Annotated in this window: 49 protein-coding genes (1 of these 49 running past the window's edge); 31 read left to right on the top strand and 18 right to left on the bottom strand. The window is 71.2% G+C overall.

Features of this window, described 5'->3' with window-relative positions:
• Positions 1 to 143: 143 nt before the first annotated feature.
• The gene (locus ACZ4NT_RS24575; protein WP_467727606.1) at positions 144 to 1811 is read right to left on the bottom strand and encodes a fumarate hydratase; all 1668 of its coding nucleotides are present in this window, start codon (positions 1809 to 1811) and stop codon (positions 144 to 146) included.
• A gap of 197 nt (positions 1812 to 2008) precedes the next feature.
• On the opposite strand from ACZ4NT_RS24575, the gene ACZ4NT_RS24570 reads away from it, so the two are divergent.
• Both ACZ4NT_RS24570 and ACZ4NT_RS24565 read left to right on the top strand, forming a co-directional pair.
• On the top strand, positions 2009 to 2737 hold the full coding sequence (locus ACZ4NT_RS24570; RefSeq protein WP_467727604.1) for a DUF1707 SHOCT-like domain-containing protein: 729 nt from the start codon (positions 2009 to 2011) through the stop codon (positions 2735 to 2737).
• 198 nt (positions 2738 to 2935) lie between these two features.
• The gene (locus ACZ4NT_RS24565) at positions 2936 to 3313 is read left to right on the top strand and encodes a WhiB family transcriptional regulator (protein WP_121405758.1); all 378 of its coding nucleotides are present in this window, start codon (positions 2936 to 2938) and stop codon (positions 3311 to 3313) included.
• Between the two features lie 91 nt (positions 3314 to 3404).
• Here ACZ4NT_RS24565 and glpX read toward each other — a convergent pair whose 3' ends face one another.
• On the bottom strand, positions 3405 to 4436 hold the full coding sequence (glpX, locus tag ACZ4NT_RS24560) for a class II fructose-bisphosphatase (RefSeq protein ID WP_121405759.1): 1032 nt from the start codon (positions 4434 to 4436) through the stop codon (positions 3405 to 3407).
• A 126-nt stretch (positions 4437 to 4562) separates the two neighbouring features.
• Between glpX and ACZ4NT_RS24555 the strand changes: the two genes are divergently transcribed.
• On the top strand, positions 4563 to 5081 hold the full coding sequence (locus ACZ4NT_RS24555; RefSeq protein WP_467727603.1) for a DUF4245 domain-containing protein: 519 nt from the start codon (positions 4563 to 4565) through the stop codon (positions 5079 to 5081).
• A gap of 58 nt (positions 5082 to 5139) precedes the next feature.
• Here the strand turns inward: ACZ4NT_RS24555 and ACZ4NT_RS24550 are convergent, their stop codons facing one another.
• The 4 genes from ACZ4NT_RS24550 to ACZ4NT_RS24535 form a co-directional block, all read right to left on the bottom strand.
• On the bottom strand, positions 5140 to 5730 hold the full coding sequence (locus ACZ4NT_RS24550; RefSeq protein WP_121405761.1) for a malonic semialdehyde reductase: 591 nt from the start codon (positions 5728 to 5730) through the stop codon (positions 5140 to 5142).
• Between the two features lie 125 nt (positions 5731 to 5855).
• Positions 5856 to 6089 carry an exodeoxyribonuclease VII small subunit gene (locus ACZ4NT_RS24545; RefSeq protein WP_121405762.1) on the bottom strand — a complete coding sequence of 78 codons (234 nt, stop codon included), beginning with the start codon at positions 6087 to 6089 and terminating at the stop codon, positions 5856 to 5858.
• Positions 6090 to 6098: 9 nt separating this feature from the next.
• Positions 6099 to 7307, bottom strand: coding sequence for an exodeoxyribonuclease VII large subunit (xseA, locus tag ACZ4NT_RS24540; protein ID WP_121405763.1), 1209 nt, complete (start codon positions 7305 to 7307; stop codon positions 6099 to 6101).
• A 337-nt stretch (positions 7308 to 7644) separates the two neighbouring features.
• Positions 7645 to 9024, bottom strand: coding sequence for an APC family permease (locus tag ACZ4NT_RS24535; RefSeq protein ID WP_467727600.1), 1380 nt, complete (start codon positions 9022 to 9024; stop codon positions 7645 to 7647).
• A 96-nt stretch (positions 9025 to 9120) separates the two neighbouring features.
• On the opposite strand from ACZ4NT_RS24535, the gene ACZ4NT_RS24530 reads away from it, so the two are divergent.
• On the top strand, positions 9121 to 10125 hold the full coding sequence (locus ACZ4NT_RS24530; protein ID WP_121405765.1) for a 4-hydroxy-3-methylbut-2-enyl diphosphate reductase: 1005 nt from the start codon (positions 9121 to 9123) through the stop codon (positions 10123 to 10125).
• A 60-nt stretch (positions 10126 to 10185) separates the two neighbouring features.
• Positions 10186 to 10932 (top strand): polyphosphate--glucose phosphotransferase, encoded by a 747-nt coding sequence (gene ppgK / locus ACZ4NT_RS24525; protein ID WP_467727598.1) that lies wholly within the window; start codon positions 10186 to 10188, stop codon positions 10930 to 10932.
• Between the two features lie 344 nt (positions 10933 to 11276).
• Here the strand turns inward: ppgK and ACZ4NT_RS24520 are convergent, their stop codons facing one another.
• Positions 11277 to 11951: a DUF6542 domain-containing protein gene (locus tag ACZ4NT_RS24520; protein WP_121405767.1), complete on the bottom strand. Its 675-nt coding sequence runs from the start codon at positions 11949 to 11951 to the stop codon at positions 11277 to 11279.
• A 176-nt stretch (positions 11952 to 12127) separates the two neighbouring features.
• Between ACZ4NT_RS24520 and ychF the strand changes: the two genes are divergently transcribed.
• Positions 12128 to 13216, top strand: coding sequence for a redox-regulated ATPase YchF (gene ychF / locus ACZ4NT_RS24515; RefSeq protein ID WP_121405768.1), 1089 nt, complete (start codon positions 12128 to 12130; stop codon positions 13214 to 13216).
• 133 nt (positions 13217 to 13349) lie between these two features.
• Here the strand turns inward: ychF and ACZ4NT_RS24510 are convergent, their stop codons facing one another.
• Together ACZ4NT_RS24510 and ACZ4NT_RS24505 are read right to left on the bottom strand one after the other, a co-directional pair.
• Positions 13350 to 13613 (bottom strand): type II toxin-antitoxin system RelE family toxin, encoded by a 264-nt coding sequence (locus ACZ4NT_RS24510; protein ID WP_121405769.1) that lies wholly within the window; start codon positions 13611 to 13613, stop codon positions 13350 to 13352.
• Positions 13606 to 13875: a type II toxin-antitoxin system Phd/YefM family antitoxin gene (locus tag ACZ4NT_RS24505; protein WP_019434848.1), complete on the bottom strand. Its 270-nt coding sequence runs from the start codon at positions 13873 to 13875 to the stop codon at positions 13606 to 13608. The genes ACZ4NT_RS24510 and ACZ4NT_RS24505 overlap by 8 nt, the downstream gene beginning before the upstream one ends.
• Positions 13876 to 14160: 285 nt before the next feature.
• Between ACZ4NT_RS24505 and ACZ4NT_RS24500 the strand changes: the two genes are divergently transcribed.
• Both ACZ4NT_RS24500 and ACZ4NT_RS24495 read left to right on the top strand, forming a co-directional pair.
• Entirely contained in the window at positions 14161 to 14994 is an 834-nt protein-coding gene (locus tag ACZ4NT_RS24500; protein ID WP_467727594.1) for an oxidoreductase, read from the top strand.
• Positions 14995 to 15457: 463 nt separating this feature from the next.
• Positions 15458 to 17938: a DEAD/DEAH box helicase gene (locus ACZ4NT_RS24495; protein ID WP_467727593.1), complete on the top strand. Its 2481-nt coding sequence runs from the start codon at positions 15458 to 15460 to the stop codon at positions 17936 to 17938.
• 7 nt (positions 17939 to 17945) lie between these two features.
• On the opposite strand, the gene ACZ4NT_RS24490 is transcribed toward ACZ4NT_RS24495, so the two are convergent.
• Entirely contained in the window at positions 17946 to 18947 is a 1002-nt protein-coding gene (locus tag ACZ4NT_RS24490; RefSeq protein ID WP_467727592.1) for an SMP-30/gluconolactonase/LRE family protein, read from the bottom strand.
• A gap of 127 nt (positions 18948 to 19074) precedes the next feature.
• Here ACZ4NT_RS24490 and ACZ4NT_RS24485 point away from each other — a divergent pair, with 127 nt between their 5' ends.
• The gene (locus tag ACZ4NT_RS24485; RefSeq protein WP_467727591.1) at positions 19075 to 19515 is read left to right on the top strand and encodes a MarR family winged helix-turn-helix transcriptional regulator; all 441 of its coding nucleotides are present in this window, start codon (positions 19075 to 19077) and stop codon (positions 19513 to 19515) included.
• 27 nt (positions 19516 to 19542) lie between these two features.
• Here ACZ4NT_RS24485 and ACZ4NT_RS24480 read toward each other — a convergent pair whose 3' ends face one another.
• Positions 19543 to 20649 carry a pyridoxal-phosphate dependent enzyme gene (locus tag ACZ4NT_RS24480; protein WP_467727589.1) on the bottom strand — a complete coding sequence of 369 codons (1107 nt, stop codon included), beginning with the start codon at positions 20647 to 20649 and terminating at the stop codon, positions 19543 to 19545.
• Positions 20650 to 20862: 213 nt separating this feature from the next.
• Between ACZ4NT_RS24480 and ACZ4NT_RS24475 the strand changes: the two genes are divergently transcribed.
• The 7 genes from ACZ4NT_RS24475 (at position 20863) to ACZ4NT_RS24445 (ending at position 29437) form a co-directional block, all read left to right on the top strand.
• Positions 20863 to 22425 (top strand): S8 family peptidase, encoded by a 1563-nt coding sequence (locus ACZ4NT_RS24475; RefSeq protein WP_121405772.1) that lies wholly within the window; start codon positions 20863 to 20865, stop codon positions 22423 to 22425.
• Between the two features lie 238 nt (positions 22426 to 22663).
• The gene (locus ACZ4NT_RS24470) at positions 22664 to 23872 is read left to right on the top strand and encodes a DUF4190 domain-containing protein (RefSeq protein WP_467727586.1); all 1209 of its coding nucleotides are present in this window, start codon (positions 22664 to 22666) and stop codon (positions 23870 to 23872) included.
• Between the two features lie 147 nt (positions 23873 to 24019).
• Positions 24020 to 24772: a GntR family transcriptional regulator gene (locus tag ACZ4NT_RS24465; protein WP_121405774.1), complete on the top strand. Its 753-nt coding sequence runs from the start codon at positions 24020 to 24022 to the stop codon at positions 24770 to 24772.
• Positions 24773 to 25189: 417 nt separating this feature from the next.
• Entirely contained in the window at positions 25190 to 25372 is a 183-nt protein-coding gene (locus ACZ4NT_RS24460) for an SPOR domain-containing protein (RefSeq protein ID WP_121405775.1), read from the top strand.
• A 45-nt stretch (positions 25373 to 25417) separates the two neighbouring features.
• Positions 25418 to 25825 (top strand): (deoxy)nucleoside triphosphate pyrophosphohydrolase, encoded by a 408-nt coding sequence (locus tag ACZ4NT_RS24455; RefSeq protein ID WP_121405776.1) that lies wholly within the window; start codon positions 25418 to 25420, stop codon positions 25823 to 25825.
• 218 nt (positions 25826 to 26043) lie between these two features.
• Positions 26044 to 26502 carry an ATP-binding protein gene (locus tag ACZ4NT_RS24450; protein WP_183116993.1) on the top strand — a complete coding sequence of 153 codons (459 nt, stop codon included), beginning with the start codon at positions 26044 to 26046 and terminating at the stop codon, positions 26500 to 26502.
• A gap of 313 nt (positions 26503 to 26815) precedes the next feature.
• Positions 26816 to 29437: a SpoIIE family protein phosphatase gene (locus tag ACZ4NT_RS24445; protein ID WP_121405777.1), complete on the top strand. Its 2622-nt coding sequence runs from the start codon at positions 26816 to 26818 to the stop codon at positions 29435 to 29437.
• A gap of 3 nt (positions 29438 to 29440) precedes the next feature.
• On the opposite strand, the gene ACZ4NT_RS24440 is transcribed toward ACZ4NT_RS24445, so the two are convergent.
• The gene (locus ACZ4NT_RS24440; RefSeq protein ID WP_147464389.1) at positions 29441 to 29791 is read right to left on the bottom strand and encodes a hypothetical protein; all 351 of its coding nucleotides are present in this window, start codon (positions 29789 to 29791) and stop codon (positions 29441 to 29443) included.
• A gap of 103 nt (positions 29792 to 29894) precedes the next feature.
• On the opposite strand from ACZ4NT_RS24440, the gene ACZ4NT_RS24435 reads away from it, so the two are divergent.
• Complete coding sequence (locus ACZ4NT_RS24435) at positions 29895 to 31199, top strand: glycoside hydrolase family 18 protein (RefSeq protein ID WP_467727582.1); 1305 nt, start codon at positions 29895 to 29897, stop codon at positions 31197 to 31199.
• An 18-nt stretch (positions 31200 to 31217) separates the two neighbouring features.
• Here ACZ4NT_RS24435 and ACZ4NT_RS24430 read toward each other — a convergent pair whose 3' ends face one another.
• The 4 genes from ACZ4NT_RS24430 to ACZ4NT_RS24415 are packed head-to-tail and all read right to left on the bottom strand — an operon-like array spanning position 31218 to position 35056.
• A complete protein-coding gene (locus tag ACZ4NT_RS24430; RefSeq protein WP_121405779.1) occupies positions 31218 to 31988 on the bottom strand; it encodes a succinate dehydrogenase/fumarate reductase iron-sulfur subunit in 771 nt (256 codons plus the stop codon).
• A complete protein-coding gene (locus ACZ4NT_RS24425; protein ID WP_467727580.1) occupies positions 31985 to 33928 on the bottom strand; it encodes a fumarate reductase/succinate dehydrogenase flavoprotein subunit in 1944 nt (647 codons plus the stop codon). The genes ACZ4NT_RS24430 and ACZ4NT_RS24425 overlap by 4 nt, the downstream gene beginning before the upstream one ends.
• The gene (locus tag ACZ4NT_RS24420; RefSeq protein WP_467727579.1) at positions 33928 to 34749 is read right to left on the bottom strand and encodes a hypothetical protein; all 822 of its coding nucleotides are present in this window, start codon (positions 34747 to 34749) and stop codon (positions 33928 to 33930) included. The genes ACZ4NT_RS24425 and ACZ4NT_RS24420 overlap by 1 nt, the downstream gene beginning before the upstream one ends.
• A gap of 19 nt (positions 34750 to 34768) precedes the next feature.
• Entirely contained in the window at positions 34769 to 35056 is a 288-nt protein-coding gene (locus ACZ4NT_RS24415) for a hypothetical protein (protein ID WP_121405782.1), read from the bottom strand.
• Between the two features lie 438 nt (positions 35057 to 35494).
• Here ACZ4NT_RS24415 and ACZ4NT_RS24410 point away from each other — a divergent pair, with 438 nt between their 5' ends.
• The 7 genes from ACZ4NT_RS24410 (at position 35495) to ACZ4NT_RS24380 (ending at position 46404) form a co-directional block, all read left to right on the top strand.
• Positions 35495 to 37768 (top strand): ABC transporter family substrate-binding protein, encoded by a 2274-nt coding sequence (locus tag ACZ4NT_RS24410; RefSeq protein WP_467727576.1) that lies wholly within the window; start codon positions 35495 to 35497, stop codon positions 37766 to 37768.
• Positions 37769 to 37928: 160 nt separating this feature from the next.
• Entirely contained in the window at positions 37929 to 39836 is a 1908-nt protein-coding gene (gene typA / locus ACZ4NT_RS24405) for a translational GTPase TypA (RefSeq protein ID WP_121405784.1), read from the top strand.
• Between the two features lie 714 nt (positions 39837 to 40550).
• Positions 40551 to 42176, top strand: a complete 1626-nt coding sequence (locus tag ACZ4NT_RS24400; protein ID WP_121405785.1) for an ABC transporter substrate-binding protein — start codon at positions 40551 to 40553, stop codon at positions 42174 to 42176.
• Between the two features lie 150 nt (positions 42177 to 42326).
• The gene (locus ACZ4NT_RS24395; RefSeq protein WP_121405786.1) at positions 42327 to 43259 is read left to right on the top strand and encodes an ABC transporter permease; all 933 of its coding nucleotides are present in this window, start codon (positions 42327 to 42329) and stop codon (positions 43257 to 43259) included.
• Positions 43252 to 44205 (top strand): ABC transporter permease, encoded by a 954-nt coding sequence (locus ACZ4NT_RS24390; protein ID WP_467727573.1) that lies wholly within the window; start codon positions 43252 to 43254, stop codon positions 44203 to 44205. The genes ACZ4NT_RS24395 and ACZ4NT_RS24390 overlap by 8 nt, the downstream gene beginning before the upstream one ends.
• Before the next feature lie 11 nt (positions 44206 to 44216).
• On the top strand, positions 44217 to 45266 hold the full coding sequence (locus tag ACZ4NT_RS24385) for an ABC transporter ATP-binding protein (protein WP_121405788.1): 1050 nt from the start codon (positions 44217 to 44219) through the stop codon (positions 45264 to 45266).
• Positions 45259 to 46404, top strand: coding sequence for a dipeptide ABC transporter ATP-binding protein (locus ACZ4NT_RS24380; RefSeq protein ID WP_121405789.1), 1146 nt, complete (start codon positions 45259 to 45261; stop codon positions 46402 to 46404). The genes ACZ4NT_RS24385 and ACZ4NT_RS24380 overlap by 8 nt, the downstream gene beginning before the upstream one ends.
• 125 nt (positions 46405 to 46529) lie before the next feature.
• On the opposite strand, the gene ACZ4NT_RS24375 is transcribed toward ACZ4NT_RS24380, so the two are convergent.
• A complete protein-coding gene (locus ACZ4NT_RS24375; RefSeq protein WP_467727571.1) occupies positions 46530 to 47582 on the bottom strand; it encodes an amidohydrolase family protein in 1053 nt (350 codons plus the stop codon).
• A 141-nt stretch (positions 47583 to 47723) separates the two neighbouring features.
• Here ACZ4NT_RS24375 and ACZ4NT_RS24370 point away from each other — a divergent pair, with 141 nt between their 5' ends.
• From ACZ4NT_RS24370 to ACZ4NT_RS24340, 7 genes are all read left to right on the top strand, one after another.
• Positions 47724 to 48224 (top strand): DinB family protein, encoded by a 501-nt coding sequence (locus tag ACZ4NT_RS24370; protein WP_121405790.1) that lies wholly within the window; start codon positions 47724 to 47726, stop codon positions 48222 to 48224.
• 3 nt (positions 48225 to 48227) lie between these two features.
• Entirely contained in the window at positions 48228 to 48620 is a 393-nt protein-coding gene (locus ACZ4NT_RS24365) for a VOC family protein (RefSeq protein ID WP_121405791.1), read from the top strand.
• 507 nt (positions 48621 to 49127) lie between these two features.
• The gene (locus ACZ4NT_RS24360) at positions 49128 to 50759 is read left to right on the top strand and encodes an ABC transporter substrate-binding protein (protein WP_121405792.1); all 1632 of its coding nucleotides are present in this window, start codon (positions 49128 to 49130) and stop codon (positions 50757 to 50759) included.
• A gap of 55 nt (positions 50760 to 50814) precedes the next feature.
• On the top strand, positions 50815 to 51738 hold the full coding sequence (locus ACZ4NT_RS24355) for an ABC transporter permease (RefSeq protein ID WP_121405793.1): 924 nt from the start codon (positions 50815 to 50817) through the stop codon (positions 51736 to 51738).
• Positions 51731 to 52711: an ABC transporter permease gene (locus ACZ4NT_RS24350; protein WP_121405794.1), complete on the top strand. Its 981-nt coding sequence runs from the start codon at positions 51731 to 51733 to the stop codon at positions 52709 to 52711. Before ACZ4NT_RS24355 ends, ACZ4NT_RS24350 begins: the two co-directional genes overlap by 8 nt.
• A 5-nt stretch (positions 52712 to 52716) precedes the next feature.
• Positions 52717 to 53691, top strand: coding sequence for an ABC transporter ATP-binding protein (locus ACZ4NT_RS24345; RefSeq protein ID WP_121406420.1), 975 nt, complete (start codon positions 52717 to 52719; stop codon positions 53689 to 53691).
• Positions 53684 to 54883 carry a dipeptide ABC transporter ATP-binding protein gene (locus ACZ4NT_RS24340; RefSeq protein WP_121405795.1) on the top strand — a complete coding sequence of 400 codons (1200 nt, stop codon included), beginning with the start codon at positions 53684 to 53686 and terminating at the stop codon, positions 54881 to 54883. The genes ACZ4NT_RS24345 and ACZ4NT_RS24340 overlap by 8 nt, the downstream gene beginning before the upstream one ends.
• A gap of 148 nt (positions 54884 to 55031) precedes the next feature.
• Here ACZ4NT_RS24340 and ACZ4NT_RS24335 read toward each other — a convergent pair whose 3' ends face one another.
• Positions 55032 to 56155, bottom strand: partial view of a prolyl oligopeptidase family serine peptidase gene (locus tag ACZ4NT_RS24335; protein ID WP_467727568.1) — the 3' portion only. It continues 1036 nt past the right edge of the window; 1124 of the gene's 2160 nt are visible here — the last part of the coding sequence; the start codon falls outside the window, past its right edge — the gene reads right to left on this strand; the stop codon is at positions 55032 to 55034.

The following is a 56155-nucleotide window of genomic DNA, read 5'->3' as shown; positions in this document are numbered from 1 at the left end:
TCTTCCCCCTCACCGGGGGGGTTGGTTTTGGTTTCGTCGGGGGTCCGGGGGGGGGGGGGGGGGCTTCCTCGTGCCCGCGGTTCCCAACCCCCCGGCCCCCGACAGGGAACATGCGGAGGGGGCCGCGGCGGCCCGTCTCCCGGCTAGGCCAGCCCGGGACCCCGCACGGGAATCGACGTGAACGTCGGCGCGGGCGCCGGGTCCTTGAAGAAGTCGTTGCCCTTGTCGTCGACGACGACGAACGCCGGGAAGTCCTCGACCTCGATCTTCCAGACGGCCTCCATGCCGAGCTCCTCGTACTCGACGACCTCGACCTTCTTGATGCAGTCCTGCGCGAGCCGCGCGGCCGGCCCGCCGATCGAGCCGAGATAGAAGCCGCCGTGCGTGCCGCACGCGTCGGTCACCTGCTGGGACCGGTTGCCCTTGGCGAGCATCACCTTGGAGCCCCCGGCCGCCTGGAACTGCTCCACGTAGGAGTCCATCCGGCCGGCGGTGGTCGGGCCGAACGAGCCGGACGCGTACCCCTCGGGCGTCTTCGCCGGGCCGGCGTAGTACACGGGGTGGTCCTTCAGGTACTGCGGCATCTCCTCGCCCGCGTCCAGCCGCTCCTTGATCTTGGCGTGCGCGATGTCACGCGCCACCACGAGCGGCCCGGTGAGCGAGAGCCGGGTCTTCACGGGGTACTTGGTCAGTTCGGCGAGGATGTCGTCCATCGGCTGGTTGAGGTCGATCTTCACGACGTCGCCGGCCTCGTCGAGGTGCTCGTCGGTCGTGTCCGGCAGGAAGCGCGCCGGGTCCGTCTCCAGCTGCTCCAGGAAGACGCCCTCCGCCGTGATCTTCGCGACGGCCTGACGGTCGGCGGAGCAGGACACGGCGATGGCGACCGGGCAGGACGCGCCGTGGCGGGGCAGGCGCACCACGCGCACGTCGTGGCAGAAGTACTTGCCGCCGAACTGGGCGCCGATCCCGATCTTCTGCGTCAGCTCGAAGACCTTCTCCTCCAGCTCCTTGTCCCGGAAGCCGTGCCCCAGTTCGGAACCCTCGGCCGGGATCTCGTCCAGGTAGTGCGCGGAGGCGTACTTGGCGGTCTTGAGCGCGTACTCGGCGCTCGTGCCGCCGACGACGATCGCCAGGTGGTACGGCGGGCAGGCGGCCGTGCCCAGCGAACGGATCTTCTCCTCCAGGAACTTCATCATGGAGGACTCGTTCAGGACGGCCTTCGTCTCCTGGTAGAGGAACGACTTGTTGGCCGAGCCGCCGCCCTTCGCCATGAAGAGGAACTTGTAGGCGCCGCCGTCGGTCGCGTACAGCTCGATCTGGGCCGGCAGGTTCGAGCCGGTGTTCTTCTCGTCCCACATCGTCAGCGGGGCCATCTGCGAGTACCGCAGGTTCAGGTTCTTGTACGCGTCGTAGATGCCGCGCGAGAGGGCCGCCTCGTCGCCGCCCTCGGTGAGGACGTTCTGGCCGCGCTTGCCCATCACGATGGCGGTGCCGGTGTCCTGGCACATGGGGAGCACGCCCGCGGCCGCGATGTTCGCGTTCTTCAGCAGGTCGAGCGCGACGAACTTGTCGTTGGCCGAGGCCTCCGGGTCGTCGATGATGCGCCGGAGCTGGGCGAGGTGGGCGGGCCGCAGATAGTGCTGGATGTCGTGGATGGCCTCGGCGGCCAGCTTGCGCAGCGCCTCCGGCTCCACCTTGAGGAAGGTCCGCCCGTCGGCCTCGAAGGTGGAGACACCCTCGGAGGTCACCAGCCGGTAGGGGGTGGTGTCCTCTCCCTGGGGGAGCAGATCGGTGTACGCGAACTCAGGCATCTCGCCCATTCCTCACTCGACAGACAGCGGCTGGCCTCCGTTGGCAGCGTCCACCAGCGTAGAACCTGGGGGCGGCGGCGGGCTTGTGAGGTAAGGCTCAGTTCGGGCGGCCGCACCGGACCGCCGGGCCGGCGGAGTTTTCCACAGCTCGCGAGAGGGGGTAGTCGCGATCTATCGCGTTTGGGTACGCTGCTGCCGTGGACCTTCACAAGAGCGCCGCCCCGACCGACAGCACGCCCGCCGGCCGGCCCGTCACGCCGACCGAGCTGCGCTGTTCCGATGCCGACCGCGACCGGATCGCGGACATCCTGCGCGACGCCCTCGCGGAGGGCCGACTGACCGCCGAGGAGCACGCCGAGCGCGTCGAGGGGGTGCTGAGCGCCAAGACGGTGGGCGAGCTCGACGTCTTCGTGCGCGACCTGCCCGCCGGCCACCAGCGCCGCGCCGCCCCGGCCTACACACCCGCGCCGAACCGTCCCACCGAGGGCGCGATCCCCGTGGACGCCGACGAGAACGTGGTGGCCGTCTTCAGCGCCGCCGTCCGCAAGGGCCGCTGGCGGGCCGGCCGCCGCCTGCACGCGTACGCGATCTTCGGCAGCGTCGAGATCGACCTGAGCGAGGCGATCTTCGAGTACCAGCAGGTGGTGATCAAAGCCGTCTCGGTCTTCGGCAACGTGGAGGTCCGCGTCCCGGAGAACGTGTCGCTTCGCGGCAGCGGCGGCGGCGTCCTCGGCAACTTCGAAGTGTCCACCCTGGACGCCGACGACCCGGACGCCCCCGTGATCTACGTCGACGGCATGGCCGTACTCGGCAATGTGGAGGCAAGGGCCAAGCGGGGCAAGCTCGTTGCCGACATCCTCGACCGGGTGACGGACCGCGTCGCGGGGAAGGTCGACCGCGGTTTGCGCAAACACCTGGGGCATTGACGCTTGTGAATTCGGCGGCGCCCGGGGCGAATTGGTCCAGTCGCGCGGTCCGGAGAGGAGGGAGAAACTCCGCGCTTCGGAACGCAGTGCATAGGCGCGCGCACAGCGGGTAGGCCTTGCTGCATCGTCTCTCGGAGGGCGCTGCGGGAAGGTCCGCGGCGCCCGGCACGCTCGCGAAGCCGTCGTCAGGAGTAGACCGTGCTGCAACCGCCGCATCAGTCCCTGCAGGTAGCTGCCGTTCCGGCCCAGCGGGCGCCAGTGCGGGACAGGGATCAGGAAGCCCCGTGGCATACGGAGGCCGTCTGCCGGCGTGACGAGGCGGGCCTGTTCTTCGCACCCTCCAAGGAACCGACCGCTGCGCGGCTCTCCCGGGAGGAGGCCGCGAAGCGCGTCTGCGCGCGCTGTCCCGTCATGGTCGAGTGCCGGGAACACGCGCTGTTGCAACCCGAGCCGTACGGCGTGTGGGGCGGCCTCACCGCCGCCGAGCGCCGTGTGGTGCTCGCCCGGCGCCGCCGCCGCGATCTCGAACTGAAGAAGACGGCACGCACCTCGGGGACGATAGCCGCCGCCGGCTAGCCGGCGCCGCACACGCGAGAGGGGCGCCCTCCCCGCACGGGGGGCGCCCCTCTCGCGTGTGCACGGCTCGTCGGCGGACGGGCCCGCGGGTCTACTTGGCGCGGTCGAAGTCGATCGCGCTGTAGGCACGCAGCTTGCTCAGCCGGTGCTCCGAGGTGATCTGCCGGACCGTGCCGGACTTGGAGCGCATCACGATCGACTCGGTCGTGGCCGTCTCGGCGCGGTAGCGCACCCCGCGCAGCAGTTCGCCGTCCGTGATGCCGGTCGCGACGAAGAAGACGTTCTCGCCGGACACCAGGTCGTCGGTGTAGAGGACGCGGTCGAGGTCGTGGCCCGCGTCGACGGCCCGCTGGCGCTCCTCGTCGTCCTTGGGCCACAGCTTGCCCTGGATGGTGCCGCCCAGGCACTTCACGGCGCAGGCCGAGATGATGCCCTCCGGGGTGCCGCCGATGCCGAGCAGCAGGTCGATGCCGGTGCCCTCGCGCAGCGCCAGGATCGAGCCCGCGACGTCGCCGTCGGAGATCAGCTTGATGCGGGCGCCGGTCTCCCGGATCTCCTTGATGATCCCGTCGTGCCGCGGCCGGTCCAGGATGACCACGGTGACGTCCTCGGGCGTGACGCCCTTGGCCTTGGCGACCCGGCGGATGTTCACCGAGACGGGCGCGTTGATGTCGACGAAGTCGGCGGCCTCCGGACCGGTGACCAGCTTGTCCATGTAGAAGACGGCGGACGGGTCGAACATGGTGCCGCGGTCGGCGGCGGCCAGCACCGCGATCGCGTTGGTCATGCCCTTGGCGGTCAGGGTGGTCCCGTCGATGGGGTCGACGGCGATGTCGCACTCCGCGCCGGTCCCGTCGCCCACGCGCTCCCCGTTGAAGAGCATCGGGGCCTCGTCCTTCTCCCCCTCGCCGATGACGACGACGCCGTTCATGGAGACGGTGGAGACGAGGGTCCGCATGGCTCGTACGGCGGCGCCGTCGGCGCCGTTCTTGTCACCGCGGCCGACCCAGCGGCCCGCGGCCATCGCGGCGGCTTCGGTGACCCGGACGAGTTCCAGGGCGAGGTTGCGGTCGGGGGCCTCGGACGGGACCTCGAGTTCGGACGGCAAGTGATGCTCGGTCATCGGAGCGCACCTTTCTGATACGACGACGGCCGGATGAGGGTGTGCCCCGACTCTATCGTCAGACAGACAAAATGAGCAGGGGGCCCCACGGATGAGCAGACCACTGCACCTGCGACGATAGAGGGCGTGGCAGGTATGAAAGGCAAGCAGACGGTCCGGGACATGATTCTGTCCTTGGGCTTCATCGGGCTGGTCGCGGGCTTCATCTACATCTTCGTCCCGCACGACGACTCCGAGCCCCCGGTCAAGCGGGTGGACTACGCCGTCGAGCTGAGCACGGCCCGCCGCGCGGCGAGCTATCCCGTGGCGGCCCCCGAGGGCCTGCCGGCGGCCTGGAAGGCGACGTCCGTGCGGTTCGAGGGTGACAACTTCGACGCCTGGCACCTGGGCTACCACGACCCGGACGGCGAGTACGTGGCGGTCGAGCAGTCCACGCAGCGGCCCGCCGCCTTCATCGACGACGCCAGCCAGGGCGCCGAGGAGACGGCGAAGACGGAGCGCATCGGCGACCGGACGTGGCAGCGGTACGAGGGTGGTCAGTACGACGCGCTCGTCCTGAAGGAGAAGAACTCCACGACGGTGGTGACCGGCACGGCCTCGTTCGACCGCCTCACCAAGATGGCCGCGGCGCTGCGGACCTCCTGACCGCATGGCGAAGGGCCCCCGGCGTGTCGCCGGGGGCCCTTCGCCATGCGTCGTCGCGTCAGACGGTGGTGACGACCTCGTCGACCGCGAGGCGCGGGGAGCGCGGGTACCAGGCGTCGTCGCCGGGCTTGCCGATGTTGACGATCATCAGCGGGGTGTGGTCGTCGTCCAGGAACTCCTTCTGGACGCCGGCGAAGTCGAAGCCGGTCATCGGGCCCGCGGCGAGGCCGGCGGCGCGGACGCCGATGATGAAGTACGCGGCCTGGAGGGCGGCGTTCAGCGCGGCGGCACCCTCACGGGCCGGGCGCTCGGAGAAGAAGGCGTCCTTGGCCTGCGGGAAGTGCGGGAAGAGCTGCGGCAGCTCCTCGTGGAACTCGTTGTCCGCGGCGAGGATGGCGACCAGCGGGGCGGTGGCCGTCTTCGGCCGGTTGCCTTCGGCCATCAGCGGGACCAGACGCTCGCGGGCCTCCGCGGAGCGGACCAGGGTGATGCGCAGCGGCGACTGGTTGAAGGCGGTCGGACCGTACTTGACCAGGTCGTAGATCGCCTGCACCTGCTCGTCGGTCACCGGCTCGTCGGTGAAGGTGTTCGCGGTGCGGGCCTCGCGGAACAGCAGGTCCTGGGCGGCGGGGTCAAGGACGAGAGACATGAAGAGAACCTTCTCGAGACGTGCGGTGGATCAGCTGGCGATCACGACAGTACGCCGAAGAAGTTCAAGTTTCAACCAAAACGGGACCGTCGTGATCCGCTTCACAGGTCTCCGGTGATGCGGGGCTACTCCCCGTCCGCCCCGTCCGCGGGGTCGCGCTCCTCGGCGAGGGCGGCGTCCAGACGCGCCCGCGCCCCGTCCAGCCAGCGCCGGCACACCTTCGCCAGCTCCTCGCCCCGCTCCCAGAGCGCCAGGGACTCCTCGAGCGACGTGCCGCCCGCCTCCAGGCGCCGCACGACCTCGATCAGTTCGTCCCGCGCCTGCTCGTACCCGAGAGCCTCGTCCGTCTTGCTGGTCATGCGCCCACCCTATGCATCGACTCGTACCGTGAATTCACCCTCGGCGACGCGCGCCCGCAGCGGCTCGTCCGCGGCGACCTCGTCCGGCGCGCGGACCACGTGGCCGTCCGGCTTCTGCAGCACCGCGTACCCGCGCTTGAGGGTGGCGGCGGGGGAGAGCGCCACCACGCGTGCGTGCGTGTGCGTCAGCTCCGAGGAGGCGCGGTCGAGCTGGTGCCCGAGGCAGCGCCGCCCGCGGTCCAGCAGCGACGCGACCTGGTCCGCCCGCTCGTCGACCATCCGGTGCGGATCCTCTATCGAGGGCCGGGCCAGCGCGTGCGCCAGACCCCGCTCCTCGCGGTCGAGGAGGGACTGGACGGCCCGCCGCGCCCGGTCGCGCAGGAACTGCACGCGCTCGTACTCCTCGCCGACGTCCGGCACGACCTTCTTCGCCGCGTCGGTCGGCGTGGAGGCCCGCAGGTCCGCCACGTAGTCCAGCAGCGGGGTGTCGGGTTCGTGCCCGATGGCGGACACGACCGGCGTACGGCAGGACGCCACCGTCCGCACGAGCTGCTCGTCGGAGAAGGGCAGCAGGTCCTCCACGCTGCCGCCGCCCCGCGCCACGATGATCACGTCCACGTCGTCCAGCGCGTCCAGCTCCTTCACGGCCTGGACGACCTGCGGCACCGCGTGCACCCCCTGCACCGGCACGTTGCGCACCTCGAAGCGGACGGCGGGCCAGCGGTGCCGGGCGTTCTCCAGGACGTCCCGTTCGGCCGCCGAGGCCCGCCCGCACACCAGCCCGATCAGCTGGGGCAGGAACGGCAGGGCCTTCTTGCGCCCCGCCGCGAACAGCCCCTCGGCCGCCAGGGACTTCTTGAGCTGCTCCAGCCGGGCGAGCAGCTCGCCGACCCCCACCGGTTTGATCTCGGTGGCCCGCAGCGACAACTGGCCCCGCGGCGCGTACCACTCGGGCTTCGCGAGGACGACCACGCGTGCGCCCTCGCTCACGACGTCCGCCACGGAGTCGAACACCTGGCGGTAGCAGGTGACACCCACCGAGATGTCGTGCGACGGGTCGCGCAACGTCAGGAAGACGACACCCGCGCCCGGCCGCCGCGACAACTGGGTGATCTGCCCCTCGACCCACACCGCGCCGAGCCGGTCGATCCATCCCCCGATGAGCCGCGACACCTCGCCGACGGGCAGCGGGGCATCCGCGGACGTGTTCAGAGCCATGCGCCCGAGCGTAACGGCCACCGATGACAACCCCGCCCAGCCCTCAACCCGCCCCCACACCCGCAGCCGCCCTCCGGCACGCTCCCGTCCACCTGTCCGGGCCCTGCCGGTGTCGGCGCCCGCGGCCGCCGTCCGGCGGGAGGGGTCGGGCCGGTACATCAGATGCCTGTTGCAGGTCGGGCGGGCATCTCTCGGAGCCTGCTCAACGGGGGGTGCCGCCCGGCATGCGACGGGCGGATGTACCGGCCCGACCCCGCCCCACCCACCGGAGATCAGGCGCCCCTGGAAGCGGACACCGCAAACCCCGGACCGCTCCGACCGCCCCGGCCCGCCCGCCTCACCCGTCGGACGGAACCGCCCGCCCCCGCTGCCCCAGCAGCACCCCCAGCCCGATCACCAGCCAGACCGCCCCCACCACCTGCGCCGTCCGCGACGCCTCCACGATCACCGCGACGGTGATCGCGGCGCCGACGGCGGGCATCAGCACGTGCCGCCACCAGATGACCGGCCCGCTGCCCCGCAGGGCGAACCAGCCCACCACGCTCGCGTGCAGCAGTGTGAACGCGGTCAGCGCCCCGACGTCCACCACCGACACCAGGTGATCGAGACCGTCGTCGCGCCGCGCCGCCCACACCGCGGCGACCAGCGTGATGAGCGCTGCGCACAGCAGCGCGGCCCGCGGCACCCCGGAGTCGGTCTTCGACAGCGCCCGCGGCAACCGCCGGTCGCGCGACATCGCGAACAGCAGCCGCCCGGCCGCCGCCTGCCCGGCCAACGCCGCGAACGCCGCCCCGATCGCCTTGCTCACCGCGACGAGGTTGTGCAGCCAGTCGCCCACGGAGGCGTCCACGGCGTCGTAGAAGGCGGACCCCTGCCGCCCCGGATCGGCAGCCAGCTCCGCGGACGACACCGGTTCGAGGAGCGCCACCAGGTAGGTCTGCGCCACGAAGAGCACACCCGCGAGCGCGAGACAGAACAGCAGCGCCCTCGCGACCTGGTGCGAGCCCCCGGTGGCCTCCTCCGCGAAGGACGCGATCGCGTCGAAGCCCAGATACGACAGGACGGCGACCGAGACCGCCCCGATGACCGCGGACAGCGCGAACGCCCCCTGCGAACCATCGCCGGACAGCGGGGACAGCCAGCCCCGCTCGGCCCCGTCGCGCGCGAGGACGACGACCGCGGACACGACGAAGACGACGAGCACCACGATCTCCATCAGCAGGACCAGGAAGCCGACCCGGGCCGCCGTCCGCACCCCCCACAGGTTCAGCAGCGTCGTGACGACCACCGCGAGCGCGGTCCACACCCACCGGGAGACCTCGGGAACCAGCGCGTTCATCGCGATCCCCGAGAAGAGGTACGCCACCGCCGGGATCAGCAGATAGTCCAGCATCGCCATCCACCCGGCGATGAACCCGGCCCCGCTGCCGAGCCCCGCGCGCGCGTAGGCGAACACCGACCCCGCCTGGGGGACCACCCGCACCATCTGGGCGTAGCTGAATGCGGTGAACGCCATCGCGACCGTGGCGACGACGTAGACGAGCGCGACCGCGCCGTGCGACTTGGCGTCCAGGGTGCCGAAGACACCGACGGGCGCCATCGGGGCGATGAACAGCAGTCCGTAGACCACCAGGTCCCGGACGCCCAGACTGCGCCGCAGGCCGCCTTCCGCGCCGGCGTCACCCGCCGCGCCGGCCGTGGTCTGGGTGTCGGACATCCGTACCTCCCGAGCGTCGCTCCTGGCCCCACCCCTCCCGATCCTCCCGAGTCTCTCCGCGGAGGTGATCTTCGACCCGCCGGGCGCGGCCTTACGATGGTTTCCATGACTGCTTCGCCTGGCCGCCGTGTTCTGCTCGCCGCCCCCCGTGGCTACTGCGCGGGTGTGGACCGCGCCGTGATCGCCGTCGAGAAGGCCCTGGAGCAGTACGGGGCCCCCATCTACGTCCGTCACGAGATCGTCCACAACAAGTACGTGGTGCAGACCCTGGAGAAGAAGGGCGCCATCTTCGTCGAGCAGACGGCGGAGGTCCCCGAAGGATCGATCGTCATGTTCTCGGCGCACGGAGTCGCCCCGGTCGTCCACGACGAGGCGGCGCAGGGCAAGCTCGCCACCATCGACGCGACGTGCCCCCTGGTCACCAAGGTCCACAAGGAAGCCGTCCGGTTCGCCAACGACGACTTCGACATCCTGCTGATCGGGCACGAGGGGCACGAGGAGGTCATCGGCACCTCCGGCGAGGCGCCCGACCACATCACCCTCGTCGACGGCCCCGGCGACGTCGCCAAGGTCGAGGTCCGCGACCCCTCCAAGGTCGTCTGGCTCTCCCAGACCACCCTGTCGGTCGACGAGACCATGGAGACGGTCGACGCGCTGAAGGAGAAGTTCCCGCAGCTCATCTCCCCGCCCAGCGACGACATCTGCTACGCCACGCAGAACCGTCAGCTCGCCGTGAAGCAGATGGGCGCCGAGGCCGAGCTGGTGATCGTGGTCGGTTCCCGCAACTCCTCCAACTCCAAGCGGCTCGTCGAGGTCGCCAAGCTCGCGGGCGCCCGTGAGGCGTACCTGGTGGACTTCGCCGACGAGATCGACGACGCGTGGCTGGACGGCGTCACGACCGTCGGCGTCACCTCGGGTGCCTCCGTTCCGGAGGTGCTGGTCGAGCAGGTGCTGGAGCGTCTCACCGGTCACGGTTTCGAGGACGTGGAGATCGTCAAGGCCGCCGAGGAGTCCATCACCTTCTCGCTGCCGAAGGAGCTGCGCCGCGACCTGCGCGCGGAGGCGGCGGCCCTGGTCGCGGAGCGCACGGCGCGTCCGTGACGGTCCCCGGGAGGCCGGGGCCGAGGAGTGACGGTCAGTCGTACGACGTAACGTAGAGCCATGCAGATCTTCGGTGTGGACATCGGCGGGTCCGGAATCAAGGGCGCCCCGGTGGACCTGGACCAGGGCGAGCTGGCCCAAGAGCGTCACAAGGTGCTGACCCCGCAGCCGGCCACGCCCGACGCGGTGGCGGACGGGGTCAAGGAGGTCGTGGACCACTTCGGGTGGACCGGCCCCGTCGGCATCACCTTCCCCGGCGTGGTCACCGGCGGCTCCACGATCCGTACGGCCGCCAACGTGGACAAGCGCTGGATCGACACGGACGCGCGCGCCCTGCTGAGCGACCGGCTGGGCGGCCTCCCGGTGACGGTGCTGAACGACGCGGACGCGGCGGGCGTGGCGGAGATGCGCTTCGGCCAGGGCCGCGACCGGCGGGGCACGGTCATCATGCTCACCTTCGGCACGGGCATCGGCAGCGCCCTCTTCGTCGACGGCGCCCTGGTGCCGAACACGGAGCTGGGCCATTTGGAGCTGCACGGCCACGACGCGGAGAAGCGTGCCTCCACCAAGGCCAAGGAGGATCACGACCTCAGCTGGGAGCACTGGGCGTCCCGCGTCCAGAAGTACCTGGCCCACGTCGAGATGCTCTTCTCGCCCGACCTCTTCATCATCGGCGGCGGCGTCAGCCGCAAGGCGCACAAGTTCCTGCCGCTGATCGAGGACATCCAGGCGGAGATGCTCCCGGCCGCCCTGCAGAACAACGCGGGCATCGTGGGCGCGGCGATGCGAGCGGCGAAGCACGCGTAGGTTCACCCGCGGCGCGGGGGACCGGCCGACCGACGGTGGCGCCCACCCGGCCCGGCTCCCGCGCGCCGGTGTCCCCGCCGAGCCGCCGGAAGCGCCCCTGAAAACGGACGCCCCGTCCGGCGCGGTGCCCGCAGGTCCGACGGAGCCCCGTCGCGAGCGTCCTGCGCGAACGCCGTCTCACCGAGGGTGCGACCACCCGGGGCCGGGCGTTCGCGGAGGCTGCGTCTCCGTCGGGGTGCCGACGCCGGAGGGGCTGATTTTCGCCTCGGTCCCGGCCTGGTACCCGGGACCGTCCGGTCGCGGAGGCCGTACGCCGGGGGCCGGCGCCCCGGACCCCGCTCGGGTCAGGCGGTGGGGCGGCGGCGCGGCGGTGCCGTGACTCGCACGGGCTGCGCGCGGCGCTGAGCCGCCGCCCGGCGGGTCATCTGGCGCACCTTGCGCACGGACGCGATGAGCCCCGCGACCAGCGTCCCGCCGTACAGCCAGCCCGCCTGCGTGGCGAGCGCGGTGACGAGCCCCATCACGTGGCCGCCGAAGCCTCCGCCCCCGTCGGCGACGGGCAGCAGGCCGAAGGCGAACGCGATCGGCACGACGACCGGCGCGGTGACGAGGTCACCCCGGCGCACCCACACCGCGGTCACCGCGCAGACGGGCAGGAACAGCACGCCGTACACCGTGAGGGACGCGCCGAACAGCAGCTGGTCGAGGCAGGCGAGCGCGAACATCAGCGCGCCGCAGAACAGTCCGCTGCCGAGTCCCGTGAGACGCGGGTTCGGCATCCGCCGTACCGCCTGCACCAGCGGTGACACCGGTCGCCGGGCGCCGGGGGTGCCCCGCTGGACACCGTTCCCGGGCCGGGGAGCGGCGGCGGCACCGCGCGGTACGGCGGGGCCGCCCCGTCTCGCGGACGGGGCCCGGCCGGGCCGGCCCGCGGCCGAGCCACCCCGCCCCGTCTGTGGGGGCAGGGGCGTGCCGCGTCGGGGTCTGGGCTGCGGGGGGCGCGTCCTGTGTTGCTCCACCGGACCAACTTAGGTCGTTTTATGTGCCGAATGACCCCTGGGACACGCCGAGGGACGGACCTTGGCCATGCGTTCGATACGTCGCCGGTGCGAGGCCCCGCACGCCGTAGACTGGTGGATCGGCCCGCTCACCACGCAGGCCCTGCCGCCCATCCTCACGTACGGGAAGTCGCAACGTGTCGCTCACGATCGGAATCGTCGGTCTGCCCAATGTCGGCAAGTCGACCCTGTTCAACGCCCTGACCAAGAACGACGTGCTGGCGGCCAACTACCCGTTCGCCACGATCGAGCCCAACGTGGGTGTCGTCGGCGTCCCCGACCCCCGTCTGACGAAGCTGGCCGAAATCTTCCAGTCGCAGCGCGTCCTGCCGGCGACCGTCGACTTCGTCGACATCGCGGGCATCGTGAAGGGTGCCTCGGAGGGCGAGGGCCTGGGCAACAAGTTCCTCGCGAACATCCGCGAGTCCGACGCGATCTGCCAGGTCATCCGCGCCTTCAAGGACGAGAACGTCGTCCATGTCGACGGCAAGGTCTCGCCGAAGGACGACATCGAGACGATCAACACCGAGCTGATCCTCGCGGACCTCCAGACGATCGAGAAGGTCCTGCCGCGCCTCCAGAAGGAGTCGCGCATCAAGAAGGACATCGCGCCGAAGGTCAAGGCGGTCGAGGAGGCCAAGGAGATCCTGGAGCGGGGCGACACGCTCTTCTCCGCGGGCATCGTCCAGGGCTCCGGCAACGAGGAGCTCCTGCACGACCTGCACCTGCTGACCACCAAGCCGTTCCTCTACGTCTTCAACGTCGACGAGGACGAGCTGACGGACGACGCCTTCAAGGACGAGCAGCGCGCGCTGGTCGCCCCGGCCGAGGCGATCTTCCTGAACGCCAAGCTGGAGCAGGACCTCGCCGAGCTCGACGAGGAGGACGCCATGGAGCTCCTCCAGTCCGTCGGCGCCGAGGAGCCGGGTCTCACCACCCTGGCCCGCGTCGGCTTCGCGACCCTCGGCCTGCAGACCTACCTGACGGCAGGCCCCAAGGAGTCCCGCGCCTGGACCATCAAGAAGGGCGCCACCGCCCCCGAGGCCGCCGGAGTCATCCACACGGACTTCCAGAAGGGCTTCATCAAGGCGGAGGTCATCTCCTTCGAGGACCTCGTCGAGACCGGCTCGGTCGCCGAGGCCCGCGCCAAGGGCAAGGCCCGTATGGAAGGCAAGGACTACGTCATGCAGGACGGCGACGTGGTGGAGTTCCGCTTCAACGTGTAACCGCTCCGTTACTGCACGCTAAGTGACCCGTCAAGCGTGCAGGTGGGAAGGGGTCGGCTCCTCCGGGAGTCGGCCCCTTCGCCGTCACCGTGCTGGATGGGTGCTGGATATTCTGACGCCGGATCGGCCGGCGTCAGGTGTCGTAAACGGTGGAACGATGCCCGACGTGTACGACCCACACCAGGAGCTCCCCGTTGTCGATCGTGTAGGCGACGCGGTAGTCGCCGACGCGCAGACGGCGTCGCTCGGGCTGGGACACGAGTGCGATGGTGTTGAAGCCGAGGGGGTCGGCCTCCAACTCGGTCAGCTTGGCCAGGATGCGCAGTGCCATGTCGCGAGGGATCTTCCGAAGCTCGGCCTGCGCCTCGGGGCGGAAGACGGTTCGGTACTCACTCACCGCGCGCCAGCGTCTCCCTCATGATGTCCTCGATCGGGATGCCGGGAGCCGGGTTGGCCATGCGCTCATCGATGATCCGGTTGATCTCGCGCTCTTCCCATTCCTGGTACTTGCGCAGCACCTCGATGGAGACGACGGCTGCGACTTCCTTGCCTCGGCGGGTGATGACTGTGGGTACATCGTCGCGGTCGGCGCGCTCCACGACTTCCGCCAGGTGGGCGCGCACGTCGCGGATGGACTCGATGGGCAGCGGCTGCGTCATGCGCTCAAGCGTACCGAGTGTGCCATGTGTACACCATTCTCCCGTGGTGCTGGAGGTGCTGGATGAACCCGATCCCGGTCGGGTGGTCGTCGATGGGCCGGGCTCCGGGGGAGCCCGGCCCATCGCGTGTCCCGGGCCGCACGGGGGCGGTGGGTGCTCGCGCGTCCCCGCCGCGGCACGTCGCCGCGGCTGGATCGTGACGGTCGCGGTGGACGCCTTCCAAGGTCATGTGCACCGTGTCCCCGGCGCACGTGAGGGTCACGGCCGCGCCGACGAGGGGGATCCATGAGCAGGGTGTGGCTGATCACCGGTGCCGGCAGCGGGTTCGGGAAGGCGATCGCCGAGGCGGCCCTCGACGCGGGGGACGTGGTCGTCGGGGCCGCACGGCGGGTGGAGGCGCTGGACGACCTCGTCGCCGCCCGTCCCGGCAGGGTGGAGGCCGTGCCGCTGGACGTCACCGACGTGCAGGCGTGCGCGGCAGCGGTGGCCGGCGTGGTGGAACGGCACGGACGGATCGACGTACTGGTCAACAACGCGGGCCGGACGCACGTCGGGGCCTTCGAGGAGACCGGCGACGACGACCTGCGCTTGCTCTTCGACGTGCACGTCTTCGGCCCCGCGGCGCTCGTGCGGGCCGCACTGCCGCACATGCGGGCCCGCCGTTCCGGCGCCGTCGTGCAGCTGAGCAGCGTCGGCGGGCAGATGTCCTTCGCGGGCTTCTCGGCGTACAGCGGGACGAAGTTCGCGCTGGAAGGGATGTCGGAGGCGCTCGCCGACGAGGTGAAGGAGTTCGGGATCAAGGTGCTGATCGTCGAGCCGGGCGCCTTCCGCACCGGGCTCTTCGGTGCCGGCCGGGCCACGGCCAGTCCCGAACTCGGGCCGTACGACGCGACGGTGGGCGCCACCCGCCGGATGGTCGAGGGCGGTGACGGCACCCAGCCGGGGGATCCCGCCAAGGCGGCGGCCGTCATCCTGGCCGCGCTCGACGCCGAGCGCACCCCGCTGCGGCTGCCGCTCGGCGAGGACGGCGTCACGGCGGTTCTCGGCCACCTCGACGAGGTCCGCGAGGACGTCGCCGCCTGGGAGAAGGCCGCGCGCGCCACGGCCTTCGACGCCTGAGCACCAGTCCCCGGCCCCGCCCGGGCTCCCTGCCGTCCTGGTCCGGGTCCGGGCTCCCGCCGGGTTCGTGGGCCGTCGTGGTTCGGGCTCGGGTCGGCCTCGCGGACTCGCCCCCGGTCCGGGCTCGGGTTCGTCGGGTGTCCCGGCCCGGCGCGTGTCCTGCCGGGGTCCGTGTGAGCCCCGGTCAGGTCACCGACCGCCGACACGGCGCCCCGGCCCACGCCGCCACTCAGCGCTCTCCGCCGTTTCTGCCCCGGAGGGCCCCGGGACGCACACCGCCACGGCCCGGCCGTCCCCGCCCCGAGCCCCCCGGCTACGGGCACGGACCGCCCCGATGTCCCCCGGCGCAGGCCACGCCACGGCACCCGGCGCGGGTTCCGACCCCGCCCCCGCTGTCGGTGCCCCGTGGAAGACTGCGCGGGGCGGGGTGGACAGCGCACGCGGACTGGACCAGAGGGGCGTCATGGCGGGTGTCGACGGGGTGGCGGACTCCGCGGTGCGCGGCACGCGGGGGCCGGAGGCCGGGGTGCCGCGGCCGGGGCGGGAGGAACCGCCCGTGGGACGCCGGGCGCGGGAGCTGATCGACGCGGGCGGCCGGCTGCACGACGCCGCGCGCACCGTCCTCGCCGACCACGCCCGCGCGCTGGAAGCCGTACGGTCGGCCCTGGCGCCGCTCCGGGCCGGTCTGGTCGCCGCGGAGCTGGAGTCCATTCCGGTGTCCCGGCTGAAGGACGTCACCGAGGGGCGGCTGCGGCTCGGCGCGATCGAGTCGGCCGGGCTCGCTTCGGTGCGGGCCGTGCACGAGGCGAGCCGCTTCGAGCTGCGGCAGATCCCCGGCGTGGGCGCACAGACGGCCGACCAGGCACTCGCCGCCGCCCGGCAGATCGCCCGGGCGGTCGAGGAGACCGTCTCCGTACGCATCGACGTGGACCGCCCCGAACCGCGGACCACCGCCCTCGTCGTCGCCCTGCGCAGACTCGTCGAGGCGGGGCCGGAGCTGCGGCGGGCCGTGGACGCCGCCGGACGGCTGGACGAGCGGCTCGGGGCGCTGCTGCCGGCGGCCCGCCCGGCCGCCGGGCGGCTGCGCATGGCGCTCGCCGGGCGCCACGGCCGCGAGCACGCGCTCGCGGCCGTCACCGAAATCCGCCGGCTCACGGCCGACGCCCGCGAGCGGGGCCTGCGGCTGCTGCTCGCCCAGGCCTCGACGGACCTGCTGCGCGAACCGGCCTCCGACATCGAGGCCTGGGTCGACTTCGAGCTGCGTTCCGCGGACTACTACAGCAAGCTCGCCGAGGTGTCGGACCAGGCGCCCGACGTCGAGGCCGCCGAGGGCTTCCTGCCGTCGGAGGTCGCCGAGCGGGTGCACGCGCAACCGCTGGACGACACCCACCTGCGGGTGTCCCTGCGCGGCTACCAGTCCTTCGGCGCCCGCTTCGCCCTGGCCCAGCGCCGGGTCGTGCTCGGCGACGAGATGGGGCTCGGCAAGACGGTCCAGGCGATCGCGGCGCTGGCCCACCTCGCGGCGGAGGGGCACACCCACTTCCTGGTCGTGTGCCCGGCCAGCGTGCTGATCAACTGGACGAGGGAGATCGGCGCGCGCAGCACCCTGCGGGCCGTTCCGGTGCACGGCCCCGACCGGCGGGACGCGTACGCGGAGTGGTCCGAGCGCGGCGGTGTCGCGGTCACCACCTTCGACGTCCTGCACACCCTGCCGGGACCCGCCGCCGAGCCGGTGCCCGCGAGGGCCGCGGGGGTGGGCGCCGCCCGGTCGCGCAGGTCACTGCGCGCGTCGCGGCCGACCGGAACCCCCGAAGGGCCGCCTCCGCCGCGCACCTCCGGCGGGGCCCGGCGCACCGGGACGTCCGGCGGGACCGGGCCGGACCGGACACGCACGCCGTCCGGGCGGTGGCGATCGGGCGCGGCGCCCGGCGGGGCCGCGCAGGCGGACGGGGCAGGGGCGTCCGGAGCGAGGCCCGGCCTGCTCGTCGTCGACGAGGCGCACTACGTGAAGAACCCGGAGACCCGCCGCTCCAAGGCCGTCGCCGCCTGGACCGCGCACTGCGACCGTGTCCTGTTCCTCACGGGTACGCCGATGGAGAACCGGGTGGGGGAGTTCCGCAGCCTGGTCCGCCACCTCCGTCCGGAGCTGGTCCCCCGCATCCACGGCAGCGAAGCTGTCGCGGGCCCGCACGCGTTCCGCAGGTCGGTCGCCCCCGCCTACCTCCGCCGCAACCAGCAGGACGTCCTCACCGAACTGCCCGCACTCGTCGAGGTCGACGAGTGGGAGGAATTCGGCGCGGCGGACCGGGACGCCTACCGCCGAGCCGTCGAGGCCGGGAACTTCATGGCGATGCGGCGGGCCGCGTACGCCGACGCGGAGAAGTCCGCCAAGCTGCAGCGGCTCCGCGAGCTGGTGACGGAGGCGGCGGCGAACGGGCTGAAGGTGGTCGTCTTCTCGTACTTCCGGGACGTGCTCGGGACGGTCCACACGGCTTTGGGCGACAGCGCGTTCGGGCCGATCTCCGGGTCGGTGCCGGCCGCCCGCCGCCAGCGTCTGGTGGACGAGTTCGCGGCGGCGGACGGGCACGCGGTGCTGCTGTGCCAGATCGAGGCGGGCGGTGTCGGGCTCAACCTCCAGGCGGCGTCCGTGGTGATCCTCTGCGAGCCGCAGGTCAAGCCGACCCTGGAACACCAGGCCGTGGCCCGCGCCCATCGCATGGGCCAGGTCCGCACGGTCCAGGTGCACCGCCTGCTCGCCGCGGACAGCGTGGACGAACGGCTGCTGGAGATCCTGAGGAACAAGGACCGGCTGTTCGACGCCTACGCGCGCCGCAGCGACGTGGCGGAGGCGACCCCCGACGCGGTCGACGTCTCGGACGGAGGGCTCGCCCGGCGCCTCGTGGAGGAGGAGCAGCAGCGGCTGGCCACCGAGGCACATTCCTGACGTAACGTCAGATTCCGTGCACCCATGCCACGGTGAACGGTGTCTCGGGTGTCCCCGGCCCCATCGGCCCGCCCTTGTCGAACTGTGAACGGACGACGAGCGTGCGCCCGCCGTGCCGCACGAGCGTCGTCGGGATCTGCAGCGCCCTGTCGGTGACGCTGCGCTCCAGGCGGGCCGAGGTGCCGTCGCGGGAGAGGCGCCAGCGGGTGATCGTGTCGGTCGTGTTGTGGGCGGCCCACAGGGTCCCGCCGACCAGTTCGAGCCCGTCCCCGTTCACCAGGTCGCCGCCGGTCAGCGCGACGGTGCCGAGGCGGCCGGTGGCGAGATCCACACGGTGCAGGGCACCCCCGGTCATGTCGACGGTGAAGAGGTGGCGGCCGGTGGCGACGATGCCGTTCAGGGTGAAGGTGCCGGGCGGATGCGGGGCGATGACGCCGCCGAGGTCGTACGCGACGGTGAGCGTCGCACGGCCGCCGCGCGCGGTCGCCCGGGCCAGCTGCGCCGGCGTCACACGGTAGATCACCTCCCGCACGCTGTCCGTCAGGTAGGCGCTGCCGTCCGGCGTGATCGCCAGGTCGTTGACGAAGCGTGCGCCGTCGCCGGGCACGTCGAAGCGGGCCAGCAGGTCGCGGGTGCGCAGGTCGTAGACGTCCACTCCGGCCGTCGAGTCGGTCACCCAGAGGCGGCCGGCGCGGTCGGCCTTCAGTCCGTTGGCGGTGGTACGCCCGTCCGCGCCCGCGGGCAGGAAGACCTCGGCGGTACGGCGGCCGGGTGTGGCGCGGTAGACCGCGCCGGTGCTGTACGAGCCCACGTACAGGTCGCCCGTGCGCGGGTCCGCGGCGATGCCCTCGGGGTAGACGCGGTCGCCCGGCAGCTCGTGGGCGGTGGTGACACGCGCCGTGGGGACGCGGGGCGCGGCGGTCGCGGGGGGCGGAGCGGTGACCGCGGTCGCCGCGGCGGTCAGGGCGGCGGCGGTCAAGAACGTGCGGCGCTGGATCGAACGGGACACGACGGTGCCTCTCGGTCGGCGTCGGAAAGCAGTGGTCGAGTGCGAAGGTAAGTTAGGGCTCTAATGCTCGTCAAGGCACTAATGTGCGAGAGAGTGCTTATCGTCGGATGGCCGATATCATGCGCGGATGACGTCCATGCCCGCGGCCGAGCGCCTCGGCTCCCACATCAAGCGGGCCGAGCAGGCTCTCAACGCGACGAAGACCGCCGTGCTCAAGCCGGCCGGCCTCACGGTCGCGCAGTACGGGGCACTGCTCCACCTCAGCGCGAACGCCGGTATCTCCGCCGCCGCGCTGGCCCGGCTGTGCGGCGTCACGCCGCCCACGATGAACACGGTCCTGAAGAACCTTCAGGACCAGGGCTTCATCGAGCGCACGCCGCACGCGTGGCACCGGAACGTGCTGGAGACGCGCCTCACCGACGCGGGCCGGGCCGTCCTGTCCGACGCGGACGCCCGGGCGGTACGGGTCGAGCGGGCGCTCGCCGCGGAGTTCACGGACGAGGAGCGCACGGCCCTGACGGGCCTGCTGGGCCGGTGCGTCGACCTCCTCGAAAGGGAACGCCCCTAGGACGTGTCCGCCTGGGGATTTCCCCCGCTACGGCACCGCCAGTCCCGTTTTCGCCCCCGCCCCGCACAGCGGGACGACCGCCGTGCGCTCCCCGAGCCGGGCCTCGCGCACCGCCGCCCAGCAGGCGGCCCCGGTCGACTCCACGTAGAGCCCCTGCGACGCCAGATCCATCTGCGCGTGCCGGATCTGGTCCTCCGTCACCGTGAGGAACGTGCCGCCCGACTCCCGTACCGCGCGCAGGATCTGGCGGGCCCGGGGCGGCCGGGGGATCGCGATGCCCTCCGCGAAGGTGGGCGCCGCGGCCGTGACGCCGACCAGGTCGTCCGCGCCCTCGGCCCAGGCGTGGGCGAGCGGCGCCACCGCGGCCGCCTGGACCGCGTACAGGGCGGGCCGCCGGTCGATGAACCCGGCGGCGTGCAGCTCGGCGACGGCGAGGGCCGCCCCGAGGAGCAGCGTGCCGTTGCCGACGGGGACGACGAGGACGTCCGGGAGCCGCCCGTCGAGGGCCTCCCACAGCTCGTGGACGTAGGTCTTGGTGCCGTGCAGGAAGTACGGGTTGAAGACGTGGGAGGCGTAGAACGTCTCCGGCTCGTCCGCGGCCCGCCGGGCAGCGGCGGCCGTGGCCTCCCGGTCGCCGTCCACCACGTGCAGCCGCGCCCCGTGCGCCTCGATCTGCTCCAGCTTCTTCGGCGAGGTGGCGGCGGGGACGTACACCGTGCAGGGCAGCGCGGCCCGCGCGCAGTACGCGGCGATCGCGGTGCCCGCGTTGCCGCTGCTGTCGGCGAGGACCTGCCGGGGCCCCAGCCGCAGCGCGAGCTCGGCCAGCAGCACCGCACCGCGGTCCTTGAACGACAGGGTCGGCATCAGGAAGTCGAGCTTGGCCGAGATGCCGTCGCGCAGCGGCACCAGCGGGGTGCGGCCCTCACCGAGGCTGACCGTGGGGCCGGCCAGTGGCAGGCACTCGGCGTACCGCCACAGCGAGTTCACGCGTCCGGTCAGGGACTTGAGGGTCGCGGGCGTCGGGGAGAAGTCCAGATCCAGCGGACCGCCGCAGGTCGGGCAGCACCAGGCGAGCGAGCCGGCGGGGACCCGGGTGCCGTCCGTGGGGCAGAAACAATCCGGCAAGGGTGTCATGAACGCAGGTTAGATCGGGCGGTTGGTGACGGTCTGTCATGACGGGCATATGGCACTCGCGTTACGGCCGTGCAGGACCCTTGTGCAATTCCTGTGGAAGCCTCAATCTTTCGGCTGACGCACAGGGAAGCGCGACCAGATTGACATGCCCCTGTCGTTTCGGTTCGTGCACGACCCCCACCAGCGCACCACCGATCGAGGAGGATCCCTCAGATGGCAGTGATGCGTCACACCCGCCGAAGACTGGCCGGCGCGGCAGCCGCGGCCCTCGTACTCGGCATCGTCTCGGCACTCCCCGCGAACGCGGCCCCCGCCCGTGAGGGCAGCGTCCAGTACGCCGGGGACGCCGACGCGGTCGCGAACAGCTACATCGTGACCCTGGACCCGCAGGCCGCGAAGTCGACCTCGGCGCGGGGCAAGGCCCTGGCCAGGACGTACGGCGCCGAGATCGAGCGCACGTACCGCATGGCCCTGAACGGTTACGAGGTCGAGGCCACCCCCGCCGAGGCGAAACGATTCGCCGCCGACCCGGCTGTCGCGTCCGTGGTCCAGAACCGCACCTTCCACATCAACGCGACCCAGACCAACCCGCCCTCCTGGGGTCTGGACCGCATCGACCAGAAGGCCCTGCCGCTCGACAGCAAGTACACCTACCCGGACAGCGCGGGCCAAGGCGTGACCGCCTACATCATCGACACCGGCGTACGCATCACGCACAGCGACTTCGGCGGCCGCGCCTCCTACGGCTACGACGCCGTCGACAACGACAACACCGCCCAGGACGGCAACGGGCACGGCACGCATGTCGCCGGCACGGTGGCCGGCACCGCCTACGGCGTCGCCAAGAAGGCGAAGATCGTCGGCGTCCGGGTGCTCAACAACGCCGGCTCCGGGACGACCGCCCAGGTCGTCGCGGGCATCGACTGGGTGGCGCGGAACCACAGCGGCCCGTCGGTCGCCAACATGTCGCTCGGCGGCGGCGCGGACAGCGCCCTCGACACGGCCGTGCGCAACGCCATCGCCTCCGGCGTCACCTTCGCCGTGGCCGCGGGCAACGACAACGCGAACGCCTCCAACTACTCGCCGGCCCGGGTCGCCGAGGCCATCACCGTCGGTTCGACCACGTCCTCCGACGCCCGCTCCAGCTTCTCCAACTACGGTTCCGCGCTGGACATCTTCGCGCCGGGCTCCTCGATCACCTCCTCGTGGAACACCGGCGACACGGCGACGAACACCATCTCCGGCACGTCGATGGCCACGCCGCACGTCACGGGCGCCGCGGCGCTGTATCTGGCCGACCACCCCGGCTCCACCCCGGCCCAGGTCGCCTCGGGGCTGGTCGCCGCGGCCTCCACGGGCGTCGTCACCAGCCCGGGCACCGGCTCGCCCAACCGTCTCCTGAACGTCGGCGGCGGCACGACGACCCCGCCCGGACCGCGCTTCGAGAACACCGGTGACTACGCGATCGCCGACAACGCCACGGTCGAGTCGCCGGTCACCGTCAGCGGTGTCACCGGCAATGCGCCCGCCGCGCTCTCGGTCGAGGTGCACATCGTGCACACGTACATCGGCGACCTCCAGGTCCAGCTGATCGCCCCGGACGGCTCGGCGTACACGCTCAAGGGGTACGGGACCGGCGGCAGTTCGGACAACATCAACACCACGTACTCGGTGAACGCCTCCTCCGAGGCGGCCAACGGCACGTGGAAGCTGCGCGTGAGCGACAACGCGGCACAGGACACCGGGAAGATCGACGCCTGGGCGCTCCAGTTCTGATGACCCGCCAGTGAAGTCCCCGTCCTCGCGGTACGGCTCCGGGCCCCCGGCCCGCCCGGCCGCGGGGACGAGGCATGTGCGGTCCGCGCGCCACACCCTCGCCCCCGGCAGCCGGGCGTCCGGATCGTCGCGTTCGGGACGCGCGTACCGCCGCCCCTCGTGCCCCGCTTACCATTCGCGCAGCCGTACGACAGACGCGCGGTCGTTCCGCACACCCCGCACGAGGAGCAAGGCAGACGTGGCCATACCCCCGCCGCCGGGGCCCGAGCAGCCCCAGGGCCCCTACCCGCCGTCGTACCCGCAGGCTCCTCACCCGCAGGCTCCCTACCCGCCGGCCTTCGACCCGCAGCAGCCCTATCGGACGTGGGGTCAGGGCTACTCCCCGTACAACCGGCCGGCTCCCGTGAACGGACTCGCGATCGTCGCCCTCGTGCTGGGCATCCTCTGCTTCCTGCCCGCCGTGGGGATCGTCCTCGGGATCATCGCGCTCCGTCAGATCCGGCGGCGCGGCGAGCGGGGGCGGGGCATGGCGGTGGGCGGCATCGTCATGTCCTCGATCGGCGTGGTACTGCTGGTGCTCGGGGCCGTCACCGGCGGCGCCGGCGACTTCTGGGACGGCTTCCGGGAGGCGGCGTCCGACGCGTCCGACGTCACCTTCTCCGTCGACAAGGGCGAGTGCTTCGACACGCCGGGCGGTTCCCTCGAAGGCTACGCGTACGACGTCGACCGGGTGCCGTGCGCGGGTGAGCACGATGCCGAGGTCTTCGCGAACTTCTCGATGGCGGCGGGCGCCTACCCCGGTGACGACCGGGTCGCCGACACCGCCGACACGAGGTGCTACGCCCTGCAGGACCGCTACGCCATGGACGCCTGGGCCGTCCCCGACAACGTCGACGTCTACTACTTCACACCGACCCGGCAGAGCTGGAACCTGGGCGACCGCGAGATCACCTGCATGTTCGGGAACACGGACGTGAAGGGCAGCCTGACGGGGTCCCTCCGCAACGACGCGACGACGCTCGACGCGGACCAGCTCGCCTACCTGGAGGCCGCGCGCGTCATCAACACCGCGATGGACTCGGCGCCCGAGGAGGAGTACGTCGAGGACGACCTCCCCGGGCACCGGAAGTGGGCGACCAGGATGGCCGGGGCGCTCACCGAGCAGGCCGCCCTGCTCCGCGCCCACGACTTCGGGCCCGGCGCGGCGCCGGCCGTCGACGCGCTGGTGAAGAACATCGACGCAGGGCGGAAGGAGTGGGCGAGGGCCGCGGACGCGACGGACGCGGATGCCTACTACACGCACTACGAGAAGGGCTGGGAGCTCGTCGACGGCCACCGGACGGTCACGGCACGCAAGGCTCTGGGCCTGGACACCACGCCCCCGGCATACGAGGACGAGGGCGACGGCGGGGGTGACGGCGGGGGCGGCGCCGGCGCTGAGGTGTGACGGCCGCTATAGCGGGGAGAAAGTGCCTGCGTAAAGCCCTCGGCGGGCCCTTGTCATCACATCGAGTGATTCTCTGGCCTTTGCTTGCACGAGAGAACCCACGGTTGCCAGGCTGTTGCTGTCTGTACAACCTGATGGGAGCGGCCTGTGACATTCGGTGAGCAGCCGGCGTACCTGCGCGTCGCAGGTGATCTCCGCAAGAAGATCGTCGACGGTTCACTTCCCCCGCACACCCGTCTCCCCTCCCAGGCGAGGATCCGCGAGGAGTACGGGGTGTCGGACACCGTCGCCCTGGAGGCGCGGAAGGTGCTGATGGCCGAGGGGCTGGTCGAGGGCCGCTCCGGTTCCGGGACCTATGTCAGGGAGCGCCCCGTGCCCCGCCGCGTCGCCCGCTCCGGGTACCGCCCGGACAGCGGCGCCACCCCCTTCCGCCAGGAGCAGGCGGAGTCCTCCGCGCGCGGTACCTGGGAGTCGCACAGCGAGCAGGTGGAGGCGAGCGTCGCGATCGCGGAGCGGCTCGCCGTCAAGCCCGGCGACCGCGTGATGTGCACCAAGTACGTCTTCCGGGACGCGGGCGAGGTGATGATGCTCTCCACCTCGTGGGAGCCGCTCGCCGTCACGGGCCGTACGCCGGTCATGCTCCCGGAGGAGGGGCCGCTCGGCGGCATGGGCGTCGTGGAGCGCATGGCCGCCATCGACGTGATCGTGGACAACGTGACGGAGGAGGTCGGAGCGCGCCCCGGCCTCGCGGAGGAGCTTCTCGCGCTCGGCGGCGTCCCCGGTCATGTCGTCCTGGTCGTCCAGCGGACGTACTACGCGTCGGGGCGTCCGGTCGAGACGGCCGACGTGGTCGTGCCGGCGGACCGCTACCGGGTGGCGTACCACCTGCCGGTGAAGTAGCCGCCCCGGGGGCTCAGTTGGGGCGGCGCCCTCCCGCTCCGGCCGCCTGCGGAGAGGCTCGGCGCCGCTCGTGCCGTGCGGTGGCGGCTCTGCCGGGCCGACGGGCGGGAGGCGTGTGACGGGTGCGGTGGCCGTCAACTGGGCCCATTCTCAACGCAGTTGCAATCTGGCCTTTCTCGCGCGCCGAGTCCGGCCGGTCCTCCGTCCTGCTCGTGCGCTGCTCGACGGATGCCCGACCGGCGGCCGACGGCGCATACGACGGCGTGCGCCCCCTCGGGCATGGCTTGTTGCGTACCTCCTTGTGAAAACCCGTATTCGCTGCGTGAAGGTTAGGCGTAGGCTCGGGCATATGCGGATTGCGGTTTCCTTACCGAGCGGGGCGCGGCCCAGGCCGGGGACGGGAAGTGGAGGGGCGCGATGAACGACGGCACGATCACTCTCCCCTGGCTCGTCATACGGCAGGACGACAACGGCAATCGCTACCGTGTCGGCCGGTACGCGACCCGTGCCGAGGCCCAGAAGATCGCCGACAGCCTCGACGGCCGCGGCCACAAACAGCTCTACTGGGTCGAGCGGATCGGGCAGAACGGAACCCGGTGAGCCGCCGTTCCGCGAGCCCCGCGCCGCTCCCGTAGGCTCCGGCGCATGACCGAACGGATCGTGGTCGTCGCGGCCGCCCTGCTGAGCGGTGGTCGTCTGCTCGCCGCGCGCCGCAGCGCCCCTCCCGAACTGGCCGGCCGCTGGGAGCTGCCCGGCGGGAAGGTCGAGCCGGACGAGGCTCCCGAAGCGGCTCTCGTGCGCGAACTGCGCGAGGAACTGGGTATCGAGGCGGAGCCGGTGAGCCGGGTCCCGGGGGAGTGGCCCTTGAAGCCCGGGTACGTCCTGCGCGTGTGGACCGCGCATCTGCTCCCCCACTCGGCCGCACCGAAACCCCTTCAGGACCACGACGAACTGCGCTGGCTGACGCCGGAGGAGATCGCGGACGTGGCCTGGCTCGACCAGGACGTCCCCGCCGTCCGGGCCACCCTCCCGCAGTGGGCGGCACACTCCTGACACCGTTGTCCCCGCCCTCCTGACCTGCGCGTGCCGCCGCACGGCCGGGGGGCGAGCCCGCCTTCCGGGCGCGTGAGCCGTCCGGTCTCCCGGGCGAGTGGGGCGCCTGCGGTCCCGCCGACGCGGGGCGCACGGGGGCACCGGCCGCGGCGCCTGCGTACGCCGTTCGTGCCACAGTGCTCCGACGAAGGCGGTAAGGCGTCCCGGATATCGGGTATGTGCCCATTAACCCCACGAAACCGGACATCGGTGGGCTCCTGGTCTGGGAAGTGATCGGCGTGCTCCACACCGACGGCGAATGCGCCGAGTGGACGTTTCCCGCGGAGGCGGGCGCCGTCCGCACCGCTCGCGCTCTCGTCCGCGGCCAGCTGAACATCTGGGACCTCGACTCCCTCGGCGACATCACCGCCCTGCTGGTCAGCGAACTGGTCACCAACTCCCTGCGGCACGCCACCGGGCCCATCGGCGTACGGCTGGTGCGCCCCGCCGCGCTGCCGGACGCCCTGCTCGTCGAGGTCTCCGACCCGCTGCCCGACCTGCCCCGGGAGCGGGCGGCCCACCCCGACGACGAGGGCGGGCGCGGCCTCCAGCTCGTGGCCGGATCCTCGCGCCGCTGGGGGATGCGCCCCGCGGACGCCGGCAAGACGGTGTGGTTCGAACTGGCGGTCCCCGGGTGAGCAACGCGAGGGCGCCCCTGCCGGGTGCATGGGGTGCCGGTGCGCGGGCACCCGGCGGGGGCACGCTGCCCGACGGGGCGGTGGCGTGCGGCGCAGTCGAAAAGATCCGGCCAGCGGTACGGGCGGGAGTCTTTGGTTCGACTGGGCCTCACCTGGTTAGAAGACTGGAAGTATGAGGCGGCCGGTCCAAAAACCATCGGGACCGTGCTGTGATCGTGAACACCGTGTTGTGCGGGGCCGTAGTGCTGGATACTGCGGGCAGCCGCCCCCGGTGACCGGTGCCGGACGCGGTGAGCTGGAGGGGACGGTTCGCGTGAGCGAGATACCAGCGAAGGCCACGGGGTCCGAGGACCCGTCGGGCCGCGCCAGGGCCGACGCCACGGGCGAGGTCACGCCGGGGCCCGGCGGGGCGGTGGGCGACGCCGAGGGCGTGGGCGACACGATGTGGCAGAGCAGCCCGCCCGGCTCGATCTACGACTACATCAAGGTCGCGTCCTTCTCCATCGGCCCCGACGGGCTCGTCGACCAGTGGAGCCTGCGTGCCGAGCACCTCTTCGGGATCGCCGCGGAGCAGGCCGTCGGCATGGACCCCATCGAGGCGTTCGTCGCCTCCGACCAGCGTGCGCGCGGCCACCGCAAGATGGCGGAGATCCTCGACGGCCGGGAGTGGACCGGCGTCGTGCCCTTCCGGCTGCCGGCCCCGGCCGAGGACGGCGGGCCCACGGAGGGACTGGCCGAGGTCTACGTCATGCCCACCACGACCGAGCACGGCGAGCGCGCCGCCGTCTGCATCGTCGTGGACGTGCGCACCCTGCGCCGCATCGAGACGGACCTCGCCGCCTCGCAGGCGATTTTCGGTCAATCTCCCTTCGGTTTCCTGCTGATCGACGGCGACCTGCGGATCCGCCGCGCCAACGAGCGGTTCGCCTCGGTCTTCGGCGGCACCGTCGACGACCACCGCGGCCGTACCGTGCACGACTATCTGCCGCGCTCGGAGGCGGAGCGCGTCGCCGCGACGCTGCGCCGCGTCCTGGAGACCGGCAACTCCATCACCGACATGCACGTCACGGGCCAGGTGCCCGACTCCGACGAGCGCCGCCACTGGTCGGTCAACCTCTACCGCGTGCACAGCGGCACCGGTCGCCCCATCGGCATCGCCTGGCTGGGAACCGACATCACCCGGCGCCGCGCCGCCGCCCGCGAGGCCGCCGCGGCCCGCCGCAACCTGGCCCTCCTGAACGAGGCGGGGGCCCGCATCGGCAACTCCCTCGACCTGGAGACCACCGCCCGCGAGCTCCTCGACGTCGTCGTCCCCGGCTTCTGCGACCTTGCGACCGTCGACCTCTACCAGGGGCTCCTGGCGGGTGACGAGACCCCGCCGGGCCTCGCCGACGGCAGCGCCGAGCTGCGCCGCGTCGCCTTCTCCAGCGCCGTCTCGGACGCCCCCTTCGGCGGCGGCCCGTCACCCGTCGCCGTGGGGGCCGTCCACCACTTCCCCTTCAACTCCCCCTGCGCGGACGCCCTGCGCACCGCCCGGCCGCAGTACATCCCGGCGGACGAGGGCGGCCCCATACAGTCCACGCTGGCCGTGCCGATGGTCGCGCACGACACCGTCGTGGGCCTGGCCCAGTTCTCCCGCACGAAGGGCAGCGAACCGTTCGGCGAACGCGACCGCGCCCTCGCCGTCGAGCTGGCCGCACGCGCCGCCGTCTGCATCGACAACGCCCGCCTGTACCGCCGTGAGCACGAGCGGGCGCTGATCCTGCAACGCTCCCTGCTGCCACCGGGCGACCCCGAGGCCTCCGGCCTGGACATCGCCTGCCGCTACCTGCCGGGCAACGCGGCCACCGAGGTCGGCGGCGACTGGTTCGACGTCATCGAACTCCCCGGCCACCGCACGGCCCTGGTCGTCGGCGACGTGATGGGACGCGGTCTGCGCGCCGCCGTCGCGATGGGTGAACTCCGTACCGCCGTCAGGACGTTGGCCCTTCTGGATCTCGAACCCGCCGAGGTGCTCTCCGCGTTGGACGAGATCGCCCGCGGGCTCGGCACCCCCGGCGGCGTCCAGCAGGCCACCCGCACCGCCCGCCAGCCCCGCGACGCCGACCTCTCCGAGGTGTACCTCGCCACCTGCGTGTACGCGGTCTACGACTCCGTCACCCGGCGGTGCACCTTCGCCAACGCGGGCCATCTGCCGCCGGTGCTGGTCGAGCCCGGCGAGACCGCGCTGATGCTGGACGTGCCGCCCGGCATGCCCCTCGGGGTCGGCGGCGAGCCGTTCGAGGAGGTCGAGGTGGAGCTGCCGGAGGGAGCTCTGCTCGCGCTCTACACGGATGGACTGGTCGAATCGCGCGACCACCCGCTCGACGAGGGGCTGCAGGCCTTCGTCGGTGCCCTCACCGATCCCACCCGGCCCCTGGAGGACGTCTGCGACCACGTCCTGAGCACCCTCGACACGCATCACGGCGAGGACGACATCGCGCTGCTGATGGCCCGGGTCCAGGGGCTGCCGGCCGATTCGGTCGGCGACTGGACGCTGCCGCGCGAGCCGCGCAGCGTGGGCCGGGCCCGTGAGTACGCGCGCGGCCAGCTGCTGTCGTGGGACCTGGAACCCCTGGTCGACACCGCCGAGCTGCTGGTCAGCGAACTGGTGACGAACGCCCTGCGCTACGGCGAGGGCGAGATCCGGCTGCGGCTGCTGCTCGACAGGACGCTGGTGTGCGAGGTCTGGGACGCCGGACTCGTCCAGCCGCGGCGGCGCCGCGCGCGCGACACCGACGAGGGCGGGCGCGGCCTCCAGCTCGTGGGGCTGCTCTCCGCCGCCTGGGGGTCGCGGCGCACCCCCCGCGGCAAGACCGTCTGGTTCGAACTCCCGCTCCCCGACGGGGAGACCGGCCTCGCGGACCCGGCCGAGGCCCTGCTCAGTCTGTTCTGACCCTCACCCGGCCGGCCCGTTCCGGCCGGGTGCGCCGCCGGGCGTCGTCCGCGTACGCGCGCGGCGTCTGCGGCGCAGGAAGCCGTAAGCCGCGAGGGCCCCCGTGACGGTCACGGTGACCAGGGGCGGCACGAGTTCGCCGGTGGACGTGCCGTCCGCGTCGGCCCGGTCACCGTCCGGGGCCGCCGCCGCGGGGGTGGGCCGCGCGCCCGGAGGGGCTACCGCGCTCGTCCCGGCCGCGAGGCCGTGGGTGCTCGCCGCCGCGCCCGGAGGGAGCAGCCAGCCCACCGTCAGCAGGCCCCCCGCGAGGGCGTGTCCCGCCCGCGCCCGGCTCCGGCTCAGGAGTGACGTCACCTTTGGGAGCGTATGGCCCCCTGCGCGAGGAGGCGAGCGGGCCGCCGACGGGACACCCCCTAAGGTACGGAGGATCCGGGGGGACACGGGAGGGGTGCGGGGGATGGACACGGGGAACGAGAAGTCCGGCCGGGGGGCCGGGGAGGCGAACGGGTCCGGGGCCTGCCGGCCTGCGGACGCCGGGGACTCGGTCGAGCCTGCGGACGTGGGCGAGCCGGACGTCGCAGCGGACGCCGGGGAACCGAAGGCGTCCGGAGCGGATGCCGAGCCCGCGGACACCGCCGGGGGCGGAGAGGGCGCGAGTCCGGGGCGGGCCGGTGCGGCCCGGGCCACCCCCGGGGGCGGCGGGCGGGCCCGGACCGGGGCCGGCCGGGGGCGGCGGGCGAGGGACCTGTGGCGGCACCCGTCCCTGAGGTGGCCCCGACGCATCGCGCTCGCGCTGGTGATCGTGCTGGTGCTCCCGGTCCTCGCGGCCGGTGTCGCCCTGCGCGCCAACTACGCCGGGGACCCGGCCCCCGGCACCCAGACCCGCAACCGGGACGCCCTGTGGCTGGGGCACGCCTGGGTCGACGGGCGGAAACGGGACGCCGACGTCGAGGACCTCGCCGAGCGGCTGCGCAGGACCGGGATCCACGACCTGTACGTGCACGCCGGACCGCTGGAGCACGACGGGACGCTGCCCGAGTCGGCGTATCCGAGGGCCGGTTGGCTGATCGCGGCCGTACACCGCGAACTGCCCGGGGTCCGCGTCCAGGCCTGGCTCGGCGACGCGCTCGCGAGTGAGGGGCCGCACGGGATGAGGCTGGAGCGCGGGGCGACCCGCGAGGCCGTGGTCCGTTCCACCCGGCAGATCCTCGCGGCGGGATTCGACGGTGCCCACTTCGACCTGGAGCCCCTGCACTCGGGCGACCGGGACTACCTCTCCCTCCTCGACGACCTGCACCGCGTCACCCGGGCCCGGGGTGTGCCGCTGTCCGTCGCGGCCCACCAGATCGACCCGCTCCCGGCGGCCAACTCCGTCCGGGGTGCGCTCACGGGTCACCCCAAATGGTGGTCCCAGAAGTACTTCGGGCAGGTCGCCCGCCGGGTCGACCAGATCGCCCTCATGGCGTACGACACCGCGCTGCCGCTGGAGAGCCTCTTCGGCGGCCATGTCGCCCAGCAGACCTCACTCGCCCTGGAGGTCACCCCGGAGTCGACGGACCTGCTGATGGGGCTGCCCTTCTTCCACGAGGACGACTGGAGCCACCACGAGTCCGCCGAGACGGTCGCCGCCGCGGTCCGCGGCACCCGCGTGGGCCTCTCCCGCACGGACCGCACCCGCACCCGCTTCGGCGTGGCGCTGTACGTGGACTTCGCGGCCCGCGAGGAGGACTGGGACGCGTACCAGGACGGCTGGGTCGGCTGACGGCGGACCGCCCGGCCCTCAGGCCTGCCTCCTCCTGATCTTGGAGCCCAGCCACACCAGCGGGTCGTACTTGCGGTCCACGGCCCGTTCCTTCAGAGGGATCAGGGCGTTGTCCGTGATCTTGATGTTCTCGGGGCAGACCTCGGTGCAGCACTTGGTGATGTTGCAGTAGCCGAGGCCGTGGTCCTCCTGGGCGGAGCGCTTGCGGTCCAGGCCGCTCTCGGCGGCGGCATCCAGCGGATGCATGTCCAGCTCGGCGACCCGCATCAGGAAGCGGGGGCCGGCGAACGCCGGTTTGTTCTCCTCGTGGTCGCGGACGACGTGGCAGGTGTCCTGGCACAGGAAGCACTCGATGCACTTGCGGAACTCCTGCGAGCGGTCCACGTCCTGCTGCTGCATCCGGTACTCGCCGGGACCCACGCCGGGGGGCGGCACGAACGCGGGAACCTCGCGCGCCTTCGTGTAGTTGAATCCGACGTCGGTCACCAGGTCGCGGACGACGGGGAAGGCGCGCAGCGGGGTGACGGTGATCGTCTCCTCCCGGGTGAACACCGACATCCGCGTCATGCACATCAGCCGCGGCCGTCCGTTGATCTCCGCCGAGCACGAACCGCACTTGCCCGCCTTGCAGTTCCAGCGGACGGCGAGATCGGGCGCCTGTGTCGCCTGGAGGCGGTGGACGATGTCGAGGACGACCTCGCCGTCGTTCACCTCGACCGTGAAGTCCTCCAGGTCACCGCCCCCGACATCGCCGCGCCACACCTTGAAGCGGGCCTCATAGCTGCTCACTCGTACAGCTCCTCTTCGGCGAGGTACTTGACCAGCTCCTCCTTCTCGAAGAGGGCGAGCAGGTCGGGGCGGATGGGTTCGGTGGTGGTCCGGACGAGGTCGATCTGGCCGCGCACCGGATCCGTGGCCGCCAGCCCGCCCGTGGGGTCCGTCAGCCGGCACAGCAGGTTGACCCGCCGCCAGGCGCGGTCCATCGCCGGGTGGTCCTCGCGGGTGTGGCCGCCGCGCGACTCCGTCCGCTCCAGCGCCGCCCGTGCCACGCACTCGCTGACGAGGAGCATGTTGCGCAGGTCGAGTGCGAGGTGCCAGCCCGGGTTGAACTGGCGATGGCCCTCCACCCCGGCCCGCCGGGCCCGTACCCGCAGGTCGGCCAGCTTCTCCAGTGCCGTCTCCATCTCCGCCTCCCGGCGGATGATGCCGACGAGGTCGTTCATGGTCTGCTGCAGTTCCTGGTGGAGGGTGTACGGATTCTCCGGCGGGCGTCCGTTCTCCCGGCCCGGCTCGGGACCCTCTGCGGAGAAGGGCCGCAGCGCCTCGGCGGCCGCCGCGTCGATCTGGAGGTCCTCCACGACGGGTCGCCCACCGGCGAGTGCGGCGGCGTACTCCGCGGCGTGCAGACCGGCCCGGCGCCCGAACACCAGCAGGTCGGACAGGGAGTTGCCGCCGAGCCGGTTGGAGCCGTGCATGCCGCCGGCGACCTCGCCCGCCGCGTACAGGCCCGGCACCCCGCGGGCCGCCGCGGTGTCCGACTCGACGGCGATGCCGCCCATCACGTAGTGGCAGGTCGGGCCCACCTCCATCGCCTCGGCGGTGATGTCGACGTCGGCCAGTTCCTTGAACTGGTGGTACATGGACGGCAGCCGGCGCCGGATGACCTCGGCGGGCATGCGGGTGGAGACGTCCAGGAACACCCCGCCGTGCGGAGAGCCGCGGCCCGCCTTGACCTCCGCGTTGATGGCCCGGGCGACCTCGTCGCGCGGCAGCAGCTCGGGCGGCCGGCGGTTGTGGTCCGGGTCCTCGTACCAGCGGTCGCCCTCCTCCTCGGACTGGGCGTACTTCTCCTTGAAGACGTCGGGGATGTAGTCGAACATGAAGCGTTTTCCCTCGGAGTTGCGCAGCACGCCGCCGTCGCCGCGTACGGACTCCGTCACGAGGATGCCCTTGACCGACGGCGGCCAGACCATGCCCGTCGGGTGGAACTGCACGAACTCCATGTTCAGCAGGGGAGCCCCGGCGAGGAGCGCGAGCGCGTGACCGTCGCCGGTGTACTCCCACGAGTTCGACGTCACCTTGAAGGACTTGCCGATGCCCCCGGTTGCGATGACGACGGCGGGCGCGTCGAGGACGAAGAAGCGTCCGGACTCGCGCTCGTAGCAGAACGCCCCGGAGACCCGGTCCGCGTCCTTCAGCACCCGGGTGACGGTGCACTCCTGATAGACCTTCAGGCGCGCCTCGTAGTCGCCCGTCTCCCGGAAGTCCTCCTGCTGGAGGGAGACGATCTTCTGCTGGAGGGTGCGGATCAGCTCCAGGCCGGTGCGGTCGCCGACGTGGGCGAGGCGCGGGTACTCGTGTCCGCCGAAGTTGCGCTGCGAGATCCGCCCGTCGCCCGTGCGGTCGAAGAGGGCGCCCCACGTCTCCAGCTCCCAGACGCGGTCGGGCGCCTCCTGGGCGTGCAGCTCGGCCATCCGCCACTGGTTGAGGAACTTGCCGCCGCGCATCGTGTCGCGGAAGTGCACCTGCCAGTTGTCGCCGGAGTTCACGTTGCCCATGGCCGCGGCGATGCCGCCCTCGGCCATCACGGTGTGCGCCTTGCCGAACAACGACTTGCAGATCACGGCGGTGCGCGCGCCGCGTTCCCGGGCCTCGATGGCCGCCCGGAGCCCGGCGCCACCGGCGCCGACCACGACGACGTCCCACTCCTGCCGGTCCACTACGGACATCAGAAAAACCTCGGATCGTCGAAGGCGCCGGACGCGACCAGGTACACGTAGAAGTCGGCGAGCGCGACGCTCACCAACGAGGCCCAGGCGAGCGCCATGTGACGGGCGTTCAGCTTGCCGACCCACTGCCACATCCGGTAGCGCACGGGGTGCCGGGAGAAGTGCTTGAGCTTGCCGCCGACGATGTGCCGGCACGAGTGGCACGAGAGCGTGTACGCCCAGATCAGCACGATGTTGACGAGGAAGACCAGGGTGCCGAGGCCCATGTGCCCCCACGCGTAGTGCTCGTCGCGGAAGGCGAGCACGGTGTCGTAGGTGAGGATCCCGGCGACGACGATCGCCGCGTAGAAGAAGTACCGGTGGATGTTCTGCAGGACCAGCGGGAAGCGGGTCTCGCCGGTGTACTTCTTGTGCGGCTCGGCGACCGCGCAGGCCGGCGGACTCGCCCAGAAGCCCCGGTAGTAGGCCTTGCGGTAGTAGTAGCAGGTCAGCCGGAAGCCGAGCGGGAAGATCAGGATGATGATCGCCGGCGAGAGGGCCCACCAGCTGCCGAAGAGGTCGGCGTTGGGTCCGGAGTGCATCGTCTGGCACCGCTCGGCCAGACACGGCGAGTAGAACGGCGAGACGTACGGGGCGGAGTAGTAGTCGGTGTCCGCGAAGGCCCGCCACGTCGAGTAGACGACGAAGGCCAGCAGCCCGGCCGCGGTGACGGCGGGCGCCAGCCACCAGCGGTCGGTCCGCAGATGCGGGGCGGCGATCGCGGCACGCGTACGTGTCCGTACGCCGCCGCTGTCCTGATGGGGTTCCGTACCAGTGGTCAACGGTCGCTCCGGTCGGGGGTCAGGGGGCGTGCCGGTCGCGGGCGCCGAGTCCCTCGTCGTCCGAGTCGGTCCACAGGGAGCTGTCGTACGGGGTGTCCGGGATCGACAGCAGATCCGGCCGCCGGGGCGCGGCCAGCGCGGGCGCGGCCTGCCGGAGCAGGGCGACGCTCTCGCGCAGGTGGTCGGCGTCGGTGCGCACGCGGCGCATCTCCAGCCCCGTGCCCACCTGCTGCTCCAGCCGCCCGACGCACCGGGAGAGGTCGTCGAGGCAGCGCTGAATTGACGTCAAGTCTTCGTGCACGGACATGACTTGCCCTCACTTCCACGGGCTCTGCGGCCCAAGGCGGCAACGTTCATGCGCCTGCGAGTGTCGCGCGTCACACGAGCCCCTGTGAAGAGATCTGCACGGATTCCCGGCTCGCGCGCCGAGAACGCGCCCCGCGCGCGCCGGGTGCTCCGCGCCCCGGGGGTGCCGCCCCGCGGAGCCCCCGGCTTCCCCGGGACGCCGCCGTCCCGGCGCGCCGGACGGGCCGGGACCCGCCCGCCGGTCCGCCCGGCCCGTCGGGCATTGCGCCGCACGGGTGGGCTTCGCGCCCGTCCCCGCCGTGTCGCCGCTCCGGCACGGCCCCGCTCCCCTTCAGTGGGCGGCATAGATCTGATCAGCTCCATATACCGCCAAACGTGATCAGAATCCGCACTGTCCGCCTGGTGGAGCGCAGCGCGGCGAGACCCGGAGGTTGCAGTGATGTCCCACGACGGCATCGGACTGCGCGCGGTCATGCGCTCGGTCGCGTTTCTCACCGCGGGCGCACTCGCGGTGCCCGCCCTGGCCGCGTGCAGCGCGGAGGACCAGGCGGGCAAACCCGCCGCCGGGCAGGACATCGCGCCCGCGTCCCGGGACCAGGTCGCCGACGGCGGCACCCTGCGCTGGGCGGTGGACGCCCTGCCGCAGACGCTGAACACCTTCCAGGCGGACGCCGACGCGGCGACCTCGCGGATCGCCGGCGCCGTCCTGCCCTCGATGTACCGGACCGACGCCATGGGCCGCCCCGCGCGGAACGCCGACTTCCTGGAGTCGGCCCGGATCGTCGAGCGCGAGCCCAAGCAGGTCGTGCTCTACAAACTGAACCAGCAGGCGGTCTGGAGCAACGGCCGCGAGATCGGCGCCGCCGACTTCACCGCCCAGTGGCGGGCCCTGTCCGGCAAGGACACCGCGTACTGGACGGCCCGCAACGCCGGCTACGACCGCATCCAGAAGATCGAACGCGGCGCCGACAACCTCGAGGTCCGGGTCACCTTCGCCCGCCCGTACGCCGACTGGAAGTCGCTGTTCTCCCCGCTGTACCCCAAGGAGGTCATGGGGACCCCCGACTCCTTCAACGACGGCGCCCGCCGCAAGCTGAAGGTGACCGCCGGCCCCTTCGCGCTGGGCCGGATCGACCGCGAGGGCGGCGACGTCACCCTGAACCGCAACCCGCGCTGGTGGGGCAGCCCCGCCAAGCTCTCCGAGCTGGTGCTGCGCGCCGTGCCGCGCGACCAGCGGGCCGCCGCCCTGACCGCCGAAAAGGTCGACCTGGCGGAGATCGACCCGGAGGAGGCCGGGCGGATCACCCAGGCCGCCGCGGCCAAGGGCAGCGCTCCGCTGCAGGGACCCGGCGCCGCGGTCACCCCCGCCGGGGCGCTGCACTCGTGGGCGGTGGCCCACGGCTCGAACGAGAAGGCCGCGGGCAAGGAGGCCCTCGCCCGCAAGAAGCAGCGCAAGGCGGTCGCGAAGTACGCCGACCGGCAGTCCGTCCTGCGCGGCTTCGAGGTCCGCAAGTCGCTCGAACCCTCCTTCACCCAGCTCGCCCTCAACGGTTCGGAGGGCCCGCTCGCCGACGAGCGCGTCCGGCGAGCCGTCGCCCGCGCCCTCGACCGCGAGGAGCTCGCGCGTGTCGTGCTCAAGCCGCTGGGCCTGCCCGCCGTCCCGGTCGGCAGCCATCTCGCGCTCTCCGGCCAGCTCGCCTACGCCGACAACAGCGGCACCCTCGGCGGGCAGGACACCGCCGAGGCCCAGGCACTGCTCGCCGACGCGGGCTGGGTGCCCGGCGGGCCGGTCAAGGAGCAGAAGAAGCCCGACAAGGCGGCCGGAGCCGAGGGGAAGAAGTCGGAGGGGAAGAAGACCGAGGGGGCGTCCGAGGAGGAGTCGGGTTCCGGCGACGACGGGACGTACATCGTCGGCGAGGACGACAAGCCGGCGGGCACCCGGTCCGAGGCCGACCGGGAGCAGCGGAAGGACCCCAAGGGCCACGCGGAGAAGCAGGGCGGCGAGAAGCACCTCACCGCCGACGACCAGGCCGCCCGGCGGCTGGAAGGCAAGCGGTACCTCCGGGAGCACGGCAAGCAGGGCGGGGCCCCCGGGGCGTACGCGCCCAAGGGCACGGCCGCTCCGGCCGACGGGGCGGCGGGTGCGCTGGCCAAGGACGGCAAGCCGCTGACCCTGCGCTTCGTGCTCCCCTCGGGCCCCGGCTCGCAGTCGCTGCGCGCGGTCGGCGACCGGATCGCCCGGATGCTGGACCGCGTCGGGATCCGCACGGAGATCTCGAAGGTCTCGGACGACAGCTACTTCAAGGACCACATCGCGTCCGGCCAGTACGACCTGGCGCTGTACTCGTGGCCCGCCTCCGCGTTCCCCGCCACCGACGCCCGGCCCATCTACGCCAAGCCGGTCCCGGCCGCCGACGGGTCGCTGAACGTCGAGCAGAACTACACCCGGGTCGGCACCGACCAGGTCGACCAGCTCTTCGACCAGGCGATCGCCGAGCTCGACGAGGGCGAGTCGCGCGACCTGGTGCGCAAGGCGGACTCCCGCATCTGGGCCGCAGCAGGATCGATTCCTCTCTATCAGCGCCCCCAGCTCACGGCCGCCCGCCTCCGGCTGGCCAACGCCGGAGCCTTCGGATTCCAGACCCCCGTCTACGAGGACATGGGCTTCCTGAAGAAGGGCGCGAAGCCCGCGGCGGGCCCCTCCAAGGGCTGAAACCGCCGGACCGCGAGGGTCCGCCGGACCCGGCCCGCGTGGCCCTGCGGAGGCTGCCTCCGTCAGGGCCACGTACCATGGGGTAAGGCCGTGGCGTGTTCAGCCCGGCAGGCCCCGCGCAGCGGAGGCCGTCCACTCACCCCGGGAGAAGCGCCTCAATATGGCCACGCGCCACGACATCCGCAACGTTGCCATCGTCGCCCACGTCGACCACGGCAAGACCACCCTGGTCGACGCCATGCTCAAGCAGGCCGGTGCCTTCGCCGCGCACGCCGCCGAGTCGCTCGACGACCGCATGATGGACTCGAACGACCTGGAGCGTGAGAAGGGCATCACGATCCTGGCCAAGAACACGGCGGTCAAGTACCACCCGAAGGATGGCGGCGACGTCATCACCATCAACATCATCGACACCCCCGGCCACGCCGACTTCGGCGGCGAGGTCGAGCGCGGTCTGTCGATGGTCGACGCGGTCGTGCTGCTGGTCGACGCCTCCGAGGGCCCGCTGCCGCAGACGCGCTTCGTGCTCCGCAAGGCCCTGCAGGCCCGGATGCCCGTCATCCTCTGCATCAACAAGACGGACCGTCCCGACTCCCGGATCGACGAGGTCGTCAACGAGACGTACGACCTGTTCCTGGACCTGGACGCGGACGAGGAGCAGATCGAGTTCCCCATCGTCTACGCGTGTGCGCGTGACGGCGTGGCCTCGCTGACCAAGCCGGAGGACGGCACCGTCCCGGCCGACAGCGACAGCCTGGAGCCCTTCTTCTCCACGATCCTCTCGCACGTCCCGGCTCCGGAGTACGACGAGGAGGCCCCGCTCCAGGCGCACGTCACCAACCTGGACGCCGACAACTTCCTCGGCCGTATCGCGCTGCTCCGCGTCGAGCAGGGCGAGCTGCGCAAGGGCCAGACGGTCGCGTGGATCAAGCGCGACGGCTCCATCAGCAACGTCCGCATCAGCGAGCTGATGATGACCGAGGCGCTCACCCGCAAGCCCGCCGAGAAGGCCGGCCCGGGCGACATCTGCGCCGTCGCCGGTATCCCGGACATCATGATCGGCGAGACCCTCGCCGACACCGAGAACCCGGTCGCGCTGCCGCTGATCACGGTCGACGAGCCCGCGATCTCGATGACCATCGGTACGAACACCTCGCCGCTGGTCGGCCGTGGTGCCACCGGCAAGGGCGCGGACAACAAGGCGGCCGTGAAGGACCGCAAGGTCACCGCCCGCCAGGTGAAGGACCGCCTGGACCGCGAGCTGATCGGCAACGTCTCGCTCCGCGTCCTCGACACCGAGCGTCCGGACGCCTGGGAGGTCCAGGGCCGTGGTGAGCTGGCGCTCGCCATCCTGGTCGAGACCATGCGCCGGGAAGGCTTCGAGCTGACCATCGGCAAGCCGCAGGTCGTCACCAAGGAGGTCGACGGCAAGGTCCACGAGCCCGTCGAGCGCATGACGATCGACGTCCCCGAGGAGCACATGGGCGCGGTCACGCAGCTCATGGGCGTCCGCAAGGGCCGGATGGACAACATGTCGAACCACGGCTCCGGCTGGGTCCGCATGGAGTTCGTCGTCCCCTCCCGCGGCCTCATCGGCTTCCGGACGGAGTTCCTGACCGGTACGCGCGGCACGGGCATCGCCCACTCCATCCACGAGGGCCACGAGCCGTGGTTCGGCACGCTGACGACCCGTAACAACGGTTCGCTGGTCGCCGACCGCTCCGGCGCCGTCACCGCCTTCGCGATGACGAACCTCCAGGAGCGCGGCGTGCTCTTCGTGGAGCCGGGCACCGAGGTCTACGAGGGCATGATCGTCGGTGAGAACTCGCGTGCCGACGACATGGACGTGAACATCACCAAGGAGAAGAAGCTCACGAACATGCGGTCGTCCTCGGCCGACTCCTTCGAGGCGATCGTCCCGCCGCGCAAGCTCTCCCTGGAGCAGTCGCTGGAGTTCTGCCGCGACGACGAGTGCGTCGAGGTGACCCCCGAGGCCGTCCGTATCCGCAAGGTGAACCTGGACGCCCGGGAGCGCGCGCGCTCCGCGAGCCGCGCCAAGCACGGCTGAGCCGGCACCTGAAGTCCACGTCGGGCACCCCGCTCCTGCGGGGTGCCCGACGTGCGTTCGGGGCCGCTGGGCGCCGTGCGCGGGCGGTGCGGCCCGGCGGAACCGGACGCCCGGGCAAGGAAAGGGATAGGGAAAACCCTTCATTGTGCAAGAGGGGGGTCTCCGCGGAGGTGATCCCCACTACCCTGCAGATCACATGCACCCCGTCCGGGCGGCACGCGCATACCAGGCGCCACCCGATCTCCCGGACGTGAGCGCCCGTTCATCGAACGGCCCGGCCGTACAGGCGAGTTGGCCGCATGGCGGGCGGAAGGCACCCCGGCTCGCCGGTGTGCGGGCACGCCGAAGGCGCCCCAGCACGTCGGTCACGTTAGCCGCAACAGGTTTTTAGGGCCCTTGCGTCCGGAATGCGGACGGCTGCCACCGATAGATGTGTAACAAGTCCGTTTCGCAGGGATCTTTCTGCAAACCCTTTGTCCGGATTTTGGAAGAAGTAGGCGTCAGGTGTGATCGAACCGAGACCTTGTGAGTGTGGTCGGCTCCTGGCCCATGGCAGATAGTTAGGCGCGTAGAGCTCGGAGAACGGGTCACGCGCTGCAGCCGGCGCCGACTCACGAGCGCGGGGGAGTACGAACACCATGTCCGGCCCACGTGTCGGTGGTGTGTCCAGTGCTCCCTTTTGCGGTGAACCAATGGACTCATGAGGAGGAACCCATGCGCGGTGCCAAGAGCGCCAAGTGGGTCGCGATAGCCGCGGTTGTGGCGCTGGGCGCGACCGCCTGTGGTGGTAGCGATGGTGACAGCGGCAAGGACAACAAGGCCGCGGTCGACCCGAACGGTAAGTTCTCGGTCGAGGTGGGTGAGCCGCAGAACCCGCTGCAGCCCGCCAACACCATGGAGTCCAACGGCAGCATCGTCATCAATGCCCTGTTCTCGCAGCTCGTCGACTATGACGAGAAGGGCAACATCGTCATGGTGAACGCCGAGTCGGTGGACACCAAGGACAACAAGACCTACACGGTCAAGCTGAAGGCCGGCTGGAAGTTCCACGACGGCACCCCGGTGACCGCGGACTCGTACGTCAAGTCCTGGAACTGGTCCGCGAACATCAAGAACAAGCAGACCAACAGCTTCTGGTTCTCGGACATCGAGGGCTACGACGACGTCGCGCCGGCCAAGGGCTCCCCGAAGGCCGACAGCATGTCCGGCCTGAAGGTCGTCGACGACAACACCTTCACCATCACGCTCTCGAAGCCGATCCCGTACTACGTGTACAAGCTCGGCTACGAGACGTTCTCGCCGCTCCCGGACTCCTTCTTCAAGGACCCGAAGGCCGCGGGCGAGAACCCGGTCGGCAACGGCCCCTACAAGTTCGTCAGCTGGCAGCACAAGAAGCAGATCGAAGTTGCCAAGTACGCGGACTACAAGGGTCCCGACAAGGCCAAGAACGGTGGTGTGGTCTTCAAGAACTACACCAACCTCGAGACGGCCTACGAGGACCTGAAGTCCGGCAACGTCGACGTCCTGCGTCAGATCGCGCCCAAGGACCTGCCCGTCTACAAGACGGACCTCGGCGACCGTGCCGTGGACAAGGCCTACTCCGCGATCCAGACCATCGCCCCGGCCTTCTACACCAAGCAGTGGAAGGACATCGACCCCAAGGTCCTGCAGGGCCTGTCGATGGCGATCGACCGCGACACCATCACGAAGACCGTGCTCCAGGGCACCCGTGAGCCGGCCACCGGCTGGGTCGCCAAGGGCGTCCTCGGCTTCGAGCCGAACGCCGGCGGCGACGTCTTCAAGTACGACGCCGCCAAGGCCAAGTCCCTCATCAAGGAGGGTGGCGGCGTCCCGGGCAACAAGATCTCCATCCAGTACAACGCGGACGGCGGTCACAAGGAGTGGGTGGAGGCGGTCTGCAACTCCATCACCAAGGCCACGGGTGTCAAGTGCACCGGCGACTCCAAGGCCGACTTCCAGGCCGACCTCAACGCCCGTGACGGGCAGGAGGTCAAGTCCATGTACCGCAGTGGCTGGGTGCTGGACTTCCCGATGAACGCCAACTTCATCCGGGACCTGTTCGGCTCCAAGTCGGACGGCAACCAGAGCGGCTTCTCCAACAAGAAGATCGACGAGGAGATCGCTGCCGCCGACAGCGCCTCGTCGCTCGAGGAGTCGGAGAAGAAGTACCAGGAGATCGAGAAGCAGCTCCCGGAGTACATGCCGAGCATCCCGCTCTGGTACTACAAGGTCAACGCGGGCTACTCGGACAAGGTCACCGGCGTCGAGTACGCCCAGGACGGCGACCCGATCCTGACCGGCGTTCAGGTCAAGAAGTAACCGCAATCAGCCCGCGAACCGGGTACGGCGCCGCCTCGTGCGCCGTACCCGGGGGGCGGCAGCGGCTGGGGGGCCCTTTCCACACGCATCAGTCACGGGTGCGCGAGGAAAGGGCCCGTCGGCTGCCGCTGTAACCGACATGGAGGCACGATGGGGCGCTACGTCGCACGACGACTGCTCCAGATGATCCCGGTGTTCTTCGGGACAACCCTTTTGATCTTCCTCATGGTCTACGCCCTGCCCGGCGATCCCGTGCGAGGGCTCTTCGGCGACAAGGGCGGAAGCCCGCAGGTGATCGCCGCGCTGAGACATGAGTACGGCCTGGATCAGAACATCTTTCTTCAGTACTACCACTACATGAAGGGCATCATCCTGCATGCCGACTTCGGCACGCAGATCGCCAGTGGCCGCCCGGTGACGGACGTCCTCGGCGACGCCTTCCCGGTGACGCTCCGACTGGCGTCCCTGGCCTTCGTGATCGAGGTCATCGCGGGCATCGCGCTCGGTATCGCGGCGGGCATGCGCGCCGGCAAGCTCACCGACAACGTGGCCCTGCTGGTCTCGCTGCTGCTGATCTCGGTGCCGGTGTTCGTCCTCGGCTTCATCCTCAAGGCCGTCTTCGCGTTCAACCTCGGATGGCTCCAGCCGAACGTCAACGACGCCACGAACTACAACGAGTTGCTGATGCCGGCCATTGTGCTGGCCGCGGCCTCACTCGCGTACGTGACCCGCCTGACCCGGACCTCGGTCGCCGAGAACATGCGCGCCGACTACATCCGCACCGCGGTCGCCAAGGGCCTGCCCCGGCGCCGCGTGGTGGGCGTCCACCTCATGCGCAACTCGCTGATCCCCGTCATCACCTACCTGGGCACCGACATCGGTGCGCTGATGGGCGGCGCGGTCGTCACCGAGGGCCTGTTCAACATCCACGGCGTCGGCGGCACCATCTACGAGTCGATCGTGCGCCGCGAAGGCACCACCCTCGTGGGCCTGGTGACGATCCTCGTCCTCGTGTACCTGCTCGCCAACCTGCTCGTCGACCTGCTCTACGCGGTCCTTGACCCGAGGATTCGCTATGCCTGACGTGACCAAGACCGACGTCAAGACCGGTGCGATCGACCCGGTCGGCGGCACGCCTTCGATGACGCCGCCCGCGCCGCCCAAGCCCGACAAGGCCCGCAGCCTCTGGGGCGACGCCTGGGCCGACCTGCGGCGCAGCTGGATCTTCGTCATCTCCAGCGTCCTGATCCTGATCCTGCTGCTGATCACCTTCTTCCCGGGGCTGTTCACCAGCGAGGACCCGATCCTCGGCGACCTGGCCAAGAACTACCTGCAGAAGCCGAAGCTGAGCGACGTCGGTTCGCCCGACTGGCTCGGCTACGACCAGCAGGGCCGCAGTGTCTACGCCCGCGTCATCTACGGCGCCCGCGCCTCCATAGCCGTCGGCTTCGGCACCACCGTCGTCGTCACGCTCCTCGGCGGCCTGGTCGGCATGATCTCCGGCTACTTCGGCGGCCTCGTCGACTCCATCATGTCCCGGGTGACGGACGTCTTCTTCGGCATCCCGTTCCTGCTCGGCACGATGGTCATCCTGAACTCCTTCCAGGAGCGCACGACCTGGGTGGTCATCGGCGCCCTGGGCTTCTTCGGCTGGACGCAGGTCGCCCGCGTGATGCGCGGCGCGGTCATCACCACCAAGCAGGCCGACTACGTGCAGGCGGCCAAGGCGCTCGGCGCGAGCACCCCGCGGATCATGTTCCGGCACATCCTGCCGAACACCCTCGCGCCGGTGATCGTCGTCGCCACCATCTCGCTCGGCGTCTACATCTCCGCCGAGGCCACGCTGTCGTTCCTGGGCCTCGGTCTGGACGGCGTGTCGTGGGGCAACGACATCTCCGACGGCGGCAACCAGATCCGTGTCGCCCAGTGGATCATGCTCTACCCGTCGATCATGCTCAGCATCACGGTGCTGGCGTTCATCATGCTCGGTGAGGCCGTACGCAACGCCCTCGACCCGAAGATGCGCTGAGGGAGGCGTTCGTGACCATCATCGAAGAAGCAGCCGTGCCCTCGCCGCGCGGTTCCGACGACGGGCCACTGCTCGAAGTGCGTGACCTGCACGTCGAGTTCCACACCCGCGAGGGCGTGGCCAAGGCCGTCAACGGCGTCAACTACAGCGTCAGCGCGGGCGAGACGCTCGCCGTGCTCGGCGAGTCGGGCTCCGGCAAGTCGGTGACCGCCCAGGCCATCATGGGCATCCTCGACATGCCGCCGGCCAGGATCCCGCAGGGCGAGATCCTCTTCCGCGGCCAGGACATGCTCAAGATGTCCGCCGAGGAACGCCGCCGGATCCGCGGCCAGAAGATCGCCATGATCTTCCAGGACGCGCTCAGCTCGCTGAACCCGGTCCTCAGCGTCGGCTACCAGCTCGGCGAGATGTTCCGGGTCCACCAGGGCCTGTCCAAGAAGGCGGCCAAGGCCAAGGCCATCGAGCTGATGGACCGGGTGAAGATCCCGGCCGCCGCGGCCCGAGTGGACGACTACCCGCACCAGTTCTCGGGCGGTATGCGCCAGCGCATCATGATCGCCATGGCGCTGGCCCTGGAGCCGGACCTGATCATCGCCGACGAGCCCACCACGGCTCTCGACGTGACCGTCCAGGCCCAGGTCATGGACCTCCTCGCGGAGTTGCAGCGCGAGTACAACATGGGCCTGATCCTGATCACCCACGACCTCGGCGTGGTCGCCGACGTCGCGGACAAGATCGCCGTGATGTACGCGGGCCGGATCGTCGAGCGCGCCCCGGTGCACGAGCTGTACAAGCGGCCCGCGCACCCCTACACGCGGGGTCTGCTCGACTCGATCCCGCGCCTGGACCAGAAGGGCCAGGAGCTGTACGCGATCAAGGGTCTGCCGCCCAACCTGCTGCGGATCCCGTCCGGTTGCGCCTTCAACCCGCGCTGCCCCAAGGCGCAGGACGTGTGCAGCACGCAGATCCCCGACCTGTTCCCGGTGACGGAGCAGGACGGCACCGAACTGGTGGGCCGCGGTTCGGCGTGCCACTTCTGGAAGGAGACGATCCATGGCTGAGCTCAGCAAGAACGACGAGCCGGAGGCCACCCCGAACGTCTCCGAGGTGGAGATCGTCGACGCCCACTCCGAGACGGAGGCGGTCGCCGCGATCGAGGCTCCGGTCGACCGCGGTGAGCCCATCCTCCAGGTGCGCAACCTGGTGAAGCACTTCCCGCTCACCCAGGGCATCCTGTTCAAGCGGCAGATCGGCGCGGTCAAGGCCGTCGACGGCGTCTCCTTCGACCTGTACCAGGGCGAGACCCTGGGCATCGTGGGGGAGTCCGGCTGCGGCAAGTCCACCGTGGCCAAGCTGCTGATGAACCTGGAGCGGGCCACCGCGGGCGAGATCTTCTACAAGGGCCAGGACATCACCAAGCTGTCCGGGCGTGCCCTGAAGGCCGTGCGCCGCAACATCCAGATGGTGTTCCAGGACCCGTACACCTCGCTCAACCCCCGTATGACGGTGGGCGACATCATCGGGGAGCCCTTCGACATCCACCCCGAGGTGGCACCGAAGGGCGACCGGCGGCGCCGGGTCCAGGAGCTGCTGGACGTGGTCGGTCTCAACCCGGAGTACATCAACCGGTATCCGCACCAGTTCTCGGGCGGTCAGCGCCAGCGCATCGGCATCGCCCGCGGCCTCGCGCTCAACCCCGAGGTCATCATCTGCGACGAGCCGGTGTCGGCGCTCGACGTGTCGGTGCAGGCGCAGGTCATCAACCTGATGGAGCGACTGCAGGACGAGTTCAACCTGTCGTACATCTTCATCGCGCACGACCTGTCGATCGTTCGGCACATCTCCGACCGGGTCGGCGTGATGTACCTCGGCAGGATGGCGGAGATCGGCACCGACGAGCAGATCTACGACCACCCGACGCACCCCTACACCCAGGCGCTGCTGTCGGCCGTGCCGGTGCCGGACCCGGACGCGCGCGACCAGCGTGACCGGATCATCCTCACCGGTGACGTGCCCTCGCCGGCCAACCCGCCGTCGGGCTGCCGCTTCCGCACCCGCTGCTGGAAGGCGCAGGAGAAGTGCTCGCGGGAGGAGCCGCTGCTGGCGGTGCCCGAGCTCTTCCAGGGCGTGGACACCCCGGCGGCGCACGAATCGGCGTGCCACTTCGCCGAGGAGAAGGACGTCGTGCACGCGGCCTGATCCCGCATCACCGACCGGTTCCCGGCACCGCCCACGGTGCCGGGAACCGGCATGTCGGGACCCGGTTCGGGTTCGCCGACCCCCCCCGGTGGGTCGTCCGGTCCGTTGCCGCGGTCGTCCCGACGTCAGCGCACGACCCGGCCGCGCAGCACGATGCGGCGGGGACGGCGCAGGGTGCTCGGGTCGAGCCGCGGGTCCGCGTCGTACACCGTGAGGTCCGCGAGGCCGCCCTCGGTCAGGCCGCTCAGGCCCAGGAAGGCGCGCGCCGTCCAGCTCGCGGCGCCGACCGCGGCTTCGGCCGGGAGCCCGGCGGCGATCAGGTGCCCGACCTCGGAGGCGACGTCGCCGAACGGTGCGCAGTCCGTACCGGCCAGCACGGTGACCCCCGCGTCGTGCGCCTCCCGGACGCGGCGGATCATCGTGCGGTGCCCCTCGTGCCAGAGCCGGTTCCGGGCGGTGTTGCCGGTGCGCAGCGGAGCGCTGCGGGCGAAGGCGGTGAGCGTGGGCACGTACGTGGTCCCGTGCTCGGCCATGAGCCCGACGCACTCCTCCGGCATCCCCATCCCGTGCTCGACGGAGTCGACTCCCGCGCGGGCCGCGCCCAGCACGCCCTCGGCGGACTGGCAGTGCACGGCGACCCGGCCGCCGGCCGCGTGCACGCCGTCGACGACCGCGCGCAGCAGATCGTGCGGCACCGGCGCCGCCTCGAAGTCCCAGTCGCCCATCAGCTTGCACCAGCCGTCGTGCGCCGTCGCCTCCGCCACCGCCGACGCGACGAGGTCGTCGGTGACCGTGTGGAAGGCGGCGGTACGGGACAGGCCTGCCCAGGCCAGCCAGCGGCCCGCGGTGATCATCCGGGGCGCGTCGGGCGCGTCGCGCCGGGCGGCGGGTATCTCGCCCAGAAGTCCCGGAAAGCGCAGCGCCGTCGTGCCCGAATCGCGGTGCGCGGCCAGGTGCTCGGCGAACCGGACGGGGTCGAAGGACAGGTCGTCGGGGTCGTCACCGCCGCCCGGGTGCGTGTGCACGTCGACCAGTCCCGGCAGCAGGAAGCCGCCGTCCGCGACGGTGACGACGTCGGCGGCGCCGGCCGGCCGGGAGAAGGTGATCCGGTCTCCGAGCAGCCAGAGGTCGCGGGGGACCCCTTCGGGCAGGACGGTACCGCGCACGTGAAGGATCATGCGGGCAGTCTGGTCCCGGCCGCCGGGCGGGGCCAAGTCGTCCGCGCCGGCGGCCGACGCGTCCGTGCCGGGGCCCAAGTGGCCCGAGGCGGAGCCAAATTCGCTCGACACCGGGAAGCGGGACGGGGATGCTTCACCGCGATGACTCGAACCGACACGCCTCCCGCCTGGGACGAGCGCTCACAGCTGACCACCTTCCTCGACTACGCCCGTGACACGGCCCACGCCAAGTGCGAGGACGTCTCCGCGGAGAATGCCCGCAAGGCCCTGCTGCCGGGCTCCCCGCTCATGACCCTGAGCGGACTGATCAGCCATCTGCGCTGGGTGGAGTACTACTGGTTCCAGGTGGTGTTCCTCGGCGAGGAGGACGAGGGTCCCTGGACGGACGAGGACCCCGACCGCGAGATGCGCATCGCCGTCGACGTGCCCCTCGCCGACCTTCTCGCGGAGTACGCGGAACAGAGTGCCCGCTACCGGGAACTCGTCGCCGGGCACAGCCTGGACGACACCGCGAAGCGCGGCCGCGACGGCCGCCACGTCGACCTGAGGTGGATCCTCCTCCACCTCATCGAGGAGACGGCCCGCCACAACGGCCACCTCGACATCATGCGCGAGCTGCTCGACGGCCGGACGGGGGACTAGGACATGGGAGAGACCGCGCCCTTGGCCCCCGCCATCCGTCACATCACCTTCGACTGCACCGGCGACCCGTACGATCTCGGGCTCTTCTGGAGCGAGCTGCTCGGGCGTCCGCTGGCCGACGACGACAAGCCGGGCGATCCCGAGGCGCTGCTCGGTGACCCGTCCGGCGGCCCGGCCCTGCTCTTCGTGCGGGTGCCGGAGGGCAAGACGGCGAAGAACCGCATCCACTTCGACCTCCGGCCGCGGGGGCGCACGCGTGCGCAGGAGGTCGAGCGGGCGCTCGGTCTCGGCGCGCGTCAGCTCGCGGACCGGACGCGACCGGACGGCGGCGGCTGGGTCCTCATGGCGGACCCGGAGGGCAACGAGTTCTGCGTGGAACGCGGCGACCTGGACTGACCCGTCCGCCGCTCCGCAGGCGTGCCGCCCCCCTCGCTCACTCCGCGGGCGGTGACGCCGCGCCGGGCCATTCCCGCGACGGGTGCCACCGGCCCGGGTGGCACCCCCGGACGGGCGGCGAGCCCCGTGACAACAGGGGCCGCCGCCCGTCCGCTCCACCTCCGCGCCCCGCACCCGGCCCCTCCTGCCGGGCGCCGGGGGCAAGGGCCTGGCCTCGTACCTCGGAGCCCGGCCTTCCGCCTCACCTCCGCGGGGACCCTGGTCCGCCCCACGTCCCCGCCGGACCCTCCCCGCCCCTCGCCCACCTCGCGGCTTCCCGCCGTGCCCGTCCGGCCCCGCCCGCCCCGAACCCCGGGGCGTCCGGGGCCGTCGTGCTCTCCCGGACGGCGGCGCCCCCGCGAGGGCCGCACGGACGGCGGACACCCGTACAGACGGGGCGAGAGTGCGGTATGGGAGGGAACGGGTGATATTGAGCGCTAATGACCAGCGCATTCCGAGGAGGCATCCATGCGCGGAGCCACGCACGCCAAGTGGGCCGCATGCGCGGCGGCGGTAGCCCTCGCGGCGACCGCCTGCGGGGGTGGGGGGAGTGACAGCGGCGGCGGCGACGGCTCCGGGGTTCTCAGTTCCTCCTGGGGTGATCCGCAGAACCCGCTCGAGCCGGCCAACACCAACGAGGTGCAGGGCGGCAAGGTCCTCGACATGATCTTCCGCGGTCTGAAGCGGTACGACGCCAAGACGGGCGCGGCCGACGACATGCTGGCCGAGAAGATCGAGACCTCGGACTCGCAGAACTTCACGATCACGATCAAGGACGGCTGGAAGTTCAGCAACGGCGAGGCGGTCACCGCCAAGTCCTTCGTCGACGCCTGGAACTACGGCGCCAGCCTCAAGAACAACCAGAAGAACGCCTACTTCTTCGGGTATATCGAGGGCTACGACAAGGTCCACCCCGACTCCGGCGAGCAGAGCGCGGACACGCTGTCCGGCCTCGTCGTCAAGGACGACAAGACCTTCACGGTCAAGCTCAACCAGAAGTTCTCGACCTTCCCCGACACCCTCGGCTACGCGGCCTTCTCGCCGCTGCCCCAGGCGTTCTTCGACGACCACGCGAACTGGCTGAAGAAGCCGATCGGCAACGGCCCGTACGCCGTCGACTCGTACACCAAGGGCTCGCAGATGTCCCTGCGCAAGTGGGACGACTACTCGGGCGACGACAAGGCGGAGAACGGCGGGGTCGACCTCAAGGTCTACACCGACAACAACACGGCCTACACCGACCTGATGGCCGGCAACCTCGACCTCGTCGACGACGTGCCCGCCTCGCAGCTCAAGAACGCCAAGAGCGACCTCGGCGGCCGGTACATCAACACCCCGGCCGGCATCATCCAGACGCTCGCCTTCCCGTTCTACGACAAGAACTGGGACAAGCCGGGGATGGAGAAGGTCCGCACGGGTCTGTCGATGGCGATCAACCGCAAGCAGATCACCGAGACCATCTTCCAGAAGACCCGGACCCCGGCCACGGACTGGACCTCACCGGTGCTCGGGGAGGACGGCGGCTTCCAGGACGGGCTGTGCGGCGACGCCTGCGAGTACAACGCGAGCGAGGCCAAGAAGATGATCGACGAGGGCGGCGGCCTGCCCGGCGGACAGATCAAGATCACGTACAACGCGGACACCGGCTCCCACAAGGAGTGGGTCGACGCCGTCTGCAACAGCATCAACAACTCCCTCGGCAACGACAAGGCCTGCGTCGGCAACCCCGTCGGCACCTTCGCCGACTTCCGCAACCAGATCACGCAGCAGAAGATGTCGGGTCCCTTCCGGGCCGGCTGGCAGATGGACTACCCGCTGATCCAGAACTTCCTCCAGCCGCTGTACTACACCAACGCCTCCTCCAACGACGGCAAGTGGTCCAACAAGGACTTCGACAACCTGGTCAACCAGGCGAACGCCGAGACCGACACCGCCAAGGCGATCAAGCTCTTCCAGCAGGCCGAGGAGGTCGTCCGGGACAACATGGCCGCCATCCCGCTCTGGTACCAGAACGGCAGCGCCGGCTACGCGGAGCGGCTCTCGAACGTCGCGCTCAACCAGTTCAGCGTCCCCGTCTACAACGAGATCAAGGTCAGCTGAGCCGCGCCGGGCGGCCCCGCCGACGAGGCCGCCCCGCCCTACCTCCGGAGCCCCCATGGGACGGTACGTAATCCGGCGTCTGCTGCAGATGATCCCGGTCTTCATCGGCGCCACCCTCCTGATCTTCCTGATGGTGAACGTGATGGGCGACCCCATCGCGGGCCTGTGCGGCGACCGGCAGTGCGACGCCGCCACCGCCGCCCAGCTGGAAAAGGAGTTCGGCCTCGACAAGCCGGTCTGGCAGCAATACCTGACCTACATGGGCAACGTCTTCACCGGCGACTTCGGGACCGCCTTCAACGGCCAGCCGGTCACCGAACTGATGGCATCGGCCTTCCCGGTCACCATCCGGCTCACGATCGTGGCGATCCTCTTCGAGATCGTCATCGGCATCGTGCTGGGCGTCGTCACCGGCCTGCGCCGCGGACGCCCCGTCGACACCGGTGTGCTGCTGCTCACCCTGGTCGTGATCTCGGTGCCCACCTTCGTCACCGGCCTGCTGCTCCAGCTGCTGCTCGGCGTCGAATGGGGCTGGATCAAACCGTCGGTCTCCTCGGAGGCCACCTTCGGCGAGCTGATCGTGCCGGGTCTGGTCCTCGCCTCGGTGTCGCTGGCGTACGTCGTCCGGCTCACCCGGACCTCCATCGCGGAGAACAAGCGGTCCGACTACGTGCGTACGGCCGTCGCCAAGGGACTGCCCCGGCGCCGGGTGATCGTGCGGCACCTGCTGCGGAACTCGCTGATCCCCGTGATCACGTTCATCGGCACGGACATCGGCGCGCTCATGGGCGGCGCGATCGTCACCGAGCGGATCTTCAACATCCACGGCGTCGGCTTCCAGCTCTACCAGGGGATCCTGCGGCAGAACACCCAGACCGTCGTCGGATTCGTGACCGTCCTGGTCCTGGTCTTCCTGGTCGCCAACCTCCTCGTCGACCTCCTCTACGCCGTACTCGACCCGAGGATCCGCTATGCCTGAGCAGCCCTACGAGGCAGACGGCGCCATCGCCGCGACCGGCGCGGGCGGCGCGATGGACCTCGCCACGAGTGAGGGAGCCACCCTGGAGAAGACCCCGGGCGGGCCGGAAGGCACCGGCCCCCAGGAGAAGCCCCGCTCCCTGTGGTCCGACGCCTGGCGGGACCTGCGGCGCAACCCCGTCTTCATCATCTCCGGACTGGTCATCCTCTTCCTGGTGGTCATCTCGATCTGGCCGTCGCTGATCACCTCCCAGAACCCGCTGAACTGCAACCTGTCCAAGGCCCAGGAGGGCTCCCAGCCGGGCCATCCGTTCGGCTTCGACGGCCAGGGCTGCGACGTCTACACCCGGACCGTGTACGGGACCCGGGTCTCGATCTCGGTCGGCGTCTGCGCCACGCTCGGGGTGGCGCTCCTCGGCGCGGTGCTCGGCGGCCTCGCCGGATTCTTCGGCGGCGCCGGGGACGCGGTGCTGTCCCGGATCACGGACATCTTCTTCGCGATCCCCGTCGTGCTCGGCGGCCTGGTGCTGCTGTCCGTGGTGACCAGCAACACCGTCTGGCCGGTCATCGGTTTCATGGTGCTGCTCGGCTGGCCGCAGATCTCCAGGATCGCGCGCGGCTCCGTCATCACCACCAAGCAGAACGACTACGTCCAGGCCGCCCGGGCCCTGGGCGCCTCCAACTCACGGCTGCTGCTGCGGCACATCATGCCCAACGCCGTCGCGCCCGTGATCGTCGTCGCGACCATCGCCCTCGGCACCTACATCGCCCTGGAGGCGACCCTCTCCTACCTCGGTGTCGGACTGAAGCCGCCCACCGTGTCCTGGGGCATCGACATCTCCGCCGCGTCCCAGTACATCCGCCAGGCCCCGCACATGCTGCTGTGGCCGGCCGGAGCCCTCGCGATCACCGTCCTGGCGTTCATCATGCTCGGCGACGCGGTGCGCGACGCCCTCGACCCGAAGCTGAGGTGACCTCCGTGCTGCTCGAAGTGCGCGACCTGCACGTGGAGTTCCGGACCAGGGACGGCGTCGCCAAGGCCGTCAACGGTGTGAACTACAGCGTCGACGAGGGGGAGACGCTCGCCGTGCTCGGCGAGTCCGGCTCCGGCAAGTCCGTGACCGCGCAGGCCGTCATGGGCATCCTCGACATGCCGCCCGGCCGGATCACCGGCGGCGAGATCCTCTTCCGCGGCCAGGACCTGCTGAAGTTCAAGGAGGAGGACCGGCGCAAGGTCCGCGGCGCCCAGATGGCGATGATCTTCCAGGACGCCCTGTCCTCCCTGAACCCGGTTCTGTCCGTGGGCGACCAGCTCGGCGAGATGTTCGTCGTGCACCGCGGGATGTCCCGCAAGGACGCCCGGACGCGGTCCGTCGAACTGATGGAGCGGGTGCGCATCCCGGCCGCCGCCCAGCGCGTCCGCGACTACCCGCACCAGTTCTCCGGCGGTATGCGCCAGCGCATCATGATCGCCATGGCGCTGGCCCTCGAACCCGCCCTGATCATCGCCGACGAACCGACCACCGCCCTCGACGTCACCGTCCAGGCGCAGGTCATGGACCTCCTCGCGGAGCTCCAGCGCGAGCTCAACATGGGGCTCATCCTCATCACCCACGACCTCGGCGTGGTCGCGGACGTCGCCGACAGGATCGCCGTGATGTACGCGGGCCGCATCGTCGAGTCGGCCCCGGTCCACGACATCTACAAGGCGCCCGCGCACCCGTACACCCGGGGCCTGCTGGAATCGATCCCGCGGCTGGACCAGAAGGGCCAGGAGCTCTACGCCATCAAGGGCCTGCCGCCGAACCTGATGCACATTCCGCCGGGCTGCGCCTTCAACCCGCGCTGCCCGATGGCCCAGGACGTGTGCCGGACCGACGTACCGCCGCTCTACGAGGTCTCCGACGAGCGCGGGAGTGCCTGCCACTTCTGGAGGGAGTGCCTGCATGGCTGAGACGACGCTGAAGCCGACGGCCGAGCCGATCCTGGAGGTCAGCGGGCTCGTCAAGCACTATCCGCTCACCCGGGGCATCGTCTTCAGGAAGCACGTCGGGGCGGTCAAGGCGGTCGACGGCGTCGACTTCGCGCTGCGCGCCGGCGAGACGCTCGGCATCGTCGGCGAGTCCGGCTGCGGCAAGTCGACGGTCGCCAAGATGCTGGTCAACCTGGAGAAGCCGACCGAGGGCGTGATCAAGTACCGGGGCGAGGACGTCACCAAGCTGTCCGGGCGTGCCCTGAAGGCCGTGCGCCGCAACATCCAGATGGTGTTCCAGGACCCGTACACCTCGCTCAACCCGCGTATGACGGTGGGCGACATCATCGGCGAGCCCTACGAGATCCACCCCGAGGTCGCGCCCAAGGGCGATCGCCGCAAGCGGGTCCAGGACCTGCTGGACGTGGTCGGGCTCAACCCCGAGTACATCAACCGCTATCCGCACCAGTTCTCCGGCGGTCAGCGCCAGCGCATCGGCATCGCCCGCGGCCTCGCGCTGCGCCCCGAGATCATCGTCGCCGACGAGCCGGTCTCCGCCCTCGACGTGTCCGTGCAGGCCCAGGTCGTCAACCTGCTGGACAAGCTCCAGGACGAGTTCCACCTCAGCTACGTGTTCATCGCGCACGACCTGTCGATCGTGCGGCACATCTCGGACCGGGTCGGGGTGATGTACCTCGGGCGGATCGTGGAGATCGGCAAGGACGCCGAGATCTACGACCATCCGACGCACCCATACACCCAGGCGCTGCTCTCCGCCGTGCCCGTGCCCGACCCGGAGGCCCGGGAGCACCGGGAGCGGATCATCCTCACCGGCGACGTGCCGTCCCCCGCGAACATCCCCTCCGGGTGCCGCTTCCGCACGCGCTGCTGGAAGGCGCAGGAGCGCTGCGCCCTGGAGGTCCCGCTGCTCGCGGTCCCCGCCGAGTTCCGGCTCGTCGAGGGGCCCGCGGCGCACGACTCGGCCTGTCACTTCGCCGAGGAGAAGCGCGTGGTGCCCCCGGAGGAGCACCGGCCGACACCGCCGGGGAATCGCCTCACCTCCCCGGAGGAGCCCCCCGCGCCCCCGAGGGCCGCACCCCCGGAGGATCCGCCCGCTCCACCGCCGACGGGCGAGGAGCCGCCGCTCCCGCCACCGTCCGGCGGGGTTGCATAAGCACACAAATACACACGAACTTCGTTTACACGCAGGCAACTTGGCGGAAGCCGTACCGATATACGGACGCGTCAAGGTGAACAGCGTACGGCCGTGCGGGTGCCGTAGACGGGCCGGGGCGCGCCATGTCGCCCCGGCCCGTCGCATGTCAGCCCAGGCCCAGCGACCGCTTCAGGAAGTCCACCTGGAGCAGCAGCAGGTTCTCCGCGACCTGTTCCTGCGGGGTCATGTGCGTGACGCCCGACAGGGGCACCACCTCGTGCGGGCGGCCGGCGGCGAGCAGCGCCGAGGACAGCCGCAGGGTGTGGGCCACCACCACGTTGTCGTCGGCGAGACCGTGGACGATCATCATCGGCCGGGCGGGCTCGGCGGCGGCCACCAGTCCGCCGTCGTCGATCAGGGAGTTCGCCGCGTACACCTCGGGCCGGGTCCTGGGGTCGCCCAGGTAGCGCTCGGTGTAGTGGGTGTCGTACAGCCGCTGGTCGGTGACCGGGGCGCCCACGATGCCCGCGTGGAAGACGTCGGGGCGCCGCAGCACCGCGAGGCCCGCCAGATACCCGCCGAACGACCAGCCGCGGATGGCGACCCGGCCGAGGTCGAGGGGGAACGACCCGGCGAGGCCCTGGAGGGCGTCGACCTGGTCCTGGAGCACCACCGCGGCCATGTCGTCCTTGATGGCCTTCTCCCAGGCGGGCGAGCGCCCGGGCATGCCCCGTCCGTCCGCGACGACCACGGCGAAACCCTGGTCGGCGAACCACTGCGAGGTCAGGTACGGATTGTGTGCGGCGAACACGCGCTGGCCGTGCGGTCCGCCGTAGGGATCCATGAGCACGGGCAGGGGAGTGTCCCCCGTGTAGTCCCGTGGCATAAGCACGGCGCATGGAATTCGCCGTGCGCCCCCCTGAGTGAGGGTCACGCGCGGGGACAGACCGGGACGTTCGGCGTACGAGGCCACACTGGCCGCCTTGCCCGCGCTGCCCGCCGGGGGTGCGCCCGTCCTGCTCCGCCTGCCCTCGCGCAGCACCTGCACCTGGCTGCCCGGCCGGTCCGGTACCGCCGACACGAGCACGGTCACCCCGCCGGCCCGCACCGCCGAGTGCACACCGGGTTCCTGCGAAAGCCGCTCCACGCCCAGCTCGTTCACCCGGTAGACGTGGATCTCGCCGATCTCCGGGTCGGCCGCCCTCTCGCCCGCCGACGCCGAGACCAGCACATCGTCCGCCGACACGTCCAGCACCGCACGGACGTGCAACTGCGGTCCGGTCAGCGGCC

Source organism: Streptomyces sp. NPDC026417, assembly GCF_055567695.1.
The sequence above is the reverse complement of the archived record's forward strand: the minus strand, read 5'-3'. Positions and strand labels throughout refer to the sequence as shown.

Excerpts from the sequence above, each read along its gene's own strand:
- ACZ4NT_RS24575 (WP_467727606.1), bottom strand. The coding sequence starts at position 1,811 with ATGCCTGAGTTCGCGTACACCGATCTGCTCCCCCAGGGAGAGGACACC.
- glpX (WP_121405759.1), bottom strand. The coding sequence starts at position 4,436 with ATGACCGAGCATCACTTGCCGTCCGAACTCGAGGTCCCGTCCGAGGCC.
- ACZ4NT_RS24550 (WP_121405761.1), bottom strand. The coding sequence starts at position 5,730 with ATGTCTCTCGTCCTTGACCCCGCCGCCCAGGACCTGCTGTTCCGCGAG.
- ACZ4NT_RS24545 (WP_121405762.1), bottom strand. The coding sequence starts at position 6,089 with ATGACCAGCAAGACGGACGAGGCTCTCGGGTACGAGCAGGCGCGGGAC.
- xseA (WP_121405763.1), bottom strand. The coding sequence starts at position 7,307 with ATGGCTCTGAACACGTCCGCGGATGCCCCGCTGCCCGTCGGCGAGGTG.
- ACZ4NT_RS24535 (WP_467727600.1), bottom strand. The coding sequence starts at position 9,024 with ATGTCCGACACCCAGACCACGGCCGGCGCGGCGGGTGACGCCGGCGCG.
- ACZ4NT_RS24530 (WP_121405765.1), top strand. The coding sequence starts at position 9,121 with ATGGTTTCCATGACTGCTTCGCCTGGCCGCCGTGTTCTGCTCGCCGCC.
- ppgK (WP_467727598.1), top strand. The coding sequence starts at position 10,186 with ATGCAGATCTTCGGTGTGGACATCGGCGGGTCCGGAATCAAGGGCGCC.
- ACZ4NT_RS24505 (WP_019434848.1), bottom strand. The coding sequence starts at position 13,875 with ATGACGCAGCCGCTGCCCATCGAGTCCATCCGCGACGTGCGCGCCCAC.
- ACZ4NT_RS24500 (WP_467727594.1), top strand. The coding sequence starts at position 14,161 with ATGAGCAGGGTGTGGCTGATCACCGGTGCCGGCAGCGGGTTCGGGAAG.
- ACZ4NT_RS24495 (WP_467727593.1), top strand. The coding sequence starts at position 15,458 with ATGGCGGGTGTCGACGGGGTGGCGGACTCCGCGGTGCGCGGCACGCGG.
- ACZ4NT_RS24485 (WP_467727591.1), top strand. The coding sequence starts at position 19,075 with ATGACGTCCATGCCCGCGGCCGAGCGCCTCGGCTCCCACATCAAGCGG.
- ACZ4NT_RS24480 (WP_467727589.1), bottom strand. The coding sequence starts at position 20,649 with ATGACACCCTTGCCGGATTGTTTCTGCCCCACGGACGGCACCCGGGTC.
- ACZ4NT_RS24475 (WP_121405772.1), top strand. The coding sequence starts at position 20,863 with ATGGCAGTGATGCGTCACACCCGCCGAAGACTGGCCGGCGCGGCAGCC.
- ACZ4NT_RS24460 (WP_121405775.1), top strand. The coding sequence starts at position 25,190 with ATGAACGACGGCACGATCACTCTCCCCTGGCTCGTCATACGGCAGGAC.
- ACZ4NT_RS24455 (WP_121405776.1), top strand. The coding sequence starts at position 25,418 with ATGACCGAACGGATCGTGGTCGTCGCGGCCGCCCTGCTGAGCGGTGGT.
- ACZ4NT_RS24435 (WP_467727582.1), top strand. The coding sequence starts at position 29,895 with ATGGACACGGGGAACGAGAAGTCCGGCCGGGGGGCCGGGGAGGCGAAC.
- ACZ4NT_RS24425 (WP_467727580.1), bottom strand. The coding sequence starts at position 33,928 with ATGTCCGTAGTGGACCGGCAGGAGTGGGACGTCGTCGTGGTCGGCGCC.
- ACZ4NT_RS24415 (WP_121405782.1), bottom strand. The coding sequence starts at position 35,056 with ATGTCCGTGCACGAAGACTTGACGTCAATTCAGCGCTGCCTCGACGAC.
- ACZ4NT_RS24410 (WP_467727576.1), top strand. The coding sequence starts at position 35,495 with ATGTCCCACGACGGCATCGGACTGCGCGCGGTCATGCGCTCGGTCGCG.
- typA (WP_121405784.1), top strand. The coding sequence starts at position 37,929 with ATGGCCACGCGCCACGACATCCGCAACGTTGCCATCGTCGCCCACGTC.
- ACZ4NT_RS24400 (WP_121405785.1), top strand. The coding sequence starts at position 40,551 with ATGCGCGGTGCCAAGAGCGCCAAGTGGGTCGCGATAGCCGCGGTTGTG.
- ACZ4NT_RS24395 (WP_121405786.1), top strand. The coding sequence starts at position 42,327 with ATGGGGCGCTACGTCGCACGACGACTGCTCCAGATGATCCCGGTGTTC.
- ACZ4NT_RS24390 (WP_467727573.1), top strand. The coding sequence starts at position 43,252 with ATGCCTGACGTGACCAAGACCGACGTCAAGACCGGTGCGATCGACCCG.
- ACZ4NT_RS24380 (WP_121405789.1), top strand. The coding sequence starts at position 45,259 with ATGGCTGAGCTCAGCAAGAACGACGAGCCGGAGGCCACCCCGAACGTC.
- ACZ4NT_RS24375 (WP_467727571.1), bottom strand. The coding sequence starts at position 47,582 with ATGATCCTTCACGTGCGCGGTACCGTCCTGCCCGAAGGGGTCCCCCGC.
- ACZ4NT_RS24370 (WP_121405790.1), top strand. The coding sequence starts at position 47,724 with ATGACTCGAACCGACACGCCTCCCGCCTGGGACGAGCGCTCACAGCTG.
- ACZ4NT_RS24365 (WP_121405791.1), top strand. The coding sequence starts at position 48,228 with ATGGGAGAGACCGCGCCCTTGGCCCCCGCCATCCGTCACATCACCTTC.
- ACZ4NT_RS24360 (WP_121405792.1), top strand. The coding sequence starts at position 49,128 with ATGCGCGGAGCCACGCACGCCAAGTGGGCCGCATGCGCGGCGGCGGTA.
- ACZ4NT_RS24355 (WP_121405793.1), top strand. The coding sequence starts at position 50,815 with ATGGGACGGTACGTAATCCGGCGTCTGCTGCAGATGATCCCGGTCTTC.
- ACZ4NT_RS24350 (WP_121405794.1), top strand. The coding sequence starts at position 51,731 with ATGCCTGAGCAGCCCTACGAGGCAGACGGCGCCATCGCCGCGACCGGC.
- ACZ4NT_RS24340 (WP_121405795.1), top strand. The coding sequence starts at position 53,684 with ATGGCTGAGACGACGCTGAAGCCGACGGCCGAGCCGATCCTGGAGGTC.